Annotated in this window: 56 protein-coding genes and 5 tRNA genes (1 of these 61 running past the window's edge); 35 read left to right on the forward strand and 26 right to left on the reverse strand. The window is 53.0% G+C overall.

Annotated features, from left to right (window positions below):
- Positions 1–896 carry the 3' portion of a tripartite tricarboxylate transporter permease gene (locus OGX86_RS19105; RefSeq protein WP_003846009.1) on the forward strand. 619 nt of this gene lie to the left of the window's left edge, so 896 of the gene's 1,515 nt are visible here — the last part of the coding sequence; the start codon falls outside the window, past its left edge; the stop codon is at positions 894–896.
- A 91-nt stretch (positions 897–987) separates the two neighbouring features.
- On the opposite strand, the gene OGX86_RS19110 is transcribed toward OGX86_RS19105, so the two are convergent.
- Positions 988–1,884: a LysR substrate-binding domain-containing protein gene (locus OGX86_RS19110; RefSeq protein WP_032944682.1), complete on the reverse strand. Its 897-nt coding sequence runs from the start codon at positions 1,882–1,884 to the stop codon at positions 988–990.
- Between the two features lie 98 nt (positions 1,885–1,982).
- Here OGX86_RS19110 and OGX86_RS19115 point away from each other — a divergent pair, with 98 nt between their 5' ends.
- The 7 genes from OGX86_RS19115 to csiR all read left to right on the forward strand — a co-directional run bounded on the left by OGX86_RS19115 (position 1,983) and on the right by csiR (position 10,158).
- Complete coding sequence (locus OGX86_RS19115; protein WP_048215708.1) at positions 1,983–2,585, forward strand: short chain dehydrogenase; 603 nt, start codon at positions 1,983–1,985, stop codon at positions 2,583–2,585.
- 248 nt (positions 2,586–2,833) lie between these two features.
- Complete coding sequence (glaH, locus tag OGX86_RS19120; protein ID WP_048215707.1) at positions 2,834–3,811, forward strand: glutarate dioxygenase GlaH; 978 nt, start codon at positions 2,834–2,836, stop codon at positions 3,809–3,811.
- A gap of 17 nt (positions 3,812–3,828) precedes the next feature.
- Positions 3,829–5,097, forward strand: a complete 1,269-nt coding sequence (lhgD, locus tag OGX86_RS19125; protein ID WP_286640414.1) for an L-2-hydroxyglutarate dehydrogenase — start codon at positions 3,829–3,831, stop codon at positions 5,095–5,097.
- A gap of 23 nt (positions 5,098–5,120) precedes the next feature.
- Complete coding sequence (gene gabD, locus OGX86_RS19130; protein ID WP_128316611.1) at positions 5,121–6,569, forward strand: NADP-dependent succinate-semialdehyde dehydrogenase; 1,449 nt, start codon at positions 5,121–5,123, stop codon at positions 6,567–6,569.
- 25 nt (positions 6,570–6,594) lie between these two features.
- Positions 6,595–7,878, forward strand: coding sequence for a 4-aminobutyrate--2-oxoglutarate transaminase (gabT, locus tag OGX86_RS19135; protein ID WP_008785600.1), 1,284 nt, complete (start codon positions 6,595–6,597; stop codon positions 7,876–7,878).
- Between the two features lie 147 nt (positions 7,879–8,025).
- On the forward strand, positions 8,026–9,426 hold the full coding sequence (gabP, locus tag OGX86_RS19140; protein WP_136392270.1) for a GABA permease: 1,401 nt from the start codon (positions 8,026–8,028) through the stop codon (positions 9,424–9,426).
- Between the two features lie 45 nt (positions 9,427–9,471).
- On the forward strand, positions 9,472–10,158 hold the full coding sequence (csiR, locus tag OGX86_RS19145; protein WP_048225222.1) for a DNA-binding transcriptional regulator CsiR: 687 nt from the start codon (positions 9,472–9,474) through the stop codon (positions 10,156–10,158).
- 12 nt (positions 10,159–10,170) lie between these two features.
- Here csiR and lysM read toward each other — a convergent pair whose 3' ends face one another.
- Both lysM and OGX86_RS19155 read right to left on the reverse strand, forming a co-directional pair.
- Positions 10,171–10,620 carry a peptidoglycan-binding protein LysM gene (gene lysM / locus OGX86_RS19150; protein ID WP_048215704.1) on the reverse strand — a complete coding sequence of 150 codons (450 nt, stop codon included), beginning with the start codon at positions 10,618–10,620 and terminating at the stop codon, positions 10,171–10,173.
- 95 nt (positions 10,621–10,715) lie between these two features.
- Positions 10,716–10,874 carry a YqaE/Pmp3 family membrane protein gene (locus OGX86_RS19155; protein ID WP_003037242.1) on the reverse strand — a complete coding sequence of 53 codons (159 nt, stop codon included), beginning with the start codon at positions 10,872–10,874 and terminating at the stop codon, positions 10,716–10,718.
- A gap of 183 nt (positions 10,875–11,057) precedes the next feature.
- Here OGX86_RS19155 and OGX86_RS19160 point away from each other — a divergent pair, with 183 nt between their 5' ends.
- The 3 genes from OGX86_RS19160 (at position 11,058) to OGX86_RS19170 (ending at position 12,164) form a co-directional block, all read left to right on the forward strand.
- Positions 11,058–11,357 carry an ArsR/SmtB family transcription factor gene (locus tag OGX86_RS19160; protein WP_003037247.1) on the forward strand — a complete coding sequence of 100 codons (300 nt, stop codon included), beginning with the start codon at positions 11,058–11,060 and terminating at the stop codon, positions 11,355–11,357.
- 9 nt (positions 11,358–11,366) lie between these two features.
- Complete coding sequence (locus OGX86_RS19165; RefSeq protein ID WP_048225225.1) at positions 11,367–11,894, forward strand: rhodanese family protein; 528 nt, start codon at positions 11,367–11,369, stop codon at positions 11,892–11,894.
- A 90-nt stretch (positions 11,895–11,984) separates the two neighbouring features.
- On the forward strand, positions 11,985–12,164 hold the full coding sequence (locus OGX86_RS19170; protein WP_003825999.1) for a GDFGVC terminal motif YodC-like protein: 180 nt from the start codon (positions 11,985–11,987) through the stop codon (positions 12,162–12,164).
- Between the two features lie 35 nt (positions 12,165–12,199).
- Here OGX86_RS19170 and stpA read toward each other — a convergent pair whose 3' ends face one another.
- Positions 12,200–12,601: a DNA-binding protein StpA gene (stpA, locus tag OGX86_RS19175; RefSeq protein WP_008785604.1), complete on the reverse strand. Its 402-nt coding sequence runs from the start codon at positions 12,599–12,601 to the stop codon at positions 12,200–12,202.
- 557 nt (positions 12,602–13,158) lie between these two features.
- On the opposite strand from stpA, the gene alaE reads away from it, so the two are divergent.
- Positions 13,159–13,608: an L-alanine exporter AlaE gene (alaE, locus tag OGX86_RS19180; RefSeq protein WP_003037259.1), complete on the forward strand. Its 450-nt coding sequence runs from the start codon at positions 13,159–13,161 to the stop codon at positions 13,606–13,608.
- A gap of 36 nt (positions 13,609–13,644) precedes the next feature.
- Here the strand turns inward: alaE and OGX86_RS19185 are convergent, their stop codons facing one another.
- Complete coding sequence (locus OGX86_RS19185; protein WP_003037262.1) at positions 13,645–13,995, reverse strand: DUF2002 family protein; 351 nt, start codon at positions 13,993–13,995, stop codon at positions 13,645–13,647.
- Positions 13,996–14,118: 123 nt separating this feature from the next.
- Entirely contained in the window at positions 14,119–15,453 is a 1,335-nt protein-coding gene (gene pdxR, locus OGX86_RS19190; RefSeq protein ID WP_286640417.1) for a MocR-like pyridoxine biosynthesis transcription factor PdxR, read from the reverse strand.
- A 90-nt stretch (positions 15,454–15,543) separates the two neighbouring features.
- Here pdxR and OGX86_RS19195 point away from each other — a divergent pair, with 90 nt between their 5' ends.
- The 14 genes from OGX86_RS19195 to emrB all read left to right on the forward strand — a co-directional run bounded on the left by OGX86_RS19195 (position 15,544) and on the right by emrB (position 29,832).
- Positions 15,544–15,975, forward strand: coding sequence for a carboxymuconolactone decarboxylase family protein (locus OGX86_RS19195; RefSeq protein ID WP_003825991.1), 432 nt, complete (start codon positions 15,544–15,546; stop codon positions 15,973–15,975).
- A gap of 281 nt (positions 15,976–16,256) precedes the next feature.
- A complete protein-coding gene (gene nrdH, locus OGX86_RS19200; protein ID WP_032944700.1) occupies positions 16,257–16,502 on the forward strand; it encodes a glutaredoxin-like protein NrdH in 246 nt (81 codons plus the stop codon).
- Complete coding sequence (gene nrdI / locus OGX86_RS19205) at positions 16,499–16,909, forward strand: class Ib ribonucleoside-diphosphate reductase assembly flavoprotein NrdI (RefSeq protein WP_103014808.1); 411 nt, start codon at positions 16,499–16,501, stop codon at positions 16,907–16,909. The genes nrdH and nrdI overlap by 4 nt, the downstream gene beginning before the upstream one ends.
- Positions 16,882–19,026, forward strand: a complete 2,145-nt coding sequence (nrdE, locus tag OGX86_RS19210; RefSeq protein ID WP_286640421.1) for a class 1b ribonucleoside-diphosphate reductase subunit alpha — start codon at positions 16,882–16,884, stop codon at positions 19,024–19,026. The genes nrdI and nrdE overlap by 28 nt, the downstream gene beginning before the upstream one ends.
- A 10-nt stretch (positions 19,027–19,036) precedes the next feature.
- A complete protein-coding gene (gene nrdF / locus OGX86_RS19215; RefSeq protein WP_048215699.1) occupies positions 19,037–19,996 on the forward strand; it encodes a class 1b ribonucleoside-diphosphate reductase subunit beta in 960 nt (319 codons plus the stop codon).
- 354 nt (positions 19,997–20,350) lie between these two features.
- Positions 20,351–21,553, forward strand: coding sequence for a glycine betaine/L-proline ABC transporter ATP-binding protein ProV (gene proV / locus OGX86_RS19220; protein ID WP_003825980.1), 1,203 nt, complete (start codon positions 20,351–20,353; stop codon positions 21,551–21,553).
- A complete protein-coding gene (proW, locus tag OGX86_RS19225) occupies positions 21,546–22,610 on the forward strand; it encodes a glycine betaine/L-proline ABC transporter permease ProW (protein ID WP_286640423.1) in 1,065 nt (354 codons plus the stop codon). The genes proV and proW overlap by 8 nt, the downstream gene beginning before the upstream one ends.
- 189 nt (positions 22,611–22,799) lie before the next feature.
- Positions 22,800–23,795, forward strand: coding sequence for a glycine betaine/L-proline ABC transporter substrate-binding protein ProX (proX, locus tag OGX86_RS19230; RefSeq protein WP_003825976.1), 996 nt, complete (start codon positions 22,800–22,802; stop codon positions 23,793–23,795).
- A 189-nt stretch (positions 23,796–23,984) separates the two neighbouring features.
- Positions 23,985–25,169 (forward strand): MFS transporter, encoded by a 1,185-nt coding sequence (locus OGX86_RS19235; protein ID WP_057067663.1) that lies wholly within the window; start codon positions 23,985–23,987, stop codon positions 25,167–25,169.
- A gap of 122 nt (positions 25,170–25,291) precedes the next feature.
- Positions 25,292–26,029 carry an AzlC family ABC transporter permease gene (locus OGX86_RS19240; RefSeq protein WP_286640426.1) on the forward strand — a complete coding sequence of 246 codons (738 nt, stop codon included), beginning with the start codon at positions 25,292–25,294 and terminating at the stop codon, positions 26,027–26,029.
- Entirely contained in the window at positions 26,019–26,354 is a 336-nt protein-coding gene (gene ygaH, locus OGX86_RS19245) for an L-valine transporter subunit YgaH (RefSeq protein WP_003825969.1), read from the forward strand. The genes OGX86_RS19240 and ygaH overlap by 11 nt, the downstream gene beginning before the upstream one ends.
- Positions 26,355–26,444: 90 nt before the next feature.
- Complete coding sequence (emrR, locus tag OGX86_RS19250) at positions 26,445–26,975, forward strand: multidrug efflux transporter EmrAB transcriptional repressor EmrR (protein ID WP_003037300.1); 531 nt, start codon at positions 26,445–26,447, stop codon at positions 26,973–26,975.
- A gap of 129 nt (positions 26,976–27,104) precedes the next feature.
- Entirely contained in the window at positions 27,105–28,277 is a 1,173-nt protein-coding gene (gene emrA / locus OGX86_RS19255; RefSeq protein WP_003825968.1) for a multidrug efflux MFS transporter periplasmic adaptor subunit EmrA, read from the forward strand.
- Positions 28,278–28,293: 16 nt separating this feature from the next.
- Positions 28,294–29,832, forward strand: a complete 1,539-nt coding sequence (gene emrB / locus OGX86_RS19260; protein WP_003825966.1) for a multidrug efflux MFS transporter permease subunit EmrB — start codon at positions 28,294–28,296, stop codon at positions 29,830–29,832.
- A gap of 48 nt (positions 29,833–29,880) precedes the next feature.
- On the opposite strand, the gene OGX86_RS19265 is transcribed toward emrB, so the two are convergent.
- From OGX86_RS19265 to mltB, 16 genes are all read right to left on the reverse strand, one after another.
- Positions 29,881–31,251 (reverse strand): carbohydrate porin, encoded by a 1,371-nt coding sequence (locus OGX86_RS19265; protein ID WP_103286015.1) that lies wholly within the window; start codon positions 31,249–31,251, stop codon positions 29,881–29,883.
- A 345-nt stretch (positions 31,252–31,596) separates the two neighbouring features.
- The gene (gene luxS, locus OGX86_RS19270) at positions 31,597–32,112 is read right to left on the reverse strand and encodes an S-ribosylhomocysteine lyase (RefSeq protein ID WP_003037312.1); all 516 of its coding nucleotides are present in this window, start codon (positions 32,110–32,112) and stop codon (positions 31,597–31,599) included.
- A 149-nt stretch (positions 32,113–32,261) separates the two neighbouring features.
- Positions 32,262–33,818, reverse strand: coding sequence for a glutamate--cysteine ligase (gene gshA / locus OGX86_RS19275; protein ID WP_032944711.1), 1,557 nt, complete (start codon positions 33,816–33,818; stop codon positions 32,262–32,264).
- A 77-nt stretch (positions 33,819–33,895) separates the two neighbouring features.
- Complete coding sequence (locus OGX86_RS19280) at positions 33,896–34,324, reverse strand: YqaA family protein (RefSeq protein ID WP_003825961.1); 429 nt, start codon at positions 34,322–34,324, stop codon at positions 33,896–33,898.
- A complete protein-coding gene (gene yqaB, locus OGX86_RS19285) occupies positions 34,321–34,887 on the reverse strand; it encodes a fructose-1-phosphate/6-phosphogluconate phosphatase (RefSeq protein ID WP_003825960.1) in 567 nt (188 codons plus the stop codon). The genes OGX86_RS19280 and yqaB overlap by 4 nt, the downstream gene beginning before the upstream one ends.
- 307 nt (positions 34,888–35,194) lie before the next feature.
- Positions 35,195–35,271: transfer RNA gene (locus tag OGX86_RS19290), tRNA-Arg, on the reverse strand.
- 171 nt (positions 35,272–35,442) lie between these two features.
- A tRNA-Arg gene (locus tag OGX86_RS19295) sits at positions 35,443–35,519 on the reverse strand.
- Between the two features lie 191 nt (positions 35,520–35,710).
- A tRNA-Arg gene (locus OGX86_RS19300) sits at positions 35,711–35,787 on the reverse strand.
- Between the two features lie 60 nt (positions 35,788–35,847).
- A tRNA-Arg gene (locus OGX86_RS19305) sits at positions 35,848–35,924 on the reverse strand.
- 3 nt (positions 35,925–35,927) lie between these two features.
- A tRNA-Ser gene (locus OGX86_RS19310) sits at positions 35,928–36,020 on the reverse strand.
- Between the two features lie 336 nt (positions 36,021–36,356).
- Complete coding sequence (gene csrA / locus OGX86_RS19315; protein ID WP_000906486.1) at positions 36,357–36,542, reverse strand: carbon storage regulator CsrA; 186 nt, start codon at positions 36,540–36,542, stop codon at positions 36,357–36,359.
- 238 nt (positions 36,543–36,780) lie between these two features.
- The gene (gene alaS, locus OGX86_RS19320) at positions 36,781–39,408 is read right to left on the reverse strand and encodes an alanine--tRNA ligase (RefSeq protein ID WP_048215695.1); all 2,628 of its coding nucleotides are present in this window, start codon (positions 39,406–39,408) and stop codon (positions 36,781–36,783) included.
- Between the two features lie 128 nt (positions 39,409–39,536).
- Positions 39,537–40,037, reverse strand: coding sequence for a recombination regulator RecX (recX, locus tag OGX86_RS19325; RefSeq protein ID WP_103014813.1), 501 nt, complete (start codon positions 40,035–40,037; stop codon positions 39,537–39,539).
- 86 nt (positions 40,038–40,123) lie between these two features.
- Positions 40,124–41,188, reverse strand: a complete 1,065-nt coding sequence (gene recA / locus OGX86_RS19330; RefSeq protein ID WP_003037330.1) for a recombinase RecA — start codon at positions 41,186–41,188, stop codon at positions 40,124–40,126.
- 92 nt (positions 41,189–41,280) lie between these two features.
- Positions 41,281–41,778: a nicotinamide-nucleotide amidase gene (gene pncC, locus OGX86_RS19335; protein ID WP_048225249.1), complete on the reverse strand. Its 498-nt coding sequence runs from the start codon at positions 41,776–41,778 to the stop codon at positions 41,281–41,283.
- A 191-nt stretch (positions 41,779–41,969) separates the two neighbouring features.
- Positions 41,970–43,049, reverse strand: a complete 1,080-nt coding sequence (mltB, locus tag OGX86_RS19340; protein ID WP_286640429.1) for a lytic murein transglycosylase B — start codon at positions 43,047–43,049, stop codon at positions 41,970–41,972.
- A gap of 264 nt (positions 43,050–43,313) precedes the next feature.
- Here mltB and srlA point away from each other — a divergent pair, with 264 nt between their 5' ends.
- From srlA to gutQ, 7 genes are all read left to right on the forward strand, one after another.
- Positions 43,314–43,877, forward strand: coding sequence for a PTS glucitol/sorbitol transporter subunit IIC (gene srlA / locus OGX86_RS19345; protein WP_003037339.1), 564 nt, complete (start codon positions 43,314–43,316; stop codon positions 43,875–43,877).
- The gene (gene srlE / locus OGX86_RS19350) at positions 43,874–44,845 is read left to right on the forward strand and encodes a PTS glucitol/sorbitol transporter subunit IIB (RefSeq protein ID WP_048225255.1); all 972 of its coding nucleotides are present in this window, start codon (positions 43,874–43,876) and stop codon (positions 44,843–44,845) included. The genes srlA and srlE overlap by 4 nt, the downstream gene beginning before the upstream one ends.
- A gap of 13 nt (positions 44,846–44,858) precedes the next feature.
- Complete coding sequence (gene srlB / locus OGX86_RS19355) at positions 44,859–45,221, forward strand: PTS glucitol/sorbitol transporter subunit IIA (protein ID WP_168978958.1); 363 nt, start codon at positions 44,859–44,861, stop codon at positions 45,219–45,221.
- Between the two features lie 17 nt (positions 45,222–45,238).
- Positions 45,239–46,018 (forward strand): sorbitol-6-phosphate dehydrogenase, encoded by a 780-nt coding sequence (gene srlD / locus OGX86_RS19360; protein WP_048215692.1) that lies wholly within the window; start codon positions 45,239–45,241, stop codon positions 46,016–46,018.
- A 55-nt stretch (positions 46,019–46,073) separates the two neighbouring features.
- A complete protein-coding gene (gene gutM / locus OGX86_RS19365) occupies positions 46,074–46,433 on the forward strand; it encodes a transcriptional regulator GutM (protein ID WP_008785622.1) in 360 nt (119 codons plus the stop codon).
- 70 nt (positions 46,434–46,503) lie between these two features.
- The gene (gene srlR / locus OGX86_RS19370) at positions 46,504–47,277 is read left to right on the forward strand and encodes a glucitol operon DNA-binding transcriptional repressor SrlR (protein ID WP_003037350.1); all 774 of its coding nucleotides are present in this window, start codon (positions 46,504–46,506) and stop codon (positions 47,275–47,277) included.
- Positions 47,270–48,235: an arabinose-5-phosphate isomerase GutQ gene (gutQ, locus tag OGX86_RS19375; RefSeq protein ID WP_003825938.1), complete on the forward strand. Its 966-nt coding sequence runs from the start codon at positions 47,270–47,272 to the stop codon at positions 48,233–48,235. Before srlR ends, gutQ begins: the two co-directional genes overlap by 8 nt.
- On the opposite strand, the gene norR is transcribed toward gutQ, so the two are convergent.
- Positions 48,232–49,752: a nitric oxide reductase transcriptional regulator NorR gene (norR, locus tag OGX86_RS19380; RefSeq protein ID WP_048215691.1), complete on the reverse strand. Its 1,521-nt coding sequence runs from the start codon at positions 49,750–49,752 to the stop codon at positions 48,232–48,234. The genes gutQ and norR overlap by 4 nt on opposite strands.
- 191 nt (positions 49,753–49,943) lie before the next feature.
- Here norR and norV point away from each other — a divergent pair, with 191 nt between their 5' ends.
- Together norV and norW are read left to right on the forward strand one after the other, a co-directional pair.
- Entirely contained in the window at positions 49,944–51,392 is a 1,449-nt protein-coding gene (norV, locus tag OGX86_RS19385) for an anaerobic nitric oxide reductase flavorubredoxin (RefSeq protein WP_286640434.1), read from the forward strand.
- Positions 51,389–52,522: an NADH:flavorubredoxin reductase NorW gene (norW, locus tag OGX86_RS19390; protein ID WP_286640436.1), complete on the forward strand. Its 1,134-nt coding sequence runs from the start codon at positions 51,389–51,391 to the stop codon at positions 52,520–52,522. The genes norV and norW overlap by 4 nt, the downstream gene beginning before the upstream one ends.
- Before the next feature lie 162 nt (positions 52,523–52,684).
- Here the strand turns inward: norW and hypF are convergent, their stop codons facing one another.
- From hypF to OGX86_RS19405, 3 genes are all read right to left on the reverse strand, one after another.
- Complete coding sequence (hypF, locus tag OGX86_RS19395) at positions 52,685–54,925, reverse strand: carbamoyltransferase HypF (RefSeq protein ID WP_286640438.1); 2,241 nt, start codon at positions 54,923–54,925, stop codon at positions 52,685–52,687.
- Positions 54,926–55,068: 143 nt separating this feature from the next.
- The gene (hydN, locus tag OGX86_RS19400; RefSeq protein ID WP_048225262.1) at positions 55,069–55,614 is read right to left on the reverse strand and encodes an electron transport protein HydN; all 546 of its coding nucleotides are present in this window, start codon (positions 55,612–55,614) and stop codon (positions 55,069–55,071) included.
- Positions 55,615–55,759: 145 nt separating this feature from the next.
- On the reverse strand, positions 55,760–56,773 hold the full coding sequence (locus OGX86_RS19405; RefSeq protein ID WP_048215688.1) for a LacI family DNA-binding transcriptional regulator: 1,014 nt from the start codon (positions 56,771–56,773) through the stop codon (positions 55,760–55,762).
- Positions 56,774–56,970: the final 197 nt, after the last annotated feature.

The raw sequence follows: 56,970 nt of genomic DNA on the forward strand, positions 1-56,970 counted from the left end.
AGTTTATCGTGGTGGTAATTGGGCTGTTCTCTGTCTCTGAAATATTGTTAATGCTGGAACATACCAGCAGTGGCCAGACGCTGGTGCGTAAAACGGGCCGCATGTTGTTCAACGCCAAAGAAGGCGCACAGTGCGTAGGGGCCACCCTGCGTTCATCAGTGATCGGCTTTTTCGTCGGCGTTCTGCCTGGCGCTGGCGCCACCATTGCCAGTGCCATCACCTACATGACCGAGAAAAAGCTCAGCGGCAACAGCGACAGCTTTGGCAAGGGGGATATTCGTGGCGTAGCGGCGCCAGAAGCAGCCAATAACGCCTCGGCTTGTGGCTCTTTTATTCCGATGCTGACGCTCGGCGTGCCGGGCTCCGGTACTACGGCGGTGATGATGGGCGCGCTGACGCTGTACAACATCACCCCGGGTCCAGCCATGTTTACCGAGCAGCCGGATATCGTTTGGGGGCTGATTGCGGCGCTGCTGATTGCTAACGTAATGCTGCTGGTGATGAACATTCCGCTGATCGGTCTGTTTACCCGCATGCTGACTATCCCGCTGTGGTTTTTGGTACCGGCTATCGCGGCAGTCTCTGCGGTTGGCGTGTACGCCGTTCACAGCACCACCTTCGATTTGGTATTGATGGTCGCCCTCGGCGTGCTGGGCTACATCCTGCGTAAAATGCACTTCCCAATGTCGCCATTGATTCTGGGCTTCGTTCTCGGGGAAATGCTGGAGCAGAACCTGCGCCGGGCGCTGTCTATCAGTAACGGCAGTATGGATATTCTGTGGGCCAGCGGCGTGGCGAAAGTGCTGCTGGTGATGGCGGTACTGGTTATCGTGGTCCCGCCGGTGCTGCGCATGATCCGTAAACGCAACAGCAAACCGCAGGTGGATATCAGTTAATAATATGCCGGATGGCGGCGCTATTGCGCCCTATCCGGCCTACAATTTGGCTCGGTTGTAGGCCGGATAAGTGCAACGCCATCCGGCATTTTTATTTTCCGCGCAGCCCCTGCGTTCCTTCCAGCACATGTTCAACAAACCGTGTCAGCTTAGGCAACGGACGCAAATCCTGTCGCCACAGCAAATGAATTGGCCGCGGCTGCGGCGTAAACCCTTCCAGGATCCGAATCAATTTCCCCGTAGCCAGTTCTTGCGCCAGCAGCACCTCAGGTTGCAATAACAGCCCAGCCCCCGCTACCGCTGCCATACGCAGGCCATGACCATCGTTACAGCGCAGGATCGCATCGCGCTTCCATCTGACCTCCCCCGTCACGCCAGGCAGTATCCACTCGTTGCGAGCCGTCCACACGGTATGGGACAGGCACAGATGATCCACCAGATCCGCGGGCGTCCGGGGGGTGCCATGACGGGCAAGATAATCTGGAGAAGCACAAATTGCCATACGGTAGGGACACAGGTATTTCGCCACCACGTCAGTCTGATGGATATCGCCAATGCGGATCGCCAGATCGACACCTTCATTCACCAGATCAACCATCCGGTTGGTGAGATCCAGTTCAATGCGCACCTCTGGCCAGGTCTGTAAAAACGCAGCGGCCAGCGGCGAGATCACGCAAGCGCCAAAAGAAGTAGGCGCGCTAATGCGCAGCGTCCCCGCAGGTGCCAGCCGCAGACGCTCTACCGAACGTTCGGCTATCGATACCTGCTCCAGCACGCGACGGGCTTCTTCAAAATAGACGCGTCCGGCATCGGTCAGACTCTGGCGGCGCGTATTGCGCTCCAGCAAACGCGTGCCGAGCTGCGCTTCCAGTTGGGTGATATATTTTCCCACCATCACCGCAGACATTTCGAGCCTCGTCGCCGCAGAAGTAAAGCTCCCACTCTCCACCACGGCGACAAACGTTTCCATGCCGCGCAGTTTATCCATATTACAAACCCCTGGTTAGTAATCATCTAACTTTTAGCCAGTTTATCTGATTTAATTTTCATTAAAGAATAGCGGCTCACACTATTGCTGAGGTGGTTATGAAAATCGTCATTATTGGTGCCAGTGGTACAGTGGGTCGCGCAGTTACGCAAGCATTGAGCCGTAAACATGAGGTGGTCCGCGTGGGTCGCACTCAGGGTGATTACCAGGTCGATATCACCTCGCAGGAGAGTGTCAAGGCCTTGTTTGAAAAAGTCGGTCGGGTAGATGCGATCGTTTCCGCCACCGGTAATCTGTTCTTTGGGCCGCTGTCGACAATGACCGACCAGGATTTTAATCAGGGGCTTCAGGATAAACTATTAGGCCAGATACGCCTGGCATTAACCGGGCAGCATTTCCTGAATGATGGCGGATCGATAACGTTAATTAGCGGCATTATCGCCCACGAGCCCATCGCCCAGGGGACAAACGCCGCAACGATCAATGCCGGGCTGGAAGGGTTTGTTCGCGCCGCGGCCTGTGAACTAGGCCATGGTCAACGCATTAACCTGATAAGTCCGACCGTGCTGAGTGAGTCCGCCGAAGCTTACGACAGTTTCTTCCCGGGCTTTGAAAGCGTACCCGCCACCACCGTCGCCAACGCCTACCGCCGCAGTGTGGAAGGCATCCAAACCGGGCGTATTTATAAAGTCGGTTACTGACTTTGCCGCTGCCGTTGACACATCACCAACGGCAGCGTGATTAACCCACTGTTTTAAAATACTTTATCTTTTCTCTCGCATTAACCCACACCCTTCATAATGTTAAATATTTGTTGTTTTTGATCACAAATAATAAACAAACAAGCTCATTCTGTGCGCGTTTTTCAAAAATGTAGATATTTTTAATTTATGGCTACGAAACGAGCTGCGCCATATCTCCCTGACAATCTACTGAGAGGAACGATTTGATGAACGCACTGACTGCCGTAAAACCGAACGCTGAAGATCCAGCCCAGCACTACAGCGGTTTCACGCTGAAACCGTCAGCCCAATCCCCACGCCTGCTGGAGCTGACTTTTTCTGCTGAGACCACTGAGCAATTTCTGCAGGCCGTCGCGCAGTGGCCGGTTCAGGCGCTGGAATACAAATCCTTCTTGCGCTTCAAAGTGGGCAAGATCCTCGACGACCTGTGCGGCAATCAGTTACAGCCCCTGCTGCTGAAAACTCTGCTCGATCGTGCCGAAGGCGCACTGCTGATCAATGCCGTTGGCGTAGACGACGTGGCGCAGGCGGAAGAGATGGTCAAGCTGGCAACGGCGGTAGCGCACCTCATCGGACGCTCTAATTTTGATGCGATGAGCGGTCAATATTACGCACGTTTTGTGGTGAAAAACGTCGATAACTCAGACAGCTATCTGCGCCAGCCTCACCGAGTAATGGAATTGCACAACGACGGAACCTACCTCGAAGAAATCACCGATTACGTGCTGATGATGAAGATCGACGAGCAGAACATGACCGGCGGTAACTCGCTGCTGCTGCACCTCGACGACTGGGAGCATCTGGAGCAGTACTTTACCCATCCTCTGGCACGTCGCGCCATGCGCTTTGCCGCACCGCCAAGCAAAAACGTCAGTCAGGAAGTGTTCCATCCGGTATTTGACGTTGACCAGCAGGGCCGCCCGGTAATGCGCTACATCGACCAGTTCGTCCAGCCAAAAGACTATGAAGAAGGCGTCTGGCTGAGCGACCTGTCCGATGCGCTGGAAACCAGCAAGAACATTATTTCCGTTCCGGTTTCAGTAGGTAAATTCCTGCTGATCAACAACCTGTTCTGGCTGCACGGGCGCGATCGTTTCACTTCGCATCCGGACTTGCGCCGCGAACTGATGCGCCAGCGTGGTTATTTTGCGTACGCGACCAACCACTACCAGACCCATCAGTAAGCGCGAAGGAAAAGCGGATGTATGATTTTGTGATTATTGGCGGCGGCATTATCGGCATGTCGACCGCCATGCAACTGATTGATGTCTATCCGGACGCCAAAATCGCGCTACTGGAAAAAGAGTCCGGCCCGGCCTGCCACCAGACGGGCCACAACAGCGGCGTCATTCATGCCGGGGTCTATTACACCCCCGGCAGCCTGAAGGCACAATTTTGCCTGGCCGGAAATCGCGCCACAAAAGCCTTTTGCGACCAAAACGGCATCCGCTACGACGTCTGCGGAAAAATGCTGGTTGCCACCTCCGCTCTGGAAATGGAGCGCATGCGCGCGCTTTGGGATCGCACCGCCGCTAACGGTCTGGAGCGCGAATGGCTGAATGCGCAGGAACTTCGCGAGCGTGAACCTAATATCACCGGACTGGGCGGCATTTTTGTCCCGTCGAGCGGGATTGTCAGCTACCGCGAAGTCACCGCCGCGATGGCGAAGATTTTCCAGGCTAAAGGCGGTGAGATTATTTACAACGCCGAGGTCAGCGCGCTGAAAGAACATGCCGCGGGCGTAATTGTCCGTACCCGTCAGGGCCAGGAATATGAAGGCGCGACGCTGATTAGCTGTTCTGGCCTGATGGCGGACCGACTGGTAAAAATGCTCGACGTTGAACCTGGCTTTATCATCTGTCCGTTCCGGGGCGAATATTTCCGCCTGGCGCCAGAACATAATCAGATAGTTAACCATTTGATCTACCCCATCCCCGACCCGGCGATGCCGTTTCTCGGCGTTCATCTGACCCGGATGATTGACGGCAGCGTCACCGTCGGCCCCAACGCGGTACTGGCATTTAAACGTGAAGGCTATCGTAAACGTGACTTCTCGCTCAGCGATACGCTGGAGATCCTCGGCTCTTCTGGTATTCGCCGCGTGCTACAAAACAACCTGCGCTCAGGGCTTGGCGAAATGAAGAATTCGCTGTGCAAAAGCGGTTATCTGCGGCTGGTACAAAAGTACTGCCCGAGCCTGACGCTTAAGGATCTGCAACCGTGGCCTGCGGGCGTACGGGCACAGGCGGTGTCACCTGATGGCAAGCTTATCGACGATTTTCTGTTTGTCACCACGCCGCGCTCAATTCACACCTGTAACGCCCCTTCTCCGGCAGCAACGTCGGCAATCCCTATCGGCGCACATATTGTCAGCAAAGTTCATGCGCTGCTGGAGAACCAGAGTAACCCCGGACGCACGCTGCGTGCGGCACGTAGCGTGGAGACATTACACGCCGCATTTACCCGTTAAACCGATTAAGACAGGAAGCAATCATGCAACTTAACGATCCAACCTTATTTCGCCAGCAGGCACTGATCGACGGCAACTGGCGTGACGCCAACAGCGGCGAGACCATCGCGGTGACCAATCCCGCCAACGGTCAGCAATTGGGTAGCGTACCTAAAATGGGGGCAGATGAAACCCGCGAAGCGATTAACGCCGCTAACCGCGCCCTGCCGGCCTGGCGTGCGCTGACCGCCAAAGAGCGAGCCAATATCCTGCGCCGCTGGTTCAACCTGATGATTGAGCATCAGGACGATCTCGCCCGCTTGATGACCCTGGAACAGGGTAAACCGCTGGCGGAGGCCAAAGGCGAAATCACCTATGCAGCCTCATTTATTGAGTGGTTTGCCGAAGAGGGCAAACGCATCTATGGCGATACGATCCCTGGCCATCAGGCTGATAAACGCCTGATCGTCATTAAGCAGCCGATCGGCGTTACCGCCGCGATTACGCCGTGGAACTTCCCCTCAGCGATGATCACCCGTAAAGCCGGTCCGGCGCTGGCAGCAGGCTGTACGATGGTGCTTAAACCCGCCAGTCAAACCCCCTACTCCGCACTGGCGCTGGCAGAACTGGCTAATCGCGCCGGGATCCCGGCTGGCGTTTTCAGCGTGGTGACTGGTTCTGCGAGCGCGGTCGGCAACGAGCTAACAGGCAACCCGCTGGTACGCAAGCTGTCATTTACCGGCTCGACCGAAATCGGTCGTCAGTTAATGCAGCAGTGCGCCAAAGACATCAAAAAAGTATCGCTGGAGCTGGGCGGCAATGCGCCGTTTATCGTCTTTGACGATGCCGATCTTGATAAAGCCGTGGAAGGCGCGCTGGCATCGAAGTTCCGTAACGCTGGTCAAACCTGCGTCTGCGCCAACCGCCTGTACGTGCAGGACGGCGTGTATGAGCGCTTTGCTGAAAAACTCCAGCAGGCGGTGAGCAAGCTGCATCTCGGCGATGGTCTGCAACCTGACGTCACCACCGGACCGCTGATCGACGAGAAAGCGGTTGCCAAAGTGCAGGAACACATCGCCGACGCTCTGGATAAAGGCGCACGCATTATCGCGGGCGGTAAACCTCATGCGCTCGGCGGTAACTTCTTCCAGCCCACCATTCTGGTAGATGTGCCTGATAACGCGAAGGTCGCCAAAGAGGAAACCTTCGGCCCGCTGGCTCCGCTGTTTCGTTTTAAAGACGAAACTGACGTCATCGCTCAGGCCAACGACACCGAGTTTGGTCTGGCCGCCTATTTCTACGCCCGTGATTTAAGCCGCGTCTTCCGCGTTGGCGAAGCGCTGGAGTACGGCATCGTCGGGATTAACACCGGCATTATCTCCAACGAAGTCGCCCCGTTTGGGGGGATAAAAGCCTCCGGTCTTGGCCGTGAAGGATCGAAATACGGCATCGAAGACTACTTAGAAATCAAATATATGTGCATCGGCCTTTAATAAAACAAATACTGGAGAACACCTGATGAGCACCAACAAAGAACTTATGCAACGTCGCAGCAACGCCGTTCCCCGTGGCGTAGGACAGATCCACCCTATTTTTGCCGAGCGGGCAGAAAACTGTCGGGTCTGGGACGTTGAAGGCCGGGAATTCCTCGACTTTGCTGGCGGTATTGCGGTGCTGAACACCGGTCACCTGCATCCGCAGATCGTCTCTGCGGTAGAAGCGCAGTTGAAAAAGCTGTCCCATACCTGTTTCCAGGTGCTGGCCTATGAGCCGTACCTGGAGCTGTGTGAAATCATGAATAAGAAAGTGCCGGGTGATTTCGCCAAGAAAACCCTGCTGGTGACCACCGGTTCTGAAGCGGTAGAAAACGCGGTGAAAATCGCCCGCGCCGCCACCAAGCGTACGGGGACTATCGCCTTTAGCGGCGCTTACCACGGTCGTACCCACTACACCCTGTCACTGACCGGGAAAGTCAATCCGTACTCCGCCGGAATGGGGCTGATGCCGGGTCACGTGTATCGCGCGCTTTATCCTTGCCCTCTGCACGGCATCAGTGAAGATGATGCTATCGCCAGCATTCACCGCATTTTCAAAAACGATGCCGCGCCAGAAGACGTCGCCGCCATCGTGATTGAACCCGTTCAGGGCGAAGGTGGCTTTTACGCAGCCTCTCCTTCCTTTATGCAACGGCTGCGCGCCATTTGTGACGAACACGGGATCATGCTGATTGCCGATGAAGTACAGAGCGGTGCGGGCCGTACCGGTACGCTGTTTGCCATGGAGCAGATGGGCGTTGCGCCCGATCTCACCACCTTCGCCAAATCCATCGCCGGAGGCTTCCCGCTGGCGGGCGTGACCGGACGCGCCGAAGTCATGGACGCAATCCCACCGGGCGGTCTGGGCGGTACCTATGCCGGTAACCCAATTGCCTGCGCCGCCGCGCTGGCGGTACTGAACATTTTTGAACAGGAAAATCTGCTGCAAAAAGCCAACGAGCTGGGACAAACCCTGCGCGAAGGCCTGCTGGCTATCGCGGAAACCCATCGCGAGATTGGCGACGTACGCGGGCTGGGCGCGATGATTGCTATCGAACTGTTCGAAAACGGCGACCACACGAAACCAGACGCCAAACTGACTGCGGAAGTGGTGGCGCGTGCACGCGAGAAAGGACTGATCCTGCTCTCCTGCGGACCTTACTACAACGTGCTGCGCATTCTTGTCCCGCTGACTATTGAAGATGCGCAAATCCGCCAGGGGCTGGACATTATCGCCCAGTGTTTTGCCGAGGCAAAGCAGGGTTAAACCCCCGAATAAAAACGGGAAATTGTAGGCCGGATAAAGCGCAAGCGCTGCCATCCGGCAATGTTGTGATGCCCGGTGGCGCTACGCTTACCGGGCCTACGGGTAAGGTGCAGGAAGCGACGTCAATAACAATAACGAGGTTTAAAGATGGGGCAAGTGTCACAATCACATGATTTAGGGGGCGGGCTGAAATCACGCCACGTCACCATGCTGTCTATTGCCGGGGTAATCGGCGCAAGTCTGTTCGTCGGTTCAAGTGTGGCGATTGCAGAAGCCGGTCCCGCAGTATTATTAGCCTATCTGTTCGCCGGATTGCTGGTGGTGATGATTATGCGCATGCTGGCCGAAATGGCCGTTGCCACCCCGGATACCGGTTCTTTTTCCACTTACGCCGATAAGGCCATTGGCCCGTGGGCAGGTTATACCATCGGCTGGCTGTACTGGTGGTTCTGGGTGTTAGTTATCCCTCTGGAAGCGAATATCGCCGCCATCATTCTGCACTCCTGGGTACCAGGTATTCCTATCTGGCTGTTTTCTCTGGTTATCACGCTGGCGTTAACCGGCAGTAATTTGCTGAGCGTCAAAAATTACGGTGAGTTCGAGTTCTGGCTGGCGCTGTGCAAAGTGGTTGCCATTCTGGCGTTTATTACCCTCGGTGCGGCGGCGATTAGCGGTTTCTACCCTTATGCCGAGGTTAGCGGAGTTTCACGCCTGTGGGATCAGGGCGGCTTTATGCCCAACGGTTTTGGCGCCGTGATCAGCGCGATGTTAATCACCATGTTCTCCTTTATGGGCGCAGAGATAGTTACCATCGCCGCCGCCGAATCCGATACCCCGGATAAACATATCGTTCGCGCCACCAACTCGGTTATCTGGCGTATCTCTATCTTCTATCTGTGCTCTATTTTTGTGGTGGTGGCGCTGATCCCGTGGAACATGCAGGGCCTGAAAGAAGTCGGTTCTTATCGCTCGGTGCTGGAGCTACTGCATATCCCGCACGCGAAATTGATCATGGACTGCGTCATTTTACTGTCAGTGACCAGCTGTCTTAACTCCGCACTGTATACGTCATCGCGTATGCTCTACTCCCTGAGCCGCCGTGGCGATGCGCCCGCCTTTATGGGTAAAACGAACCGCAGCAAAACGCCTTATGTGGCGGTGTTACTGTCGACAGGTGCTGCGTTCCTCACCGTCATCGTCAACTATTACGCCCCGGCCAAGGTGTTTAAATTCCTGATCGACAGCTCCGGTGCCATCGCGCTGCTGGTGTATCTGGTCATTGCCGTTTCTCAACTGCGGATGCGCAAAATCCTGCTGGCGCGAGGCGGTGAAATTAAACTGAAAATGTGGCTCTATCCGTGGCTTACCTGGCTGGTCATCGCGTTTATTATCTTTGTGTTGGTGGTCATGCTGTTTCGCCCGGCCCAACAGCTGGAAGTTATCTCTACCGGGTTGTTAGCCATAGGAATTATTTGCACCGTGCCCATTATGTCACGCTGGAAAAAACTGCTATCGTGGCAAAAAGCACCATTGCAAAATACGCATTAAACCTGTTCCCGGCGCAGGCCGGGAAATCCTTTCAGGAGTATGACCATGACCGCCATTCCCCAACCGACGGCCATTGATGGATACCGCTGGCTGAAGAACGACATCATCCGCGGTGTGTATCAGCCTGATGAAAAACTGCGTATGAGTCTGCTAACCTCACGCTATGAGCTAGGCGTGGGACCGCTGCGCGAAGCGCTTTCGCAGTTAGTTGCCGAGCGGTTAGTGACGGTGGTTAATCAGAAAGGGTATCGTGTCGCCCCGATGTCAGAGCAGGAGTTGCTCGATATTTTCGATGCCCGCGCCAATATGGAAGCCATGCTGGTCGCGCTGGCCATTGAACGCGGCGACGACGCCTGGGAAGCTGAAATTCTGGCGCGCGCGCATATGCTCAGTAAGCTTGAAGCCATTGATGCCAGCGAACAGATGCTCGACGAGTGGGATCAGCGCCATCAGGCGTTTCACTCGGCGATTGTCGCCGGCTGTGGTTCACAATATCTGCTGCAAATGCGTGAACGGCTGTTTTCTCTGGCGGCGCGCTACCGGTTTATCTGGCTGCGTAAAACGGTACTGTCGGTTGAAATGCTGGAAGACAAACACGATCAGCACAAGACGCTGACCGAAGTGATTCTGGCACGTGATGCCGCGCGCGCCAGCGAATTAATGCGCCAGCACTTGCTGACGCCGATTCCGATTATTCAACAGGCTATGAGCGGTAAATTGCTGACGCAATAAGCCTGAATAATATTACTGTTCCGGAATACGTAAAACCTGTCCAGGATAGATTTTATCCGGGCTTTTCAGCATTGGTTTATTCGCTTCAAATATCTGGTTATACAGGTTGGCATTACCGTAAACCTGTTTGGCAATAGCGCTCAGGGTATCCCCTGATTTCACGGTATAAAACTGGCTTTCGCTCGCGGGTGCAGAAGTTTTAACCTGATCATCTACGCTGGCGATACCAGAGATATTACCAATCGCGATCAGAATTTTTTCTTTCGCTTCCTGACTTAATCCATCACCAGAAACAGTGGCTTTGCCTTCATTAATTTGCACGTCCACTTTATCCGCATCAGGGATGCCGGTTTTGTTCAGGTGTTCCTGCACTCTTTTTGCCAGATCGGCTGTGTCATGGTTTCCAGTGACCGCATCCCACAGTTTTTCACCTGCATCTTTTACGAAATTGAAGAGTCCCATATCCACCTCGGTAATTAACAATCAACACCCAAAAGTGTAGCAGAGGAGAAAGGGACACAAAGAAAACGGCGCCGAAGCGCCGTAGTAGAAAGGAATTAATTACGCGTCTGTATCCAGAAGGCATGGATCAAACCAGGAATGTAGCCCAGCAGCGTCAGAACGATATTGAGGATAAATGCCCAGCCGAATCCCTTCCCCAGCAGCACGCCAAGCGGGGGCAGAATAATAGTAAAAACGATTCTCCAGAAACCCATACACACTCCCTACAAGCAAAAATTAATCATTGTTTAAAAAGAGATTTTATCTCTAAGATTAATCAGTGTAGCTAACTCCTCCCGTCTCGCCCTGCTGTTTTACCCTCCTTTACGCTCTTTACGCTGGCGTACGTTGGCCGTTTATTTTAGAATATACTTAATTTAGACAACACTTAAATACATATGACTGAACTTGAACAACTCCAGGCCAGCGCTGAACAGGCTGCCGCCCTGCTAAAAGCGATGAGTAACCCGAAACGGTTGCTGATTTTGTGCATGCTCTGTGGTTCACCCGGTACCAGCGCGGGTGAGTTAGCCCGTGTTACCGGCCTTAGTCCTTCCGCCACTTCCCAGCATCTGGCGCGTATGCGTGAAGAAGGTCTGATAGAAAGCCAGCGCGATGCCCAGCGCATCCTCTACTCCATTAAAAATGCGGCCGTGAATTCGCTGATCGCCACATTAAAAACACTGTATTGCCCATAAGGAGCCATCATGACTATTGGGACGATTTCCCCACACGAGGCGCAGACACTGGTCGCGCAGGGTGCAAAACTGATTGATATCCGCGATGCTGACGAGTATCTGCACGAGCATATTCCTGAGGCACATCTGGCGCCATTACCCGCGCTTGAGCAGGGATCGCTGCCTGCGAATTTACGCGCCGAGCAGGTGATTTTTCACTGCCAGTCAGGCAAACGTACACAAAATGCAGCAACAAAACTAAGCGCCATCGCCGCACCCGCGCAGGTCTGGTTGCTGGAAGGTGGAATTGACGGCTGGAAAGCCGCAGGGTTGCCGGTGGCGAAAGACAGTTCACAACCGTTACCGCTGATGCGTCAGGTGCAGATAGCCGCAGGCAGCCTTGCCCTACTCGGCGTTATTCTGGGCTATAGCGTTAGCAGCGCCTTCTTCCTGCTGAGCGGTTTTGTGGGCGCCGGGCTGATACTCGCTGGCGTAACCGGCTTTTGCGGTATGGCGCGATTACTGGACATCATGCCCTGGAACCGACGTACTCATTAAGCGGTAATCATTGAAACAGCACTGTACCCGCCGGTTGACGTGATCTATGGTGAGTTCTGCGATAAATGATAAATAAAGGAGCGCAACAATATGTTTAAACCTGGCGATCTGGTTCAACCGCGTATGGGCGGTCCAAAACTGAAGGTTGTTGAAGTCAATGACGATCAAATTGTGGCGGTACAAGCCAGTAATGAAAGCGGTGATAAATTCACGCTGAAAGCAGCTGATGTCACGCGATATACCGAAGAGGGTGATTTCGGCGTTTGCTGAAAATAAGCGGTGAGATCTCCTCACCGCCTTCGCAATTAGATCAAAAAGTCATCAAGAGATTTACCGGCCGCCAGCGCCTGGGCAATTGGCTTCGGTGTGCGACCTTGTCCGGTCCATGTTTTCGTTTCACCATTGAGATCGATAAAACGATATTTCGCCGGGCGCGGTTGACGTTTTTTAACTGAACGTGCCGTCGCAGGTGTTATGCTCAGCAGCTCCTCCGGGCTGATCCCGTCTGCCTGCATCTGTGCCAGCAAGGCATTAATTTTTGCCTGCTGTTCTGCACGTTGGCGCTGTAGCTGTTCTTCTTCATCGCGCCGTTCTTTGGTCACTACCCTGAATTTTTCAAGCATATCTTCGAGTACATCAACGGAAAATTCACGCGCCATTGCACGCAGCGAGCGGATATTATTTAAGTTTTTTAACATTGAACTCATATTAACAAAACCTCTTTAACGTAAAACATAAAAATGGTATTACGCTAAATATTGTATGCAACTGATTATTATAATTCCAGTCTAATTTATTCGTTTATCATTAAACAAATAGCCAACTCTGATATTTATAGCATCCATTCTGCTATCGCCCAGACAATATATTCTATTACCCTGATTGCAGCTTTGAATATACCTGCAAGGTATCTCAGCGCGTCACTTAAGAAACAAGCCACAGCATCTCGTGGAACCAACGAGTATACCTATTGCACATCAGTCAACATTCAGAAAAGGAGCGCAAAAAATTCAGAAAAACAAGCAACAATAACTCTTTGATCTAAAAAGACTTTAATTAACACAGCAACGAAAACACCAAAACGAACAAAAAACAAACCATTGCAGAGCATTTTATCGACAAAAAGACAATAAATAAAAATTTTCAGCTAGTTGCTAGTTATTATCCAGGCAGATATCCTATTAAAACGCGAAAGCAACAAGACAAATCACTAGCAGTTAAGGTATTCAAAACCTTTTTTCCCCTTTTTACAAGGAGCATTAACATGTTCTCTCCGCAGTCACGCTTGCGTCATGCAGTAGCAGACACGTTCGCGATGGTTGTTTATTGTTCTGTCGTGAACATGTTGATCGAAATATTCCTTTCTGGAATGAGCTTCGAACAGTCGCTGTATTCCAGATTAGTCGCTATCCCTGTCAACATACTGATCGCGTGGCCATACGGCATGTATCGTGATTTGTTCATGCGCGCGGCCCGTAAAGCCACGCAGGCAGGATGGGCAAAAAATCTGGCGGATGTGCTGGCTTATGTCACCTTCCAGTCGCCGGTGTATGTGATTATTCTACTGACGGTTGGCGCAGACTGGCATCAGATTACGGCTGCAGTAAGTTCGAACATCGTGGTGTCAATGCTGATGGGCGCTGTCTATGGCTACTTTCTTGATTATTGCCGCCGCTTGTTTAAGGTCAGCAGCTATCATCAGGCTAAAGCCTGACACGCTTCTTCGCGACTGGCACTGCCAGTCGCGTTATTAGTTAGAATTAACGTCGCCAAACAGCCCGCTCAGATAACGTTCAAGCGCAATACGCGAGCTAAAGCCGTGCGGAATACCATAATGCTCATGAGTCTCTCCGGCTAAATACAGCGGGAATTGCTGGTAATGATCGCAAGTTTTAATATCCGTTGCCGGTTCCGCCAGCGAAGAGCTACGCTCTTTTAACGTGGGATGGATAATTAATGCGGTACGCCCCATGCGAGCTTCACGATTAACATACACATAATTTTCGCCACGCCGATAGCCGTACGTTTTCTGCGTCACTACATCAACGGTAAAGCCCACTTTTTCAAGTACGCGCGCCACCTCATCAGGTCGTAAATACATATTATTTTCCTCGTTATCTTTTACTGCGGGCTTACCTTACCTGATTCAGCATTAGCAACGCTTTCAGAAAAGTCCATAAACGAGTGAACACGATGAGACGAATATCTTAAGTAACGTACAGATTTATGTCAGCGCCAACCTCAGTTGGTAGGCCGCCTGTTGCGCCATTTCCGCCGAGCTGATATTAGTAAATGACAGCAATATTCCCCCCTTTCCTTCTGACGTTATTCGCCAGCGGCTTAGCGCCTGAACCGCTAACCCGGCCTGATTCGCTTTGCGCACCAGCGCAGTATCATCTCCGTCTACACTCATCACCAGTTGAATCCCACCTTCCTGAGGAATGACGCTAAACCCTTGTTCGGTCAGGGCGTTTTCCATCCATTGTCGTCGTGCGGCATAATGCTGTCGCATACGTTTTAAGTGTCGCCAGAAGTGGCCGTCTCGCATGAAATCCGCCAGCGTTTGCTGCCATAGAACCGGGACGCTACAGGCCGTTAGCGCCGCTTGTTGGCGAAAGCGTTCAACCTGGGTCAGAGGCACCACCAGCCATGCCGTACGCAAAGCCGGAAACATCGATTTGCTGAACGTTCCGGCATAAATCACCCGCTGAGGCGCATCCAGACTTTTTAGCGGCGGCAACGGCTTACCGTGGTAACGAAATTCACTGTCATAGTCATCTTCGATTACCCACGCCTGCGCACGAGTCGCCCACTCCAGCAACTGGTGGCGACGGTCCAAAGACAGTGCTACCCCCAGAGGGCTTTGATGAGCGGGAGTGAGCAGTACAAAACGCGCCTGCGGGTAGTCGCGGATCCCGGCGCTGACATCCAGACCATCGGCATCCACCACTACCGGCATCAACTCAATGCGTTCCTGATCCACCACGGGCCGGATCAGCGGAAAACCGGGATCTTCGACCCACATTCCCTCACCGGGATGCGCCAGAGCGCGCAGGATTAACGTCATTGATGCCGCATAGCCTGAAGTGATAAAAATCTGCTCTGGCTGGCATTCAATGCTGCGTGAAACGCGCAGATAATCAACAATTGCCTGGCGTAACACCCGTTCGCCACATACATCGCCCACCGCCAGATCAAAACGCGTTTGGGTGCGTAAACGCCGTCCCATCACCCGTGCCCAGACTTCACGCGGAAAAAGATCGAGTGCGGGTAATCCCATCTGAAAAGGTTGCGGTCTGGGATTTTCTCCGGCGAAGATGGCAGTCGATGCAGGCGCCCTTTCTGGTCGCAGTTGCTCACTGACAAACGTTCCTGCCTGTCCACGCCGCGCGAGCCAGCCCTGCGCCACCAGCTCTGCATAGGCATTTTCCACCGTCGAGCGTGATACTCCCAGCTCCTGGGCCCAGGTCCTGCTGGAGGGCAATCTGGTACCGGGCTTGAGTTCACCTTTCTCAATTGCGTTTTTTAACTGACGGGCGATTTGCTGATAACGTGGCATTTATGGTCTGCTTTTTTGGCAACAATATGGCTCTCTGTTGCAGTCCATTATAGTGCTACATTGCAGGTCATCCAAACGAGGAGAAATACCATGACAATGTTACGCCAGCCCTATTACGAACTCAGTCCTGAAATCTATAACGCTCTGGTTCAGGCAAGCCAAGCGCTGGAAAACTGCGCGCTGGAACCTACGTTGACGGAGCTGATTTACCTGCGGGTCTCGCAAATCAACGGCTGCGCCTTTTGTCTGGAAATGCACAGTAAAGCACTGCGCAAATCCGGTGTTGCGCAGGCCAAACTGGACGCACTGGCAGGCTGGCGGGTGAGTCACCACTTCAGCGAACAGGAACGTGCGGCGCTGGCGTGGGCCGAATCGGTCACCCAGATTGCCACTACTCACGCCGAAGATGACGTTTATCTGCCGCTGCTAGACCATTTCAGCGCGAAAGAAATTAGCGACCTGACATTTGCCATTAGTCTGATGAACTGCTTTAACCGTCTGGCGGTGGGGATGCGCATGTGATTTTGCGCTGCCGGATGGCGGCATAAATGCCTTATCCGGCCTACGTTGTGCTCTCCTGTTGCCCGTAGGCCCGATAAGCTTAGCGCCATCGGGCAATTTATAACCACCCGTTAACCTTCCCCCGCCACGCTCATCACCTTGCTCATTATCAATCTAAAATTCCCATATCTTGTATGGTTGAATCTTTTTAAAACTACATCTAGTATCTTTCCTATCAGGACACACACAACCCGACGCCCTCTATCGCGCCGATCCTTTATTTTTAAATGGAAATACGAATCATGAGTATTATTATTTACACTCGCAATAACTGTGTTCAGTGCCACGCCACCAAACGGGCAATGGAAAGCCGTGGTTTTGACTTTGAGATGGTAAACGTCGATTTACAACCCGATTTGGCTGATAGCCTGCGCGATCAAGGGTTTCGCCAGCTACCGGTCGTGGTCGCGGGTGAAACCAGTTGGTCAGGGTTTCGCCCGGACATGATCAACCGTCTGCATCCGGAACACCGTGTGGCCAGCGCATGAATCAGCTCGTCTACTTCTCCAGCAGCTCCGAAAATACGCACCGCTTTATGCAGCGTCTGGGGCTGCCAGCCATCCGCATTCCGCTTAACGAACGCGAGCGGATCCGGGTAGACGAACCTTACATATTAATCGTGCCATCCTACGGCGGTGGCGGCACTGCTGGCGCGGTCCCAAGACAGGTGATCCGCTTTTTAAACGATACGCACAACCGGGCGTTAATCCGTGGAGTGATCGCCTCCGGCAATCGTAATTTCGGTGACGCCTACGGTCGCGCGGGTGATGTCATCTCACAAAAATGCGGCGTGCCGTGGCTCTATCGCTTTGAGCTGATGGGCACCCAAAGCGATATCGACAACGTTCGAAAAGGAGTGAGCGAATTTTGGCAACGACAACCGCAGAACGTGTAATGCAGCCAACGCTGGATTATCACGCCCTGAACGCCATGCTGAATCTGTACGATAAAGCCGGGCGCATTCAGTTCGACAAAGACCATCAGGCGGTGGAGGCTTTCTTTGCCGCCCACGTCCGCCCAAACTCGGTGGCGTTTGCCAGCCAGCAGGAGCGCCTGGAAACGTTGGTGGATGAAGGCTATTACGATGCCAGCGTGTTAGCCCGCTACGATCGCGCGTTCGTGCTGAAGCTATTCGACCACGCCCACGCCAGCGGATTCCGTTTCCAGACGTTCCTCGGCGCATGGAAGTTCTACACCAGCTATACGCTGAAAACGTTCGACGGTAAGCGCTATCTCGAAGACTTTGAGGATCGGGTCACGATGGTGGCGCTCACGCTGGCGCAGGAAGATGAAACGCTCGCCATGCAGCTGACCGATGAAATGCTCTCCGGGCGCTTTCAGCCCGCCACACCAACCTTTTTAAACTGCGGCAAACAGCAACGCGGTGAGCTGGTCTCCTGCTTCCTGTTACGCATTGAAGACAACATGGAGTCTATTGGTCGGGCGGTCAACTCCGCACTTCAGCTCTCCAAACGCGGCGGCGGCGTGGCATTTTTGCTCTCTAACCTGCGCGAAGCAGGTGCGCCGATTAAACGCATTGAGAACCAGTCCTCCGGCGTAATCCCGGTCATGAAAATGCTGGAAGATGCGTTTTCTTATGCCAATCAACTCGGCGCGCGTCAGGGTGCGGGCGCAGTGTACCTGCACGCACACCATCCGGATATTTTACGTTTTCTGGATACCAAACGTGAAAACGCCGACGAGAAAATCCGCATCAAAACCCTGTCGCTTGGCGTGGTGATCCCGGATATCACCTTTAAGCTGGCCAAAGAGAATGCCGACATGGCGCTGTTCTCACCCTATGACGTGGAACGCATTTACGGCAAAGCGTTCGGCGATATCGCCGTCAGTGAACGCTATGACGAACTGGTTGCCGACGAACGTGTGCGTAAAAAATACATTAACGCCCGCGATTTCTTCCAGCGGCTGGCCGAGATCCAGTTTGAGTCTGGCTATCCTTACATCATGTTTGAAGATACGGTGAATCGCGCCAATCCAATTGCCGGTCGGATCAATATGAGCAACCTGTGCTCGGAGATTTTGCAGGTTAACAGTGCCTCCACCTACGATGAAAATCTCAATTACGCGCAGACCGGGCACGATATTTCCTGCAATCTCGGCTCGTTGAACATTGCCCATACCATGGATTCACCCGATTTTGGTCGTACCGTGGAAACAGCGGTTCGTGGCTTAACCGCCGTTTCGGACATGAGCCATATCCGCAGCGTGCCCTCGATTGAGGCCGGAAACAGCGCGTCGCACGCGATTGGTCTTGGGCAGATGAATCTGCACGGGTATCTGGCGCGGGAAGGGATCGCCTACGGTTCGCCGGAAGGGCTGGATTTCACCAATCTCTATTTCTATACCATCACCTGGCATGCGCTGAATACGTCAATGAAGATCGCCCGCGAGCGCGGTCAAACCTTTGCCGGATTCAAACAGTCGCGCTACGCCAGCGGCGAATATTTTAACCAGTATCTGCAGGGCGACTGGCAGCCAAAAACCGACAAGGTTCGCACGCTGTTTGCCGCCAGCGGCATTACGCTGCCGACGTGCGAGATGTGGTCACAGCTGCGTGAAGATGTGATGCGCTACGGCATTTATAACCAGAATTTACAGGCGATTCCCCCCACTGGTTCTATCTCTTACATCAATCATGCCACGTCAAGCATTCACCCGATCGTGTCGAAAGTGGAGATTCGCAAAGAGGGCAAAACCGGGCGCGTTTACTACCCTGCCCCGTTTATGACCAATGAGAATTTGGCCTTGTATCAGGATGCCTACGAGATTGGTCCACAAAAAATCATTGATACCTACGCAGAAGCAACGCGCCATGTCGATCAGGGGCTTTCACTGACGCTCTTTTTCCCCGATACCGCCACCACGCGCGATATCAATAAAGCGCAGATTTACGCCTGGCGTAAGGGCATCAAATCCCTGTACTACATCCGACTACGCCAGCTGGCGCTGGAAGGCACCGAAATCGAAGGCTGCGTGTCATGCGCGCTGTAAGGAGGAGAAAATGACATTATCCCGCGTGAGCGCCATCAACTGGAACAAGATTGAGGATGATAAAGATCTTGAGGTATGGAACCGTCTGACCAGTAACTTCTGGCTCCCGGAAAAGGTCCCGCTCTCCAATGACATTCCGGCCTGGCAAACGTTGAACGCCGCCGAACAGCAGTTAACAATCCGCGTTTTTACCGGGCTGACGCTGCTCGACACCATTCAGAATGTTGCCGGAGCACCAGCGTTAATGGCTGATTCGTTAACGCCGCATGAAGAGGCAGTGCTGTCGAATATCAGCTTTATGGAGGCGGTGCACGCCCGTTCATACAGCTCAATATTCTCCACCCTTTGCCAGACCAAAGACGTGGATGCAGCCTACGCCTGGAGTGAAGAAAATACCCCACTCCAGCGCAAAGCGCAGATCGTTTTGACACATTACGCCAGCGACGAACCGTTGAAGAAAAAAATAGCCAGCGTGTTTCTGGAATCCTTCCTCTTCTATTCTGGCTTCTGGTTGCCAATGTATTTTTCCAGCCGCGGCAAATTGACCAATACCGCCGATCTCATTCGTCTGATCATTCGTGATGAAGCGGTTCATGGGTATTACATTGGTTATAAATATCAAAAAGGTCTGGAGCATATTTCCGAATCCGCACGCGAGGAGTTAAAGAATTTTGCCTTTGACCTGCTGATGGAATTGTATGATAACGAAGCGCGTTATACGGAAGAGTTGTATGCAGAAACCGGCTGGGTGGATGACGTCAAAGCCTTCCTTTGTTACAACGCCAATAAGGCATTAATGAATTTGGGATATGAGGCGCTATTTCCGCCTGAAATGGCGGAAGTTAACCCGGCAATCCTTGCCGCACTGTCGCCCAACGCTGATGAAAACCACGATTTCTTCTCGGGCTCCGGCTCATCTTATGTGATGGGAAAAGCGGTCGAAACCGAAGATGACGACTGGAATTTCTAGCGCTCATTTTCGCGGGAAATACCGTACATTTTTCGCGGAAATATTTTAACAGGATCACACTTTTGTCGTGCAAATATAATTGTGTGATCTACACTCAATATCAGCCGCATTATTCGCCTGCATTCCAGCAATTCAGGCGGTTTTTCATTGCCATTTACAAAAAATATTACCCCGTTCACATTCACGCTCAGCCCTTATATCACGGGAAGTCCCGCCACTTGGCCTTTGGCAATATTCATGCCACAACCAAATTCAGGGTTGTCTCAGATTCTCAGTATGTTAGGGTAGAAAAAGGTCACTATTTCCATCAGGTAATATATCGATATAAACAAATAACAGGAATCATTCTATTGCATGGCAATTAAATTAGAAGTTAAAAATCTCTATAAGATATTTGGAGAGCATCCCCAGAGAGCCTTCAAATATATTGAAAAAGGACTTTCAAAAGAGCAGATTCTGGATAAAACGGGGCTATCGCTTGGCGTTAAGAACGCCAGTCTGGCCATTGAAGAAGGCGAGATATTTGTCATCATGGGATTATCCGGTTCGGGTAAATCCACAATGGTACGCCTTCTCAATCGCCTGATTGAACCCACCCGCGGACAGGTATTGATTGACGGCGTAGACATCGCCCGGATATCCGATGCTGAGCTTCGCGAGGTGCGCAGAAAAAAGATTGCGATGGTGTTCCAGTCCTTTGCCCTGATGCCGCACATGACGGTTCTCGACAATACGGCATTCGGCATGGAATTAGCCGGCGTAGGTGCGGATGAACGTCGTGAAAAAGCGTTAGATGCGCTGCGCCAGGTTGGTCTGGAGAATTATGCTCACGGCTACCCGGATGAACTTTCCGGGGGGATGCGCCAGCGTGTAGGCCTCGCCCGCGCATTAGCCATTAACCCTGACATCTTATTAATGGATGAGGCCTTCTCAGCCCTCGATCCATTAATTCGTACTGAGATGCAGGATGAACTGGTAAAACTACAGGCGAAGCATCAACGCACCGTGGTCTTTATATCGCATGACCTCGACGAAGCCATGCGTATTGGCGACAGAATTGCCATTATGCAAAACGGTGAAGTGGTCCAGGTCGGCACGCCAGATGAAATCCTGAATAATCCGGCCAATGATTATGTACGCACCTTCTTCCGTGGCGTCGATATTAGCCAGGTCTTTAGCGCGAAAGATATTTCACGCCGTAGTCCCGAAGGTTTGATTCGTAAAAACCCCGGGGTGGGTCCACGTTCTGCGCTGCAATTATTGCAGGACAAAGATCGCGAATATGGTTACGTGATCGAACGCGGCAATAAATTCGTTGGCGTTGTCTCTATCGACTCATTAAAAACAGCGTTAAGTCAGGCGCAAGGTATTGAAGCGGCATTGATCGATGAGCCGTTAGCCGTAGATGCACAAACCCCTCTCAGCGAGTTGCTTTCTCATGTCGGTCAGGCCCCGTGCGCGGTGCCGGTTGTAGATGAGGAACAGCAGTATGTGGGCGTCATTTCAAAACGCATGCTGTTACAGGCTTTAGATCGTGAGGGGGTAAACAATGGCTGATCAAACTAATCCGTGGGACACCACACCAGCGGCCGATAGTGCCGCACAAAATGCTGATGCCTGGAGTACGCCATCAGGCACACCCACTGACGGTGGTGGTGCGGACTGGCTGACCAGCGCACCCGCGCCGGCACCAGAGCATTTCAATATTATGGATCCGTTCCATAAAACGCTGATCCCGCTGGACAGTTGGGTCACAGAGGGGATCGACTGGGTCGTTACCCATTTCCGTCCGGTCTTCCAGGGCATTCGTGTCCCGGTGGATTACATTCTCAACGGCTTTCAACAGCTGCTGTTAGGTATGCCAGCCCCGGTAGCGATTATCCTGTTCGCGCTGATTGCCTGGCAGATTTCCGGCGTGGGGATGGGCGTTGCTACGCTGATTTCCTTAATTGCCATCGGTGCCATCGGCGCGTGGTCGCAGGCCATGATAACCCTGGCGTTGGTGTTGACCGCGCTGCTGTTCTGCGTGGTGATCGGTCTGCCGATGGGGATCTGGTTGGCGCGCAGTCCACGGGCAGCAAAAATTGTTCGCCCGCTGCTGGACGCCATGCAAACCACACCCGCGTTTGTCTATCTGGTGCCGATTGTCATGCTGTTCGGTATTGGTAACGTCCCGGGCGTAGTGGTGACGATTATCTTCGCCCTGCCGCCAATCGTGCGTCTGACTATTCTGGGGATTAACCAGGTGCCAGCCGATCTGATTGAAGCTTCGCGCTCGTTTGGTGCCAGCCCGCGTCAGATGCTGTTTAAAGTGCAGCTCCCGCTGGCAATGCCCACCATTATGGCCGGGGTTAACCAGACGCTGATGCTGGCGCTCTCAATGGTCGTCATCGCGTCGATGATTGCCGTCGGCGGATTGGGTCAGATGGTTCTGCGTGGAATCGGTCGTCTGGATATGGGGCTTGCCACCGTCGGCGGAGTTGGGATTGTGATCCTCGCCATCATTCTCGACCGCCTGACGCAGGCCGTTGGTCGCGACTCACGTAGTCGTGGCAACCGTCGCTGGTACACCACCGGTCCCGTTGGGCTTATCACTCGCCCATTCACGAAGTAATACACCCGTTGCCCGGTAGCGCTGTGCTTACCGGGCTTACAATTCATTAGCTTACACAAAATCATTCAAGTTGCATCGCGGCGGCAAACGAATGTATCTCCAGGAGCGTACAAGTAGTACGTGACTGGAGTGCATGAGTGCAGCCAACAAAGAGGCAGCTTGAAGGATGAAGTGTAATAAGGAACAACGATGCGACAGAAAGTTATTATTGCCACAGCGTTTGCCACCCTTGTCTCCACCAGCACTTTCGCTGCCGACCTGCCGGGCAAAGGCATCACCGTACAGCCAATCCAGAGTACGATCTCTGAAGAATCCTTCCAGACGCAGTTAGTCGCCCGTGCGCTGGAGAAACTGGGTTACACCGTTAACAAAACCAGCGAAGTTGACTACAACGTCGGCTATACCTCCATTGCCTCTGGCGATGCAACTTTTACCGCCGTGAACTGGCAGCCGCTGCATGATGATATGTACGCCGCGGCGGGCGGAGACAAAAAGTTTTATCGCGAGGGGGTATTCGTTACGGGTGCCGCACAGGGTTATCTGATCGACAAGAAAACCGCTGAGCAGTACAAAATCACCAATATCGCCCAGTTAAAAGATCCGAAGATCGCCAAAATCTTTGACACCAACGGTGACGGAAAAGCCGATATGATGGGCTGTTCACCGGGCTGGGGTTGTGAAGCAGTCATCAACCACCAGAACAAAGCTTTCGATCTGGAAAAAACCGTCGAGGTCAGCCACGGTAACTATGCGGCGATGATGGCCGACACCATTACCCGCTTCAAAGAAGGTAAACCCATTCTTTACTACACCTGGACACCGTACTGGGTGAGCGACGTAATGAAACCAGGTAAAGATGTGGTCTGGCTGCAGGTGCCGTTCTCTTCCCTGCCAGGCGAGCAGAAAGATATTGATACCAAACTGCCAAACGGTGCCAACTACGGCTTCCCGGTGAACACTATGCATATTGTCGCCAATAAAGCCTGGGCGGAGAAAAACCCGGCTGCGGCGAAACTGTTTGCCATCATGAAACTGCCGCTGGCGGATATCAACGCGCAGAACGCAATGATGCACGACGGGAAAGCGTCTGAAGCCGACGTACAGGGTCACGTTGACGGCTGGATCAAAGCCCACCAGCAGCAGTTTGACGGCTGGGTGAACGAAGCGCTGGCCGCGCAGAAATAATCCACTCACAGGCCTGATGAGTGTAGCGCCATCAGGCAAGTAACCGCATAAATGCCGGATGGTGGCCGATGCACCTAATCCGGCCTATCCTCCCTCCCCCAATCGCACAATCCATCACTCAACAAATCAGCAACATTTAATCACTTCCGTTATGATTGTTTTCTGCAACCCATTATTCAGTTGAAAACCATGACGAAAACCACTCAGGGACTTAGCCCTTCGCTGATCCTGTTAATGTCTATCGCCACCGGCCTCGCCGTCGCCAGTAACTATTATGCGCAGCCGCTGCTCGACACCATCGCGCGCAACTTTTCGCTATCTGCCAGTACTGCAGGGTTTATCGTCACTGCGGCCCAGCTCGGCTACGCTGCCGGCCTGCTGTTCTTAGTGCCGCTCGGCGATATGTTTGAACGTCGGATGCTGATTGTCTCCATGACGTTGCTCGCGGCTGGCGGCATGCTGATCACCGCCAGCAGCCAGTCGCTGGGTATGCTGATTCTCGGCACCGCTCTGACCGGGTTGTTCTCGGTAGTGGCACAGATTTTGGTTCCGCTGGCGGCAACGCTTGCCACACCGGACAAGCGGGGGAAGGTTGTCGGCACGATTATGAGCGGCCTGCTGCTGGGTATTCTGCTGGCGCGCACCGTGGCGGGATTACTGGCGAATCTTGGCGGCTGGCGCACCGTATTTTGGGTCGCATCAGTATTAATGGCGCTGATGTCGGTTGCGCTGTGGCGCGGCCTGCCGAAGATGAAATCCGATACTCATCTTAACTATCCTCAGCTGTTAGGCTCGGTATTCAGCCTGTTTATTCACGATAAATTGCTGCGTACCCGCGCGATGCTGGGCTGCCTGACTTTTGCCAATTTCAGTATTCTGTGGACCTCAATGGCGTTTTTGCTCGCCGCGCCGCCGTTTAACTATTCGGAAGGAATGATTGGTCTGTTCGGTCTGGCGGGTGCCGCAGGGGCGTTAGGCGCACGTCCTGCGGGCGGTTTTGCCGATAAAGGTAAATCCCACCTGACCACAACCATGGGGCTGCTCTTACTGCTGCTCTCCTGGCTTGCTATTTGGTTTGGGCACACTTCAGTCCCCATGCTGATTATCGGTATTCTGGTGTTGGACCTCACCGTTCAGGGAGTACACATCACCAACCAGACGGTTATCTATCGCATTCATCCGGATGCGCGTAATCGCCTGACCGCCGGATACATGACCAGCTATTTTATTGGCGGAGCGGCAGGTTCGCTAATTTCAGCCTCTGCCTGGCAGCATGCCGGGTGGGCTGGCGTTTGTCTGGCGGGTACGACCGTTGCCGTACTCAACCTGGTGGTCTGGTGGCGAGGTTTTCACCGTCAGGAAGCCGTAAATTAAGCGTATAGCGCATGTTTACCGCTGATTGGGCTCCACAGGGTGTTAAGGAGCCCATCAGTCTGCTAAGGTTATAACTCATTGAACCAAGTTATATTAATTTCGGTAATGAAACCTATAACCCTATGGAAAGCCCTGTACCCCAGTCTGAATCCTGTTCGGCAACGTTAACGGAAGGATTCAAAGACAGCCTGCCAATAGTCATCAGCTATATTCCGGTCGCTTTTGCATTTGGTCTCAATGCCACTCGCCTTGGCTTTACGCCGGTTGAAAGCGTCTTTTTCTCCTGCATTATCTATGCGGGAGCCAGCCAGTTTGTCATTACCACCATGTTCGCTGCGGGCAGTTCGCTGTGGGTCGCCGCCCTTACCGTCATGGCCATGGATGTCCGCCATGTTTTGTACGGCCCTTCCCTGCGCAGCCGAATAGCCCAGCGACTGAGTAAACCCAAAAGTGCACTCTGGGCTTTTGGCCTTACCGATGAAGTCTTTGCCGCTGCAACGGCAAAACTGGTCCGGGATAATCGGCGCTGGAGTGAAAACTGGATGATCGGCATCGCACTGTGCTCCTGGGCCTCCTGGGTGTTTGGTACGGTGATCGGCGCGTTTTCCGGCAGTGGTTTACTCAAGGATTACCCGGCGGTTGAAGCGGCACTGGGATTCATGCTCCCGGCGCTGTTTATGAGCTTCCTGCTCGCGTCATTCCAACGTAAACAAGCGCTCTGCGTGACTGCCTCCCTGGCCGGGGCGCTGGCTGGCGTCATGCTGTTTTCCATACCTGCCGCTATCCTTGCAGGTATTGTCTGTGGATGCCTGACGGCGCTCATCCAGTCATTTTGGCAGGGAGGTCCTGATGAGCTATGAGGTTCTGCTACTTGGCCTGTTGGTCGGCTGCGTTAATTACTGTTTTCGTTATTTGCCGCTCCGTCTTGGGGTAGGCAATGTTCGCCCGACGAAGCGCGGCGCGACGGGCATACTACTCGACACTATTGGCATTGCATCTATTTGCGCCCTGCTGGTGGTGTCTACCGCACCAGAAGTTATGCACGACGCTCGTCGGTTCGTGCCTACGCTGGTGGGGTTTGTCATACTGGGCGCAAGCTTCTATAAGACCCGCAGCATCATCATTCCAACGTTACTGAGTGCTCTGGGCTATGGATTAGCCTGGAAAATGCTTGTTGGCTTATAGATAAAAACAATCATTTTAAAGAAATAATACATTTACTTTATTTGTCACTGTCGTTACTATATCGGCTGAAATTAATGAGGTTATACCCAAATGGATAGTTCGTTTACGCCCATTGAACAAATGCTAAAATTTCGCGCCAGCCGCTACGAAGAGTTCCCTTATCAGGAAGTGCTTCTGACTCGCCTCTGTATGCACATGCAGGGTAAGTTGCTGGAAAACCGCAATAAGATGCTGAAAGCTCAAGGGATTAACGAGACATTGTTTATGGCGTTGATTACGCTGGAGTCTCAGGAAAACCACAGTATTCAGCCTTCTGAACTGAGTTGCGCGCTTGGCTCGTCACGCACTAACGCTACCCGCATTGCGGATGAGTTAGAAAAACGTGGCTGGATCGAACGTCGTGAAAGCGATAACGATCGCCGCTGTCTGCATCTGCAATTGACCGAGAAAGGCCATGCTTTTTTGCAAGAGGTGTTACCGCCTCAGCATAACTGCCTGCATCAGCTCTGGTCGTCTCTTAGCACCACCGAAAAAGATCAGCTTGAGCAAATTACCCGTAAACTTCTGACCCGTCTTGATCAGATGGAGCAGGATGGCGCGGTGTTAGAAGCGCTGCGCTAACGCGCTGACTCGCTCAGAAATCCAGATTTATAAATGAAAAAACCGACAGGCCAGCACGCATACTGCTGGCCTGTCTGATAAACAGGTCGGCTCAGCCGATGTGAAAAAAATAAGATCGTGGAGAACAACATGAGCGCAAATGCGGAGACTCAAACCCCGCAGCAACCGGTCAAGAAGAATGGCAAACGTAAAAGTATGCTACTCCTTCTGACCTTGCTCTTTATTATCATTGCCGTGGCATATGGGATTTATTGGTTTTTAGTACTTCGTCATGTCGAAGAGACAGACGATGCGTACGTGGCAGGGAACCAGGTTCAAATCATGGCTCAGGTATCAGGCAGCGTGACGAAAGTCTGGGCTGATAACACTGACTTTGTAAAACAAGGCGATGTGCTGGTCACCCTCGACCAGACAGACGCAAAGCAGGCATTTGAAAAAGCCAAAACTGCGCTGGCTTCCAGCGTGCGTCAGACGCACCAGTTGATGATCAACAGCAAGCAGTTACAGGCAAGTATTGAAGTGCAGAAAACCGCACTGGCGCAGGCACAAAGCGACTTTAATCGCCGAGTTCCGCTGGGCAATGCCAACCTGATTGGCCGCGAAGAGCTGCAACACGCTCGTGATGCCGTCGCCAGCGCTCAGGCCCAGCTTGATGTCGCGATCCAACAATATAATGCTAACCAGGCGATGATTCTGGGCAGCAAGCTGGAAGATCAGCCCGCTGTGCAACAGGCTGCCACCGAAGTGCGCAATGCCTGGCTGGCGCTGGAACGTACCAGAATTGTCAGCCCAATGACCGGTTATGTATCCCGTCGCGCCGTACAGCCTGGTGCGCAAATTAGCCCAACCACGCCGCTGATGGCGGTTGTTCCGGCCACTAACCTGTGGGTAGATGCCAACTTCAAAGAAACACAGCTCGCGCACATGCGTATCGGCCAACCGGCGACCGTTATCAGCGATATTTACGGCGATGACGTAAAATATACCGGTAAAGTTGTCGGTCTCGATATGGGTACGGGCAGCGCCTTCTCCCTGCTGCCGGCGCAAAACGCAACCGGCAACTGGATCAAAGTCGTCCAGCGTCTGCCGGTACGTATCGAACTGGATGCGCAGCAACTGGCACAGCATCCATTACGTATTGGTTTGTCTACGCTGGTTACGGTAGATACCTCAAATCGTGACGGACAAATTCTGGCAAGCCAGGTTCGTACCACGCCGGTATCAGAAAGTAATGCACGTGAAATCAACCTTGCTCCGGTCAATAAGATGATCGAAGAGATCGTGCGGGCCAACGCGGGTTAATTCAAAGGTGCGTGTGATGCAACAGCAAAAACCGCTGGAAGGCGCGCAGCTCGTCATTATGACGATCGCGCTGTCCCTGGCGACATTCATGCAGGTGCTGGACTCCACCATTGCTAACGTGGCGATCCCCACTATCGCCGGGAACCTCGGCTCTTCACTGAGCCAGGGGACCTGGGTGATCACCTCATTCGGGGTGGCGAACGCTATCTCTATTCCGATCACCGGCTGGCTGGCAAAACGCTTTGGCGAAGTAAGACTCTTTATGTGGTCAACTATCGCCTTCGTCATTGCGTCATGGGCATGCGGGATGTCCACCAGCCTGAACATGCTGATTTTCTTCCGCGTAATCCAGGGTATTGTCGCCGGTCCATTAATTCCGCTGTCACAGAGCCTGTTGCTGAATAACTATCCACCCGCCAAGCGTTCCATCGCCCTCGCGCTATGGTCGATGACGGTGATTGTTGCCCCGATATGTGGTCCTATTCTTGGGGGCTATATCAGCGACAACTATCACTGGGGCTGGATATTTTTTATCAACGTGCCTATCGGGGCTGTGGTGGTATTGATGACACTGCAAACCCTGCGCGGTCGGGAAACCAAAACCGAGCAGCGGCGCATTGACGCCATTGGTCTGGCACTGCTGGTCATCGGTATCGGCAGTTTGCAGATTATGCTCGACCGCGGCAAAGAGCTGGACTGGTTCGCCTCGCAGGAGATTATCATCCTGACTGTGGTCGCCGTGGTTGCTATCAGCTTCCTGATCGTCTGGGAGCTTACCGACGAGCACCCCATTGTCGATCTCTCGCTGTTTAAGTCGCGCAACTTTACCATCGGCTGCCTGTGTATCAGCCTGGCCTATATGCTTTACTTCGGCGCAATCGTCCTGCTGCCGCAGCTGTTGCAGGAGGTATACGGCTATACAGCAACCTGGGCTGGTCTGGCGTCAGCGCCGGTTGGGGTGATTCCGGTGATCCTGTCTCCGATTATCGGCCGCTTCGCGCACAAGCTGGATATGCGTCGGCTGGTAACGTTCAGTTTTATTATGTACGCCGTCTGTTTCTACTGGCGTGCGTGGACGTTCGAGCCAGGTATGGACTTTGGCGCATCGGCCTGGCCGCAGTTTATTCAGGGGTTCGCGGTAGCCTGCTTCTTTATGCCACTAACCACCATTACGCTGTCCGGCTTACCACCAGAGCGTCTGGCGGCGGCATCCAGCTTGTCGAACTTTACGCGAACGCTGGCAGGTTCCATTGGCACATCGATTACGACGACAATGTGGACAAATCGAGAGTCGCTGCACCATGCTCAGCTAACGGAATCTGTTAACCCCTACAACCCAAATGCACAGGCTATGTACGATAAGCTGCAGGATTTAGGGATGACGCACCAGCAGGCTTCAGGTTGGATAGCTCAGCAGATCACTAATCAGGGGCTGATTATTTCCGCTAACGAAATCTTCTGGATGTCGGCGGGGATCTTCCTGGTCCTGCTTGGCCTGGTGTGGTTCGCCAAACCGCCCTTCGGTGCGGGCGGCGGTGGTGGTGGCGCACACTAACTATCTGATAAAAGGGATCTGCGGATCCCTTTTTTATTAGACCTACAATCAGAAGTAATATTTGAATCTCAGACGCCCGCCGTAACGCGCATCTTCGCTGTTATCACCATTATTCGGATTGGCCTCTACCCATGAAGCATAGGCACCGAGGTAGATGTTAAAGTTTTTCATATCCATCACATTGGGGAATAAATATGAGGCATGAATAGTGTGAATGTCATAATTGCCGGGATCGGTGATCCAGCAATCGTCCTCACAAACGGCATCGATATTGGTAGCATTGAAAGCTTCGATTTTGTTATGCGCATAGATATAACCCAGTTCAAATCGATGCCACAACGCATTCACCCCAGCGGTAAAATCTGTCTCATCGGTCGCATCCATATAGGCGGTATTCAGGTTAATCACTGCGCCATCTTCCGGGTCCGTTTTTTGACCATTCCAGGTCATGGTAAAACCATAGCCCGTACGATCTGACTGATCGATCCACGTCCCATTTTGGTAATAGCCGTAGGCGTTGTTAACGACGTTACTTTCCATCGCTATCGCCGTTGAAAAACGCCCGTTTTGCCAGGCGATAACCGGACGGACGTAAGCCACGTTTTTATCGTTGGTTAAATCCATTCCGTGGTACTGCTTCTCGGTATATAACGTACTGCCATTTTCCAGCAATGTGTTAACTTCGAAATACCAGTTGTCGATGGTTTTGCTCAGCAGGAAGTTCCCCCCGCTGTCGCTACGTCCCCGTCCTTCTTTCATCATATAGATATAGCCGTAACCGTCACTGTAGAGATCGTTCGCTGTATTCCCCGAATATTCAACAAACGTATCCTGATTCAGCGGGAACATATCGTAGGCTTCAAAACGACCAACCTTAATTTTCCAGTCATTCTCACGACCAAAGAAGAAAACGGCATCATCGAGGTTCATTTTTCCGGTCAGGTCCGCCAGAGGCTGTACCGAGAACCCTGCAAAATTACCGTTGTCCCGCCGCTGGTAGCCATCAAAGCCCAGCAACAGGCGTCCGTTAATATCCCAGCGTTCATTGGTTCCTGGTGCCCAATCTTTATTCGCTGATGTTCTCATCGATGTCAGGCTACCGGAACGGCTTGCCGCATCCATATTAAATTCGACATCGCCATAGAACTTAATATCGCTGAAGCCGGATAATGTCAGCTTAGGCGGAGTTTCACCTGCTGCAATCGGCTCGGCAGACTGGACATTCACCGTCGGCGTAGCGGCGACCTGCTGCTGCTTCAGCGAGCGAATTTGCGCCTCAGCATCGGATGCCCGTTTTTCGGCATTAACAACACGTTGCTCCAGTTCAGCCAGACGCTGCTCAATAGTGATATTATTTGCTGCCCAAAGGTTATGAGAAAAGCAAGCACCGATCATCAGCGCCAAATATTTAGCCTTCATTTTCATCCCTAAAGTTTAATGTATACCAGATAAGATTTGATAAAAACCCTATCTACCGGCTATTAAAAGAGTCTTGTTATTACCCGGATATCTGGCGTATTCCATTATGTTTTTCTATTAATTATTTATGTTTTTTAGTTTATGTGATCAATACACTCTGGCATCGTTAATTACCCCCCTCTTTCTGCTTGCCAGATCACATTTTATTATTTAACAGGTCAGGCATCATTTAAATTAAAATATATTCTCGCCGCAAATATAATAAACGCACATTATATTAAGCAATAAAAAACCCCGGACATAAACCGGGGTTAATTTAAATACTGGAACAGCTAATCAATAAGACTAAATATGCAGCTCCTGCAGTTTCTCTTTCGGTAGCGCCAGCTCTTCATTGCTGTTCACGCGTACATCACGCTCCAGAATATGACGCGCGATATCCTGTGCTTCGCTAAGAGAGTGCATCTGATACGTACCGCACTGGTAAACGTTCAGCTCCGGGATCTGGTTCTGATCCTGTACTTTCAGCACGTCCGCCATTGCCGCTTTCCACGCGTCGGCTACACGCTGTTCGTCCGGCGTACCAATCAGGCTCATGTAGAAGCCGGTACGGCATCCCATCGGAGAGATATCAATAATCTCAACGCCGTTACCGTTAAGGTGGTTACGCATAAAACCTGCAAACAGGTGTTCCAGCGTATGGATACCTTTCTCAGGCATCACTTCTTTGTTCGGAATGCAGAAACGCAGATCAAACACGGTGATTGCGTCGCCATGCGGGGTGTTCATCGTTTTTGCAACCCGGACCGCGGGAGCTTCCATCCGGGTGTGATCGACAGTAAAACTATCTAACAACGGCATTTAGCCACCTCCGATAAATTTTTTAAAAATAATCTGAACTCTTTGTTCCGGGGCGAGTCTGAGTATATGAAAGACGCGCATTTGTTATCATCATCCCTGTTTTCAGAGATGAAATTTTGGCCACTTCCGAGTGGCCTTTTTCTTTTGTATCAAGCGTGCTTTTCCAGCCACACGCTAAACGGCTCAGTATCAGCCGCTTCGATCTCCTGCTGACGACGCTTTGAAGCCTCGGTTTCAGCAATAAATTCAGCTTCCTGCACTATTTCTAACGGCTCTTCACGCAGCAGATTTCGGTAAGCCTCACCCAGCGCTTTGCCCGTGCCGCCAATACCTTCATCAATCATAGACCGTAGGATCCGGGCAGAGAAAGTCAGTTCAGGATTGTCAAAACAGGCAACCAGTTCATCACAGACCTTCTGATACTCCTCTCCCCCATCGATGCTGTCCAGCGTTTGTGCCACGCGTTTCAGATCGCGGAACAAATCTTTCCCAACCTTCGGCAGCGGGAACTGGGCTGTTTCACAGCCAATACCTAACGTCAGCCCAGGCTTACGCCCTTCGAGAATCACGCGATTCCAGTTTTTACGCGTACACAGCAATTCATCGCTGCTCATTTCCGGGGCATCAGCCAGCGCACACCAGACCATAAACAGATCGAGGAAACGCACCTGCTGCTCGTCCACGCCGATAGGCGAGAACGGGTTGATATCCAGCGAGCGTACTTCGATGTACTCGATACCGCCACGCAGAAGCGCATCTGATGGCGTTTCTCCACGACGAGTGACGCGTTTCGGGCGAATAGGCGCATACAGCTCATTTTCAATCTGCAGAACGTTGCTGTTGATTTGCAGACGCTTACCGTCTTTCTCCAGACCGATCGCCGCGTACTCCTCGGAAGGCGTCTTAATCGCGCGCTTTAATCCTGCCACATACTCATGCAAATCGTTAAACGTAATTCCGAGATTGCTTTGCGACTTATTGGTATAGCCCAAATCACTCAGACGCAGCGACGTTGCGTACGGCAGGTAATACATCCCACAGTCGGTTTTTTCAAACGGCAGAGTTGTCGGTTTTCCTTGCAGGAATGAGGAACAAATGGCCGGAGAGGCACCAAACAAATACGGGATCACCCAACCAAAACGGTAGTAGTTGCGGATCAGACGGAAGTAGCCCGCGGAGATCTTCTCTTTTGCATCCTCACCTTCGGTTACACCGCATTTCGCCTGCCAGAAAGCCATAGGCAGCGAGAAATTGTAGTGTACGCCCGAGATTGTCTGCATCAACGCGCCGTAACGGTTTTTGAGGCCTTCACGGTACAGCGTCTTCAGGCGACCGGTATTCGACGTACCATACTGTGCCAGTTCGATATCCTGACCTTCGGCAATATAGCAAGGCATGCTCAACGGCCACATACGCTCGTCGCCAAGGTTTCTGGCGGTATAACGATGTAAGTCGCGCATGAACGTGAGCATTTTCTCAATGTCGTCACCGGGAGGAGTAATGAACTCCAGCAATGCTTCGGCAAAGTCAGTGGTTATCCACTTATGCGTTAGCGCTGAGCCTAACACCTCAGGATGGCCTGTTGTTGCTAATGACCCATCTGCATTAACACGCAGCGTTTCGCGCTCCAGACCACGTTGAATCCCCTTTAACGCCTGAGGATGGTTTTCCAGCCAGGCCAGCGCCTGTGATACGTCCGGGATCAAATTGACCTCCCGCCTGTCAAAATCGTTTTAATTAGCATAATGGTATTGGTTACCCTGAAGGCTATCCCACAACACAATTAGTGCCACCACATAATGCCTTGTGTCGTAACCGCTGCGACAACAACATAGCGCAGCGCCTTGCCAAGGCATAAGAAAAAGAGAACTGGGCCCCACGAGATGCGCATCCACCCGGCTAACAGGCACAGCAAATCCCCCACAACCGGCATCCAGCTTAATAATAGTGTGACAGCGCCATAGCGCCGCAGCCAGCCAGTGGCTTTTTCTTGCCAGCGCGATGTTTTACGCAATGGAAAGAAACGCCCAAGGATAACGTTAGTTAACCCTCCAAGGCTATTACCCATTGTTGCTGTTAAGACTAAGACCCAGGGATGACTGACCCCGGAAACCAACAAAGCAACCAGAACAACTTCAGAATTGCCGGGTAATAGCGTGGCACTGAGAAAACTGCTGGCAAACAGTGACAGGAGCGACAGTCCATCACTCACAATAACCGGACATCCACGGCATCCATTCCCGCGGCATGCGCCGCCTGTATTCCAAAATCGGCATCTTCAAACACGACGCAACGAGCCGGAACAACCCCCATACGTTCGGCACAAAGCAAAAACGTATCAGGAGCCGGTTTATGGTGTTGTACGTGATCGGCTGCGACTACAGCATCAAAATAGCGACGCAGACCAAGGTGAGCGAGCAGCGCTTCTGCAATTGCGCTTTCACTACCCGTACCTACCGACATAGGACGACGACCATGCCAGGCTTTCACGACATCAACCAACGGCAAAGGCTGGACGCTATCCAGCAGCATGCTTCTCACCTTGTCGGTTTTTTCACGTGCCAGTGCATGAGGATCAAGATCGGCATGGTTCAATTCAATTACCGACTGCGCAATACGCCACGTTGGGGAGCCATTGAGGGCGACCATGGCATGTTCATCAAACCGTAGTCCATAATGCCCCAATACCTCATGCCACGCCTTACGATGCGTAGGCTCGGTATCCAGGATGGTACCATCCATATCAAAAATCAAACCCGCATAACGTTCGTACATCGTCTTCTCACAAGCCGAGTGACCAGACGTTATTTTATCGTAATTGATTGATTTTGTCGCTGACAGCGAATTGAGGGGTGTTCAGAGAGTATGTGGAAATGATTTGAGGGGGAGATGGTGCTGCCGATTATCTCGCAGACCATGAAAAAACAGTTTCGCTGTTATCTCGGAGAAGATGGTCCATCCGGGAGGATGACTCACTAGTGTTCGCCCTGCGGGCCGTTGCTGAAGCAACGTTATCCTCCCTGGTGCTGGCGATTATCTCGCAGACCGTGAAACAACAGTTTCGCTATTATTCAGGAGAAGATGGTGCATCCGGGAGGATTCGAACCTCCGACCGCTCGGTTCGTAGCCGAGTACTCTATCCAGCTGAGCTACGGATGCATTGGGAATTGCTGATTACTACTGATACTGCGAAGAAGATGGTGCATCCGGGAGGATTACTCGGCTGCGCCTCGCCCTGCAGGCCGTTGCTGAAGCAACGTTATCCTCCCTGGTGCTCGCGATTATCTCGCAGACCATGAAACAACAGTTTTACTGTTGTCTCGGAGAAGATGGTGCATCCGGGAGGATTCGAACCTCCGACCGCTCGGTTCGTAGCCGAGTACTCTATCCAGCTGAGCTACGGATGCATCGGAAAACTTGCTATACTGCCGATATTGATATCGTGATAAGCGATATCAAGTAAGAGATGGTGCATCCGGGAGGATTACTCGGCTGCGCCTCGCCCTGCGGGCCGTTGCTAAAGCAACGTTATCCTCCCTGGTGCTCACGATTATCTCGCAGACCATGAAACAACAGTTTGCTGTTGCCTCGGAGAAGATGGTGCATCCGGGAGGATTCGAACCTCCGACCGCTCGGTTCGTAGCCGAGTACTCTATCCAGCTGAGCTACGGATGCATCAGGGAAACTTACTTTACTGCAGATTTGATGTCGCTGCTAAAGCGACATCAAGTAATATGGTGCATCCGGGAGGATTCGAACCTCCGACCGCTCGGTTCGTAGCCGAGTACTCTATCCAGCTGAGCTACGGATGCAAATGGCGGTGAGGCGGGGATTCGAACCCCGGATGCAGCTTTTGACCGCATACTCCCTTAGCAGGGGAGCGCCTTCAGCCTCTCGGCCACCTCACCAACACGCCTCTTGCGAGTGCTTCGAAGAACTTGTTTCTGCTCATCGTCGCTGCGTGGCGCACATATTACTTTCTGGGACTTATAAGTCAAACAATTTTTCCAGAGCTTTTATCGTTTGCACATTTCACGCGCAATTAGTCTGCAAAAACGGCAAAAAGAGTGTTTTATCAACAGATAAATTGGCAATTTCCTGAAGGAGTGAACAAACGGAAACTTCGCAGGAAAAGGCATTACGCGCAGTGGAATCGAAAAAATGGGGAAGACGAAGAAGAAAAGAGAAGAAAAAGAGTAACTCAATCAGGTTGCGCCTCACCAGAAAGGTGAGACGCGAAAACCTTAGTAACTGGACTGCTGGGATTTTTCAGCCTGGATACGCTGGTAGATCTCTTCACGATGGACAGAAACTTCTTTCGGGGCGTTTACGCCAATGCGCACCTGGTTGCCCTTCACCCCTAAAACTGTCACGGTGACCTCATCGCCTATCATGAGGGTCTCACCAACTCGACGAGTCAGAATCAGCATTCTTTGCTCCTTGAAAGATTAAAAGAGTCGGGTCTCTCTGTATCCCGGCATTATCCATCATATAACGCCAAAAAGTAAGCGATGACAAACACCTAAGTGTAAGCAGTCACGGCATCACATTCTGTTAAACCTAAGTTTAGCCGATATACACAACTTCAACCTGACTTTATCGTTGTCGATAGCGTTGATTCAAACGCTGCGGATTGAAGTCCGCAGCGTCGACTTACGCTTATAATTATTACAGTTTTGCGCTGACCCAGCCTTTCACACTGGCTAACGCTGCAGGCAGAGCCGCTGCATCCGTACCACCGGCTTGCGCCATGTCCGGACGACCGCCACCCTTACCGCCGACCTGCTGAGCGACCATTCCAACCAGTTCCCCTGCTTTCACGCGATCTGTCACGTCCTTAGACACACCCGCAATCAGAGAAACCTTACCTTCCACTACCGTTGCCAGAACGATAACGGTAGACCCCAGTTGATTTTTCAGATCATCAACCATGGTACGCAACATTTTCGGCTCAACGTCCGCGAGTTCGCTGACCAGCAGCTTCACGCCGTTGATATCAACCGCTTTGCTGGAAAGATTTGCACTCTCCTGCGCCGCAGCCTGTTCCTTCAATTGCTGCAATTCTTTTTCCAGTTGACGTGTACGCTCCAGCACGGAACGAACTTTGTCACCGATATTCTGGCTATCGCCTTTCAGCAGCTGCGCAATATCGCTTAAGCGATCGCTCTCAGCATGCACGGTTTGGATAGCACCTTCACCGGTTACGGCTTCAATACGACGAACGCCTGCCGCAGTACCTGACTCGGACACAATGCGGAACAGACCGATATCACCCGTACGGCTGGCGTGAGTACCGCCACACAACTCGGTAGAGAAATCACCCATGCTCAGAACGCGCACATGGTCGTCATATTTCTCGCCAAACAGTGCCATTGCGCCTTTGGCTTTTGCCGCTTCGAGATCCATGATGTTCGTTTCAATCGGCAAGTTGCGACGGATTTGCGCGTTCACCAGATCTTCAACGGCACGGATTTCAGCAGGCTTCATTGCTTCGGTATGAGAGAAGTCGAAGCGCAGCAGTTTATCGTTAACCAACGAACCTTTCTGTGCCACATGCGTGCCCAGAACCTGGCGCAGCGCCGCGTGCATCAGATGCGTTGCGGAGTGGTTCAAACGAATACGCGCACGACGGGCTTCATCCACATCAGCCTGTACCGCATCACCAATTTTCAGAGAACCCGCAGACAGCTTGCCGATGTGACCAATGGCCTGGCCATATTTCTGCGTGTCGCTAACGGCAAACGCGAAGCCTGCGCCTTTCAGTTCACCCTTGTCGCCAACCTGACCACCAGATTCCGCATAGAACGGCGTCTGATCCAGTACGACAACGGCTTCCTGACCTGCGTTAATTGCGTCTACCGCTTTACCATCAACAAACAGCGCAGTCACTTTGCCGTTCAGTTCCAGGTGCTCGTAGCCTTTAAATTCTGAGGCGCCATCAACGCGAATCATTGCATTGTAGTCTGCGCCAAAACCGCTGGCTTCACGCGCACGACGGCGCTGTTCTTCCATTGCAGCTTCAAAGCCTGCTTCGTCAACCTTAATGTTACGCTCGCGGCAAACGTCTGCCGTCAGGTCAACCGGGAAACCGTAGGTGTCATACAGACGGAATGCGGTTTCACCATCCAGCGTATCGCCGGACAGTTTTGCCAGTTCTTCATCCAGCAGCGCCAGGCCACGCTCCAGAGTACGCGCAAACTGCTCTTCTTCGGTTTTCAGAACCTGTTCAACCATAGCCTGCTGACGCTTCAGTTCTTCACCTGCAGAGCCCATGACGTCCACCAACGGACCAACCAGCTTGTAGAAGAAGGTATCCTTCGCGCCCAGCATGTTGCCATGACGTACCGCACGACGAATGATACGGCGCAGCACATAGCCACGGTTTTCATTCGACGGGACAACGCCATCGGCAATCAGGAATGCACAGGAACGGATATGGTCAGCGATAACGCGCAGAGACTTGTTGCTCAGATCGGTTGCGCCAGTGACTTTCGCCACGGATTCAATCAGTGAGCGGAACAGGTCGATTTCATAGTTGGAGTTAACGTGTTGCAGCACGGCCGCAATACGCTCCAGACCCATACCGGTATCCACGGACGGTTTCGGCAGCGGTTCCATGGTGCCGTCAGCCTGACGGTTGAACTGCATGAAGACGATGTTCCAGATCTCAATGTAGCGATCGCCATCTTCTTCTGCGCTTCCCGGAGGTCCACCCCAGATATGGTCGCCGTGGTCGTAGAAAATTTCGGTGCATGGACCGCAAGGACCGGTATCACCCATCTGCCAGAAGTTGTCTGAAGCATAAGCCGCACCTTTGTTATCACCGATACGGATGATACGTTCGCGCGGAATACCGACTTCTTTTTCCCAGATTTCATAGGCTTCATCGTCAGTTTCATAGACGGTTACCCACAGGCGCTCTTTTGGCAGAGCAAACCAGTTTTCACCGGTCAGCAGTTCCCATGCGTATTGAATAGCGTCGTGTTTGAAGTAATCGCCGAAGCTGAAGTTGCCCAGCATTTCGAAGAAAGTGTGGTGACGTGCAGTGTAACCGACGTTTTCCAGGTCATTGTGCTTACCGCCCGCACGTACACAACGCTGCGAGGTGGTTGCGCGGGAATAATTACGCTTGTCGAGGCCAAGGAAAACATCCTTGAACTGGTTCATCCCGGCGTTGGTAAACAACAAAGTAGGGTCATTGTTCGGTACCAGGGAGCTGCTGGCAACTACCTGGTGTCCTTTACTATGGAAAAAATCGAGAAACGCCTGACGGATCTCAGCGGTGCTCTTGCTCATAATTATCCTGAAGAAATCAAGCTAACGAAATGTCATTACCAGCATCGGCACGCAAACTGCGCCTCTGGCAATCGAAAAGTGGGAATAAGATAAGTTTTCTTTACTGGGAAGTAAAATCCCGTATGCGGTCAATCGTCAAAATTTCGCCATATTGCCTGAATATCTTCCATCAGATAGCCGCGATAGAGCAAAAAACGCTGGACCTTTACTTTATCTGAAAAATCGACAGGTAAAGGTTCACCGTACTTCCGAATGGCCTGCTCGCGTGCAAGCACTGCCCAGTCAATTTCGCACTCACGCATGGCCCGCTCGATAGCTTCACGCGCGATCCCTTTTTGGTTTAATTCCTGGCGCACTCGGGCTGGTCCATAACCTTTGCGGCTACGGCTGGCGATAAACTGCCGCACGAAACGATCATCATCCAGATAACGACTTTCAATACACCAGGCGATGACCTTGTCGTAATCCTCCGGCGTGGCATCAATTTCTTCTGGTCCATTTTTCCCCATCACCGGAGCGGCCAGCTTGCGCCGCAGTTCCTGCTCGCTGTGGTCGCGCATCGCCAGAATACGTACGGCGCGGTCAAGCAGTCGGGAATAAGCGGAACGGCGGGAAGTTGCTTCTGTCATAGTAAGCCTTCAGAAATGAAAAAGGGCTGCATGATATGCAGCCCTTTACTATATGTGATTCACAACATGCGATTCAAAACAGATTATCAGAAATCTTCGTTCGTTTCTTTTACGTCTTCGCCGCTGTCATCAACGGAGAAATCAGGCGTTGAATCCTGGTTATTGAGCAGTAACTCACGCAATTTCTTCTCAATTTCTTTCGCAGTTGCCGGGTTTTCTTTCAGCCAGTTGGTCGCATTCGCTTTACCCTGACCGATTTTCTCACCGTTGTAGCTGTACCATGCACCGGCTTTTTCAATCAGCTTCTCTTTCACGCCCAGGTCAACCAGTTCGCCGTAGAAGTTGATGCCTTCACCGTAAAGGATCTGGAATTCAGCCTGTTTGAACGGCGCTGCAATTTTGTTTTTCACAACCTTAACGCGGGTTTCGCTGCCGACCACGTTGTCGCCTTCTTTCACCGCGCCAATACGACGGATGTCCAGACGAACAGACGCATAGAATTTCAGGGCGTTACCACCGGTGGTGGTTTCCGGGTTACCAAACATAACGCCAATCTTCATACGGATCTGGTTGATGAAAATCAGCAGCGTGTTGGACTGCTTCAGGTTACCGGCCAGCTTACGCATTGCCTGGCTCATCATACGCGCCGCAAGGCCCATGTGAGAGTCGCCAATCTCGCCTTCGATTTCTGCCTTCGGCGTCAATGCGGCAACGGAGTCGACAACGATAACGTCAACCGCACCGGAGCGCGCCAGCGCATCACAGATTTCCAGCGCTTGTTCACCGGTATCCGGCTGAGAACACAGCAGGTTGTCGATATCAACACCAAGCTTACGGGCATAGACCGGATCCAGCGCGTGTTCCGCATCGATAAATGCACAGGTTTTACCTTCACGCTGCGCAGCGGCAATAACCTGCAGGGTCAGCGTTGTTTTACCGGAGGATTCAGGCCCGTAGATTTCGACGATACGGCCCATTGGCAAACCGCCCGCGCCCAATGCGATATCCAGAGAAAGCGAACCGGTGGAGATAGTTTCCACATCCATGGAACGGTCTTCACCCAGGCGCATGATGGAGCCTTTACCGAATTGCTTTTCGATCTGACCCAGCGCTGCAGCCAACGCTTTCTGTTTGTTTTCGTCGATAGCCATTAATTACTCCTGTCATGCCGCTTTCGGGTTAAACCGCGAAACGTGATAGATAATGTTCTGTTGAGGCAATTATACTGTATGCTCATACAGTATCAAGTATTTTGTAGAAATTGTTGCCACAGGGTTTGTAACGCGTAGACGGTCGCCTGTCGACGTACCGCGTCGCGATCGCCGCTGAAGCATTCCCTACGCGTAATACCCTCGCCGCTCGCGCTGGCAAAGGCGAACCATACGGTACCCACGGGCTTTTCTTCACTGCCGCCATCCGGCCCGGCAATACCGCTGATCGAGACTGCGAAATGCGCGCGGGCAGCTTTTAGCGCGCCAATCGCCATCTCCACCACCACAGGCTCGCTCACCGCCCCATGCTGGGCCAGCGTCTCTTCGCGCACGCCAATCATTTGTGCTTTGGCTTCGTTGCTGTAGGTCACAAACCCGCGTTCAAACCAGGCGGAGCTTCCGGCAATATCCGTAATCGCTTTGGCCACCCAGCCGCCGGTGCAGGACTCCGCCGTCGTAACGGTCGCCCCACGCGCTTTCAGCGCCAGGCCAACCTGCTCACTTAACTGCATCAGTTCACTGTCGGTCATTTCAGCCTCTGTCAGTTAAAAAATATGCCGGACAAGATAGCACTTTCATAACCAATGTGGGGATGGAGAGAACGTTTTACGAGGGGGATTCCAAAAATTGCTCCGTTGCATAAATAAGACCTGCCGGATGACGATGTCAGGGCATCTTATCCGGCCTACGAGAGATTTCTTCCTGTAGGCCGGTGGAGCGATTACTGCACGCGCGCCAGCGCGACCGCCTGACCCAACTGCCACACGGCCATCGCGTAGTGGGTACTGTGGTTGTAGCGGGTGATGGTGTAGAAGTTCGGCAGTCCATACCAGTACTGATAGCCGGTACCAATATCCAGGCGCAGCAGGCTGGCCTGCTGATGATTACCCAACGACTGCTGTGGCGTCAGACCCGCGGCAGCAAGCTGAGAAATGCTGTACTGGGTTTTAAAGCCGTTCGCCAGCCCAGGTGCCTGACCATTTGCCGGCACCGCGACCGTATCGCCTTTCACCCAGCCGTGGCCCTTGAAGTAATTCGCCACGCTACCGATGGCATCAACCGGATCCCACAGGTTAATGTGGCCATCACCATTAAAATCAACGGCATATTGCTTATAGGAAGACGGCATAAACTGGCCGTAGCCCATCGCGCCGGCAAAAGAACCTTTCAAATCGAGCGGATCGTCGCTTTCATCTCGCGCCATCAGCAGGAAGGTTTCCAGTTCACCAGAGAAGTATTCCGCACGACGAGGATAGTTAAACGACAGCGTCGCCAGCGCATCCAGAATCCGCGTTTTACCCATCACGCGGCCCCAACGCGTTTCAACGCCGATAATGCCAACGATAATTTCCGGCGGAACACCATAGACCTGCCACGCGCGGTTCAGCGCATCTTCATATTGATTCCAGAAGGCCACACCATTTTGCACGTTGTCAGGCGTGATGAACTGTTTGCGGTAGCGCAGCCATGCGCCGTTAGGACCGGCTGGCGGTTGAGTCGTCGGTGCCTGGCGGTCCATCAAACGCAATACCGAGTCCAGACGCTTGGCCTGCGACAGGATCTCCTGCAACTGCTGGCGGTCAAAGCCGTGCTTGTTGACCATTTTTTCGATGAACTGCTGCGCGTTCGGATTATTGGAAAAATCACCGCCCGTTTGCATGACGTTGTGCTGTGGCTCAAGCAGGAAGCCGCCGGATGGCGCACCCGTAGTCGTTTGAGTCTCTGAAGGTTTAGGTTTGCTGCTACAGGCAGCGAGCAGTACGAAAAGGGGGAGTAACGCTACATAACGACGCTTGAACATGAGACATCCATTAAACAAATTCAGCCTGGGAGAAGTATGGTAAAGCATCCTCCGCCATACAAGGAAGCGGTAGTCGCTCTCCTTCACAGAATTTACATCCCCTTTCATCTCTGACCTTCACATTTGCGAGCTTTCACGCAATAACTTTCAAATTAAAATATTTATCTTTCATTTTGAGATCAAAATAACACTTTCATATCTTTCGATCTGATTAAAATTAGCCACCGTTTGGCAAGATAACTAAAATCCCTACAGGAGAGAATAATGATCGACACCATCACACTCGGTGCTGAGTGGTTTATCGGGCTGTTCCAGAAAGGCGGAGAAGTGTTTACCGGTATGGTGACCGGTATTCTTCCCCTGCTGATTAGCCTGCTGGTCATCATGAATGCGCTGATTAACTTTATCGGCCAGCAACGTATTGAACGTTTTGCTCAGCGCTGCGCCGGAAATCCACTGTCCCGCTATTTGCTACTGCCGTGCATCGGCACATTTGTATTTTGTAACCCGATGACGCTGAGTCTGGGTCGCTTTATGCCAGAAAAATACAAGCCCAGCTACTACGCCGCCGCCTCTTACAGTTGCCATTCCATGAACGGCTTATTCCCGCACATCAACCCCGGCGAACTGTTTGTCTATCTGGGGATCGCCAGCGGCCTGACCACGCTGGGGCTTCCGCTTGGCCCACTGGCGGTGAGCTACCTGCTGGTCGGTTTGGTGACTAACTTCTTCCGCGGCTGGGTGACCGATTTCACCACCACTATCTTCGAGAAAAAAATGGGCATTCAACTTGAGCAGAAGGTGCATCTGGCGGGAGCAACATCATGACACGTATTCGTATTGAAAAAGGCACCGGTGGCTGGGGTGGCCCCCTTGAACTGGATGCTGTACCGGGCAAGAAAATTGTCTATATCACCGCCGGAACTCGCCCCGCAATAGTCGACAGGATAGCAAGCCTGACCGGTTGGCAGGCAGTTGATGGCTTCAAAGAAGGCGAGCCGCCGGAGAACGAAATTGGTGTGGCGATCATCGACTGCGGCGGCACGCTGCGCTGTGGGATCTATCCCAAACGCCGTATACCGACGGTGAATATTCACGCTACAGGTAAATCCGGCCCGCTGGCTCAGTACATTGTCGAAGATATCTATGTCTCTGGCGTGAAAGAAGAAAACATCACGATTGTCGGCGAGGCATCCGCTGCGCCGCAACCTGCAAGCAGCACTATCGGTCGCGATTACGACACCAGTAAAAAGATTACCGAACAAAGCGACGGCCTGTTGGCAAAAGTGGGAATGGGCATGGGTTCAGCCGTTGCGGTTCTGTTCCAGTCCGGACGTGACACCATCGATACCGTCCTGAAAACTATTCTGCCATTTATGGCGTTCGTCTCGGCACTTATCGGCATCATTATGGCTTCGGGTCTGGGAGACTGGATTGCCCATGGACTCGCGCCGCTGGCCAGCCATCCGTTGGGACTGGTTACTCTGGCGCTGATCTGCTCTTTCCCGCTGCTGTCGCCTTTCCTCGGCCCCGGTGCGGTTATCGCCCAGGTTATCGGCGTGCTGATCGGTGTACAGATTGGTCTGGGGAACATTCCTCCGCATCTGGCGCTACCTGCCCTGTTCGCCATTAACGCCCAGGCTGCATGTGACTTTATTCCAGTCGGATTGTCGCTGGCCGAAGCACGTCAGGACACGGTCCGCGTCGGCGTGCCATCCGTACTGGTGAGCCGTTTTCTGACCGGCGCACCTACCGTTCTCATCGCCTGGTTTGTTTCTGGCTTTATTTACCAATAAGGGGCACTCAAAAATGACCGTAATTTATCAAACCACCATTACCCGTATCGGCCAGAGCGCCCCGGATGCACTGTGCAACCAGATGCTGATTACCTTTCGTGAAGGCGCGCCAGCGGATATCGAAGAGTTTTGTTTCATCCATTGCCACGGGGACCTGAACGGCTCTTTACAAGCCGGGATCCAGTTTGAACTGGGCCAGCACCACTACCCGGTCACCGCCGTTGGCAGCGTGGCGGAACAAAACTTACGTGAACTCGGGCATATCACCCTGCGCTTTGACGGGCAGAGCGAAGCGGAATTCCCCGGCACTGTACACGTTGCGGGCCCCGTCCCGGACGGTATCACCCCGGGCTGTATTTTGAAGTTTGTTGCTTAAGATTGAAGGAGATAAAAATGAATCAGGTTGCCGTTGTCATTGGTGGAGGCCAGACCCTGGGGGCATTCCTTTGCCGTGGGCTTGCGACAGAAGGATACCGCGTCGCGGTGGTGGATATTCAAAGCGATAAAGCTGCCAACGTCGCGCAAGAAATTAACGCCGAGTTTGGCGAAGGTACCGCGTACGGTTTTGGCGCAGATGCCACCAGCGAACAGAGCGTGCTGGCGCTGTCGCGCGGAGTGGATGAAATATTCGGTCGTGCCGATCTGCTGGTTTACAGCGCGGGTATCGCTAAAGCCGCGTTTATCAGCGACTTTCAGCTTGGGGATTTCGACCGCTCGCTGCAGGTCAATCTGGTCGGCTACTTCCTCTGTGCTCGTGAATTTTCACGCCTGATGATCCGCGATGGCGTGCAGGGACGCATTATCCAGATCAACTCAAAATCAGGGAAAGTGGGCAGCAAACACAATTCAGGCTACAGCGCGGCAAAATTTGGCGGCGTGGGCTTAACCCAGTCGCTGGCGCTGGATCTGGCGGAGTATGGGATCACCGTACATTCGCTGATGCTCGGCAACCTGCTGAAATCACCAATGTTTCAGTCGTTATTACCGCAATATGCGACCAAGCTGGGCCTTAAGCCAGATGAGGTGGAGCAGTACTACATTGATAAGGTTCCGCTTAAACGCGGCTGCGATTATCAGGACGTACTGAACATGCTGCTGTTTTACGCCAGTCCAAAAGCCTCTTACTGCACCGGACAGTCCATCAACGTGACCGGCGGTCAGGTGATGTTTTAATGTTGAATTGCCGGATGGCGGCTGCGCTTATCCGGCAAAATCAAAGGAGTACATAATGGTTTCCGCACTGATTACCGTCGCCGCTATCGCCTGGTGCCTGCAACTGGCGCTTGGTGGCTGGCAAATATCCCGCTTTAACCGGGCGTTTGATCAACTCTGCCAGCAAGGTCGGGTTGGTGTTGGTCGCTCCGGTGGGCGTTTTAAACCGCGCGTGGTGGTAGCCATTGCGCTGGATGAGCAGCAACGGGTGACCGACACGTTATTTATGAAAGGTCTTACGGTATTCGCCCGACCAGGCAAAATTGCCACGATAATGGGCAAACATCTTGATGATTTACAGCCTGATGTGATCTTTCCCCATGATCCGTTATCACAGAATGCACTATCATTGGCGCTTAAACTGAAACATGGGTAATTTCGTTGTGAATGCTAATAGCTTGCGAAATTATCATTTTGCAACTTATTAAGTCAGGGTAATCACGCCTATGAAACCTCGTCAGCGTCAGGCTGCCATACTGGAGCATCTGCAAAAGCAGGGCAAATGCTCGGTTGAAGAACTGGCCCACTACTTTGACACGACCGGCACGACCATTCGCAAAGACCTGGTCATTCTGGAAAATGCCGGAACCGTCATTCGTACCTATGGCGGTGTGGTATTAAATAAAGACGAATCCGACCCGCCAATCGATCACAAAACGCTAATCAATACGCATAAAAAAGAGCAGATTGCCGAAGCCGCCGTCCGTTTTATACACGATGGCGACTCTATTATTCTGGATGCAGGTAGCACCGTACTGCAGATGGTGCCGATGCTCACGCGCTTTAGCAACATCACCGTCATGACCAACAGTCTGCACATTGTTAACGCCCTTTCGGAGCTGGACAACGAGCAAACTATCCTGATGCCCGGCGGGACCTTTCGCAAAAAATCTGCGTCATTTCACGGTCAGCTGGCAGAAAACGCCTTTGAGCAGTTCAGCTTTGATAAACTCTTCATGGGCACCGACGGCATTGACCTCAATGCCGGCGTGACCACCTTTAATGAGGTGTTTAGCGTCAGTAAAGCGATGTGCAATGCCGCTCGCGAAGTGATTCTGATGGCTGACTCGTCAAAATTTGGGCGCAAAAGCCCTAATGTTGTATGCAGTCTGGAAAGCGTCGACAAGCTGATTACCGATGCGGGCATCGACCCTGCGTTTCGTCAGGCGCTGGAAGCAAAAGGGATTGAAGTGATCATAACCGGAGAAACCAATGAGTGATGCACTACTGAACGCGGGCCGTCAGACGTTAATGCTGGAACTACAGGAAGCCAGCCGACTGCCAGAACGCCTGGGCGATGATTTTGTCCGCGCCGCTAATACGATTATCCACTGTGAAGGCAAAGTCATTGTCTCCGGTATTGGTAAATCAGGTCATATTGGCAAAAAAATTGCGGCGACCCTCGCCAGCACCGGCACGCCCGCCTTTTTTGTGCATCCGGCGGAAGCGCTGCACGGCGACTTAGGGATGATCGAAAGCCGTGATGTCATGCTGTTTATCTCCTACTCCGGTGGTGCGAAAGAGCTGGATCTCATCATCCCACGCCTGGAAGACAAATCCGTCGCACTGCTGGCAATGACCGGAAAACCGACCTCACCGTTGGGTCTGGCAGCCAAAGCCGTGCTGGATATTTCCGTTGAGCGCGAAGCCTGTCCGATGCGCCTGGCACCGACGTCCAGCACCGTAAATACGTTGATGATGGGCGACGCGCTGGCGATCGCCGTAATGCAGGCGCGCGGCTTTAACGAAGAAGATTTTGCCCGCTCACATCCGGCAGGTGCGCTGGGCGCTCGTCTGTTAAATAAAGTGCATCATCTGATGCGCCGTGACGATGCCATACCTCAGGTGAAGCTCACCACCAGCGTTATGGACGCGATGCTGGAACTCAGCCGCACGGGTCTTGGCCTGGTCGCGGTCTGCGACGACCAGTCACTGGTGAAAGGGGTCTTTACCGACGGTGACCTGCGCCGCTGGCTGGTTGGCGGCGGAGCGCTCACCACCCAGGTTAGCGAAGCTATGACTCAGAATGGCATTACGCTACAGGCGCAGAGCCGCGCGATTGACGCCAAAGAGATCCTGATGAAGCGTAAAATCACTGCCGCACCGGTGGTCGATGAAAACGGTAAACTCACCGGTGCTATCAACCTGCAGGATTTCTATCAGGCCGGTATTATCTAATCCTTCAGACCCAGACGTTTCGCCAGCCGGTGCAGGTTGGCGACGTCTGTTTCCAGCGCGCGCGCGCTTGCCGCCCAACTGTGATTATTTTGCGCCAGTGCCCGGCGGATCATCTCCCGCTGGAACGACTCTGTTGCTTCACGCAGATTGTGATGTTGTGGGATCTCCGCAACAACTTCCGCCACCTGCGGAGCCGGACCTTCATCCTGCAAGGCAAAATGCTGCGCCTCCAGCACCACTTCATCCCCTGCCCTGGTAGCCCTGGCCAGAACAACCGCCCGGTGAATGGCATGTTCCAGCTCGCGCACGTTTCCGGGCCAGCCGTAATTCAGCAGATGACTACGCGCTCCGGGGCTTAGCACCACGCGGGAAAGACCCAGCCGTAGTCGGCATTGCTCGCAAAAATAGCCGGCCAGCAGCACCACATCTTCGCCGCGCTCACGAAGAGGCGGTACAGAAAGGGGGAAAACGCTCAGACGGTGGAACAAATCCGCGCGGAAATTCCCGGCCAGCACCTCTTCGCGTAAATCACGGTTCGTCGCCGCCAGCACCCGCACATCCACGCGCAGGCTGCGATCGTCACCCACGCGCTGAATATCGCCGTACTGCAATACGCGCAGCAGCTTAGCCTGTAGCGCCAGCGAGAGTTCGCCTATCTCGTCGAGAAACAGCGTCCCATTGTCGGCCATTTCAAACTTACCGCTACGATTGCTGATAGCCCCGGTAAATGCACCTTTTACGTGACCAAACAGCTCACTTTCGGCTACGGTTTCCGGCAACGCCGCGCAGTTCAGATACACCAGTGGATTCACCGCGCGCGGCGAACCTTCATGGATAGCTTTAGCCACCAGCTCCTTCCCGGTTCCTGTTTCGCCGCTAATCAGCACGTTGAGATCGGACCCCGCCACAATCTCAATTTCTTTTTTCAACTGCATCATATTGGGCGACAGGCCAATCATCTGGGTTTCCGTCACCTGCTCAAAGTTGGTTGACGAACCTGGCAGCATATTCTGGCTTTCCAGTTGTTCAATCAGCAGCGCATTGCTCAGCGCACCCGCCGCCAGCGCGGCAATCAGCCTAAGCTCCTCATCGCTGAAAACATCGAACTGATCGGGCTCCATGCCATCCAGGGTTAACGCACCAATCAAATTTTGACCGGCGAACAACGGCAGCCCAATACAGGCATGCACCTTCAGACTCTCCTGCCCCGGAATCAGACCATCATATGGGTCTGGCAAATCGCTGTCGGCAGGGAAACGAACCACGTCTCCGGCGCGGGCAATCGCCTCCAGACGCGGATGCCCTTCCAGAGTAAAGCGTCTGCCGAGAACATCCTGCGCCAGCCCATCGATCGCCAGCGGAATAAACTGTCGCGACTCATAGCGCAGCAGTGCCGACGCGTCGCACTCCAGCACCTGACGCAAAGTGGTTATCAGACGTTGAAAACGGTCCTGATGTCCAATACCGCTTTGTAATTCAATGGCGATGCCCGCCAGCACGTCTACGGAAAAGCTCATGACTACCTCATTGTCATTTTGACAATTCATATTGTCATATTGACAATAAAATGAATAGTCATTTTGACTACCACTTAATAAGCAGGAAACAATAAAACCATTAAAATCAAAAAGATAAAAAGTTGGCACGCAACCTGCAATAAGCAAAACATCTTTTTTAGAAAAACGCTGAATTAATTACTGAGGTTGCTATGTCTATTCTGGTTAAAAATAACATTCATTGGGTTGGCCAACGTGACTGGGAAGTTCGTGATTTCCACGGGACTGAATACAAAACGCTGCGCGGCAGCAGCTACAACAGCTATCTCATCCGTGAAGAAAAAAATGTCCTGATCGATACAGTAGACCACAAGTTTAGCCGTGAATTCGTGCAGAACCTGCGCAGTGAAATTGACCTCGCGGATATCGACTACATCATCATTAACCACGCGGAAGAAGACCATGCAGGGGCGCTGACTGAACTGATGTCCTGCATCCCGGACACGCCGATTTACTGCACAGCCAACGCCATTGACTCCATCAACGGGCATCACCATCACCCGGAGTGGAACTTTAACGTGGTGAAAACCGGTGATTCACTGGACATTGGTAACGGCAAACAGCTGATCTTCGTTGAAACGCCAATGCTGCACTGGCCTGACAGCATGATGACCTACATGACCGGCGACGCGGTGCTGTTCAGTAACGACGCCTTCGGTCAGCACTACTGCGACGAACGTCTGTTTAACGACGAAGTTGACCAGACCGAACTGTTCGAACAGTGCCAGCGTTACTACGCCAACATTCTGACGCCGTTCAGCCGTCTGGTTACACCGAAAATTACTGAGATCCTCGGCTTCAACCTGCCTGTCGATATGATTGCTACTTCCCACGGCGTGGTATGGCGCGACAACCCGACGCAAATCGTGGAAATGTATCTGAAATGGGCGGCGGATTATCAGGAAGACCGCATCACCATTTTCTACGACACCATGTCCAACAACACCCGCATGATGGCGGACGCTATAGCCCAGGGCATCAACGAAGTTGACCCGAACGTGGCGGTGAAAATCTTTAACGTCGCCCGTAGCGATAAGAACGAAGTTCTGACTAACGTCTTCCGCTCTAAAGGCGTGCTGGTCGGTACTTCGACGATGAACAACGTAATGATGCCAAAAATCGCCGGTTTGGTGGAAGAGATGACCGGCCTGCGTTTTCGTAACAAACGCGCCAGCGCCTTTGGCTCACACGGCTGGAGCGGCGGCGCAGTAGACCGTTTGTCTACGCGTTTGCAGGATGCTGGTTTCGAAATGTCGCTGAGCCTGAAGGCGAAATGGCGTCCGGACCTGGATGCGCTGGAACTATGCCGCCAGCACGGCCGTGAAATCGCGCGTCAGTGGGCGCTTGCTCCACTGCCGGAAACAACCGTGAAACCCGCATCCAAAGAAGAAGAATGCGCTTGCGCCGCTGCGGCTGCCGCCGATCTTGGCCCTAGCATGCAGTGCAGCGTGTGCCAGTGGATTTACGACCCGGCAAAAGGTGAACCGCTGCAGGATGTCGCGCCGGGAACACCGTGGAGCAACGTGCCGGATAACTTCCTGTGCCCGGAATGTTCATTAGGTAAAGACGTCTTCGACGTCCTGGCAACGGAGGCAAAATGAGCCGCGGAATTGTCATTATTGGTTCGGGCTTCGCCGCCCGCCAGTTAGTCAAAAATATCCGTAAGCAGGATGCAAATGTCCCGCTGACCCTGATTGCTGCGGACAGCATGGATGAGTACAACAAGCCCGATCTCAGCCATGTTATCAGTCAGTCACAGCGTGCAGACGACCTCACCCGCCAGTCGGCGGGGGAGTTTGCCGAACAGTTTAATTTGCGCCTGTTCCCGCACACCTGGGTAACCGACATCGATGCTGATGCCCACGTAGTGAAAAGCCAGGATCAGCAGTGGCAGTACGACAAACTGGTGCTGGCGACGGGCGCTTCAGCCTTTGTACCGCCGGTTACCGGACGTGAGTTAATGCTCACGTTGAACAGCCAACAAGAGTATCGCGCTTGTGAAACGCAGCTGCGTGACGCCCAGCGGGTACTGATAGTCGGCGGCGGCTTGATTGGCAGTGAACTGGCGATGGATTTTTGTCGTGCCGGTAAAGCGGTAACGCTTATCGACAACGCCGCCAGCATTCTGGCTTCGCTGATGCCGCCGGAAGTCAGCAGTCGCTTACAGCATCGTCTGACCGATATGGGCGTACACCTGCTGCTGAAATCACAGCTTCAGGGGCTGGAGAAAACGGCGACAGGTATTCGTGCCACGCTCGATCGTAGCCGCAGCGTAGAAGTCGATGCGGTGATCGCCGCCACCGGCTTACGCCCGGAGACCGCACTGGCGCGTCGTGCCGGATTGAACATCAATCGTGGCGTCTGCGTCGATAGCTACCTGCAAACCAGCCACCCGGACATTTATGCTCTCGGCGACTGTGCGGAGATTAACGGTCAGGTGCTCCCGTTCCTGCAGCCGATTCAGCTGAGCGCCATGTATCTGGCGAAAAACCTGCTCGGCGGCAATGCGCCATTGAAACTGCCAGCCATGCTGGTAAAAGTCAAAACGCCAGAACTGCCTCTGCATTTGGCCGGGGAAACCCAGCGCCGCGATCTGAACTGGCACATCGCCGCCGAAGCGCAGGGAATGGTTGCCAGAGGGATGAACGACGAAGGCCAGCTGTGTGCGTTTGTCGTCAGTGAAGACCGCATGAAAGAGGCCTTTGCGCTGCTGAAAACGTTGCCTGTGTAAGTCTGGGATACCGGATGGCGCCGCTTCGCGTCTTATCCGGCCTACGACTTTGCCCGGCAATGCTGCTACTGATTTATTAACCTCACGCACATGGATGTGCGTTGCCACTTGTCGGTATGCCCCGACATGTTTTTCTTGCCCCGCCAGTCCCGGGGCTTTTTTTTATTTTTGCGCCAACGCTCGCGCCGCGGCAATCACGCCCTGCCCCAATGACAACCCGCCGTCGCCCGCCGGTAAACACTGCGGGAACAGTAAGGTAAAATCACGCAGATAAAACGCCAGACGGGCCGACAATAAGCGGTTATGCATCACGCCACCGCTAAATACTAACGTCTTAATCCCGCGCGCTTCGGCCTGCATTCGCATCAGAGTGGCAAACCCACGCGCCAGCGCGTCGTGAAACGCCCATGCCCTTTCTGCTGGTTTGGCCTGCCAGTTCAGCCATTGCTGCCAAAAAACCGCTAAGTCCAGCTGATTGTCATCAAGCGGCACCGTGACTGGGTGATCAACGCCATCACATTGCGATGCCATCGCCTCAAGCGCACAGGCCGCTTCACCTTCATAACTCAATGATTCCGGTGCACATTGCAACGCGGCGGCAACGGCATCAAACAGTCGTCCGCACGATGACGCCAGCGGAGCGTTAATTCCCCGTTCAATAGCGCGCGCCAGCACGTTCCAGTTTTGATGTTGCAGCACCGATGTTTCCGGATAACGCTGCCAGTCAGGAACAAAACGCAGGCACTGCGCGAGCAGATTACGCCACGGCTGTTTTGCCGCCAGATCACCGCCCGCCAGCGCTACCGCCGGTAAGCCGCCAAGGTGTTCGCATTCACGATAGTTAACTCGCAAACACTCCCCACCCCACAGCGCGCCGTTTTCCCCCATACCGATACCGTCTAGCGTCAGAGCAATCACATCACCGCCATTGAGCGGCCATCTGTGTTCCGCAAGACACGCAGCGGCATGCGCATGGTGATGTAGCACCGTTTCAGTTGGCAGCTCCATTTCACTGGCCCACTGGCTGGAAACATAGCCAGGGTGTGCATCATGCACGATACGCTGCGGCGTAAAGTCATAAATGTTCTGGATCAGGCGTAGCGCATCACGCCACTGTTGCTGAATGCCGTCATCGCTAAGATCGCCCAAATGCTGGCTGATAACCGCCTGCTCGCCGCGCACCAGACAGAAAGTATTTTTCAGATCCGCCCCTAAGCACAGCATCGGCGGCACGTCGAGAAATCCTGGTGGTAGTGCGACCGCATCCGGCACATAACCCCGGGAACGACGCAGCATTTCCCCACTGTCACGCACCACGGAGTCATCCATCCGCTGCACAATTTCGCGATTATGCAGCAGGAAACCGTCGGCAATGTCGTGTAAATCTTCCAGCGCCTGGGCGTTGGTAATGGCCGGAGGCCTGCCGCTGAGGTTGCCAGAAGTCATCACCAGCGGACAATTCATCTCTTGTAAGAGCAAATGCTGTAACGGATTCGCTGGCAGCATGACGCCAACCTCCGTTAACCCCGGCGCAATGCCCTCGCTCAATGCAGCGACATAGCGTTTCTGCACCAGCACGATCGGCGCAGCAGGGGTAGTCAGCAAACGACGAGCGGGTTCAGACAATCCTTCATCAGAGGGCAGCATCACTGCCAGAGGTTTCGCCGGACGGTGTTTGCGCAGCCTGAGTAGCGCTACGGCGTTATCATTTCGCGCATCGCACACCAGATGAAACCCACCAATGCCTTTAACCGCCACAATACCGCCTGCTTTCAGCCGCGTTACCGCCGCCTGCAGCGCCTCTTCTTTCTCCGCTCGCTCACCTGCACAGAACCACTCCAGATGAGGGCCGCATGCCGGACAAGCCACTGGCTGGGCGTGGAAGCGACGGTCGTACGGATCGCGATACTCTTTGTCACATTGCGCGCAGAGTGGGAATGACGCCATTACGGTAAACGGACGATCGTAGGGCATCGCGCGGATAATCGTAAAACGCGGACCACAGTGGGTGCAGTTGATAAAGGGGTATCGGTAACGACGTTCGCCGGGGGTGTTCATTTCTACAAGGCATTCGGGACAGGTCGCGGCGTCCGGAACGATTTGCGTATTCATCGTACCGCCAGCACTTTGACGAATCGAGAAATCGGCAGGCTGCTGCGTCCAGGCGAATGGTTCACTCTCAACGCTGTCAATGCGCGCCAGCGGTGGGCAGTGTTGATGCAACTGCGCAATAAACACCGCCGGATCTTCCTGTAAGCGCACAACCACACCGTCACCGTCGTTACACACATCGCCATGCAGTTGTAAGCGCTGCGCCAGTTGCCAGACGTAGGGGCGAAATCCGACGCCCTGTACTTTGCCGCGAATACGCAGCTGTACGCCGGAGTGGTTGTTTATTGTCATTAAGTCGTTCCCGCAGTCATCTATCCCGGTTTGCCTGATGGCGCTACGCTTATCAGGCCTACGTGGATGCGAACAGTAGGCCGGATAAGGCAAAGCCGCCATCCGGCATAAGTACTACCGTATTTTACGCGGATTTTCAGATATCAGAACAGCAAAGATGCGGTGGAATCCAGCGCGGCGCGACGACGTTTTTCCGCACTCAGTTGCTCAAGCTTATTGCGATCCACATATATCAGTGCGTGAGTCGGGCACACTTCCATACAGGCAGGACCAGTCTCACGATGGTGGCACAGGTCGCACTTATTGGCTTCAGCTTTTTCTGCACGGACGTTCAGACCTGCGCCGCTGTTACGCACGACCGGACGCACGACCACTTCCATTGCGCCGTAAGGACAAGCCACAACGCAGGTTTTACAGCCAATGCAGCGTTCCTGCATTACGTGGACAAAACCTTTATCACGGCTGATCGCACCGTTCGGACAGACGTTAGCGCACGGCGCGTCTTCGCACTGGCGGCACAGCGTCGCCGTGGAGACATTAACACCTTTGATGACGTGAATGCGGGGTAAAAAGGTTTCAGGGGTCAGCGATGCGCAGTCCTGGTTATCCTGATGGGATACCACGCAGGCCACTTCACAGGTACGGCAACCAATGCATTTATTGGCGTCTGCAATGATGAAACGGTTCATCAATTTCTCCAGCAATGACAGAATATCTGCCGAAGCATACACAAATCGTGCCAGAATTTAATTTGCTGTTTTTAAAGGAATTTTATTCTGAAGAACGCAAGAAGGGCGTGTCATCGTCACTAGTGACGATGACAAATGACAGCTGTCAGCGCGAAACGGGCGGCGCAACTGAGTCGCGCGCAATGAGTTCACCGGTGAAGGTCTTTGACGGCGTAAACGCCCCGTCACCTAACATAAAGATCAGGCGCCCAATCGTTTCCTGAATCATTTCTGTTACCGGAATTTTAACGCTGGAAAGCGCCGGAATAGTGTATGGCGCGAGGGCGATATCATCAAAGCCAATCACCGACACCTGTGCGGGAACGCTCACACCATGCTCGTGTAACTGCTTCATCGCGCCGATCGCCATATCGTCATTGCTGGCCACCAATGCGGTAAAATTGACCTTGCGCGAAAGCAAAGTATCCACACCCGCTGCGCCGCAGGCTGGCGTCCATTTCCCTTTAACAATCAGATCATTATTTAGCGCGATCCCATGATGTGCCAGCGCGTCTTTATAGCCTGAAAGTCGCTCCACGCCGGTTGGCGAATCCATCGAGCCGGTAATAAAACCAATCTCTTTATGCCCGGTGGCAATGAGCTGAGTAACGGCGTTAAAGCTGGTCTGCTTTTGATCGCACCATACGCTGTGGCTACTGTTTTTCCGCAGGCGTCGATTAAGCACCATAATCGGCTGGCTGTGGGCATCGATGATGTCATCTATCTCATCCACGCTGAGAAAACGCGGATATATCATAATCGCGTCACAGCGCAGGTCGAGCAGATACTGGATCGCCTGGCGCTCTTCCTCAGCGCTATGCTTACCGTCAGCCAGTAACAGCTGGCGCCCTTTATCTTCCGCCATCCGCGCGGTATGAAACAGCAGTTCGCTGAAATAGACGCCGTGATAAAGGGTGTTTGTTACCACCAGACCCAGTGTCTGCGTGGTTTTCGCCGCGAGACTGCGCGCCAGCAAATTTGGGCGGTAACCACTCTCTTCAATAGCCTGAAACACGCGGTCTTTGGTTTCCTGGCTGACATAGCCGTTTCCGGAAAGCACCCGGGAAACCGTCGCTTTCGACACTCCGGCACGCTTCGCCACCTCCAGCATCGTGGTCATATTACTCATCCCTTTTCTCTCAATGTGACGCAGTGTACTGCACCGTTTTGCCGCTGTCCTTGCTGCTAAATCGCAGACGCTGACATCTGGTGATCGGGGTCACAATTACAAAAACTGATCAAAATTAAATCTTGATCAGTTAATTCAATTTAAACATGCTTTTGTGGAACCGGTTTCCTATCTGCGTTTCATCAACC

The organism is Citrobacter sp. Cpo040, assembly GCF_030332915.1.
In the GTDB taxonomy this organism is placed as follows: domain Bacteria; phylum Pseudomonadota; class Gammaproteobacteria; order Enterobacterales; family Enterobacteriaceae; genus Citrobacter; species Citrobacter portucalensis.

Excerpts from the sequence above, each read along its gene's own strand:
- OGX86_RS19240 (WP_286640426.1), top strand. The coding sequence starts at position 25,292 with ATGGAAAGCCCTGTACCCCAGTCTGAATCCTGTTCGGCAACGTTAACG.
- yqaB (WP_003825960.1), bottom strand. The coding sequence starts at position 34,887 with ATGTACGAACGTTATGCGGGTTTGATTTTTGATATGGATGGTACCATC.
- stpA (WP_008785604.1), bottom strand. The coding sequence starts at position 12,601 with ATGAGTTCAATGTTAAAAAACTTAAATAATATCCGCTCGCTGCGTGCA.
- srlD (WP_048215692.1), top strand. The coding sequence starts at position 45,239 with ATGAATCAGGTTGCCGTTGTCATTGGTGGAGGCCAGACCCTGGGGGCA.
- recA (WP_003037330.1), bottom strand. The coding sequence starts at position 41,188 with ATGGCTATCGACGAAAACAAACAGAAAGCGTTGGCTGCAGCGCTGGGT.
- OGX86_RS19160 (WP_003037247.1), top strand. The coding sequence starts at position 11,058 with ATGACTGAACTTGAACAACTCCAGGCCAGCGCTGAACAGGCTGCCGCC.
- gabD (WP_128316611.1), top strand. The coding sequence starts at position 5,121 with ATGCAACTTAACGATCCAACCTTATTTCGCCAGCAGGCACTGATCGAC.
- OGX86_RS19185 (WP_003037262.1), bottom strand. The coding sequence starts at position 13,995 with ATGTATTTACGACCTGATGAGGTGGCGCGCGTACTTGAAAAAGTGGGC.
- mltB (WP_286640429.1), bottom strand. The coding sequence starts at position 43,049 with ATGTTCAAGCGTCGTTATGTAGCGTTACTCCCCCTTTTCGTACTGCTC.
- srlB (WP_168978958.1), top strand. The coding sequence starts at position 44,859 with ATGACCGTAATTTATCAAACCACCATTACCCGTATCGGCCAGAGCGCC.
- OGX86_RS19165 (WP_048225225.1), top strand. The coding sequence starts at position 11,367 with ATGACTATTGGGACGATTTCCCCACACGAGGCGCAGACACTGGTCGCG.
- proW (WP_286640423.1), top strand. The coding sequence starts at position 21,546 with ATGGCTGATCAAACTAATCCGTGGGACACCACACCAGCGGCCGATAGT.
- csiR (WP_048225222.1), top strand. The coding sequence starts at position 9,472 with ATGACCGCCATTCCCCAACCGACGGCCATTGATGGATACCGCTGGCTG.
- gutM (WP_008785622.1), top strand. The coding sequence starts at position 46,074 with ATGGTTTCCGCACTGATTACCGTCGCCGCTATCGCCTGGTGCCTGCAA.
- nrdF (WP_048215699.1), top strand. The coding sequence starts at position 19,037 with ATGACATTATCCCGCGTGAGCGCCATCAACTGGAACAAGATTGAGGAT.
- srlA (WP_003037339.1), top strand. The coding sequence starts at position 43,314 with ATGATCGACACCATCACACTCGGTGCTGAGTGGTTTATCGGGCTGTTC.
- nrdI (WP_103014808.1), top strand. The coding sequence starts at position 16,499 with ATGAATCAGCTCGTCTACTTCTCCAGCAGCTCCGAAAATACGCACCGC.
- luxS (WP_003037312.1), bottom strand. The coding sequence starts at position 32,112 with ATGCCGTTGTTAGATAGTTTTACTGTCGATCACACCCGGATGGAAGCT.
- srlE (WP_048225255.1), top strand. The coding sequence starts at position 43,874 with ATGACACGTATTCGTATTGAAAAAGGCACCGGTGGCTGGGGTGGCCCC.
- OGX86_RS19155 (WP_003037242.1), bottom strand. The coding sequence starts at position 10,874 with ATGGGTTTCTGGAGAATCGTTTTTACTATTATTCTGCCCCCGCTTGGC.
- pncC (WP_048225249.1), bottom strand. The coding sequence starts at position 41,778 with ATGACCGACAGTGAACTGATGCAGTTAAGTGAGCAGGTTGGCCTGGCG.
- hypF (WP_286640438.1), bottom strand. The coding sequence starts at position 54,925 with ATGACAATAAACAACCACTCCGGCGTACAGCTGCGTATTCGCGGCAAA.
- emrR (WP_003037300.1), top strand. The coding sequence starts at position 26,445 with ATGGATAGTTCGTTTACGCCCATTGAACAAATGCTAAAATTTCGCGCC.
- norR (WP_048215691.1), bottom strand. The coding sequence starts at position 49,752 with ATGAGCTTTTCCGTAGACGTGCTGGCGGGCATCGCCATTGAATTACAA.
- csrA (WP_000906486.1), bottom strand. The coding sequence starts at position 36,542 with ATGCTGATTCTGACTCGTCGAGTTGGTGAGACCCTCATGATAGGCGAT.
- lysM (WP_048215704.1), bottom strand. The coding sequence starts at position 10,620 with ATGGGACTCTTCAATTTCGTAAAAGATGCAGGTGAAAAACTGTGGGAT.
- recX (WP_103014813.1), bottom strand. The coding sequence starts at position 40,037 with ATGACAGAAGCAACTTCCCGCCGTTCCGCTTATTCCCGACTGCTTGAC.
- OGX86_RS19115 (WP_048215708.1), top strand. The coding sequence starts at position 1,983 with ATGAAAATCGTCATTATTGGTGCCAGTGGTACAGTGGGTCGCGCAGTT.
- OGX86_RS19110 (WP_032944682.1), bottom strand. The coding sequence starts at position 1,884 with ATGGATAAACTGCGCGGCATGGAAACGTTTGTCGCCGTGGTGGAGAGT.
- OGX86_RS19195 (WP_003825991.1), top strand. The coding sequence starts at position 15,544 with ATGACAATGTTACGCCAGCCCTATTACGAACTCAGTCCTGAAATCTAT.
- emrA (WP_003825968.1), top strand. The coding sequence starts at position 27,105 with ATGAGCGCAAATGCGGAGACTCAAACCCCGCAGCAACCGGTCAAGAAG.
- OGX86_RS19405 (WP_048215688.1), bottom strand. The coding sequence starts at position 56,773 with ATGACCACGATGCTGGAGGTGGCGAAGCGTGCCGGAGTGTCGAAAGCG.
- glaH (WP_048215707.1), top strand. The coding sequence starts at position 2,834 with ATGAACGCACTGACTGCCGTAAAACCGAACGCTGAAGATCCAGCCCAG.
- gabT (WP_008785600.1), top strand. The coding sequence starts at position 6,595 with ATGAGCACCAACAAAGAACTTATGCAACGTCGCAGCAACGCCGTTCCC.
- OGX86_RS19235 (WP_057067663.1), top strand. The coding sequence starts at position 23,985 with ATGACGAAAACCACTCAGGGACTTAGCCCTTCGCTGATCCTGTTAATG.
- OGX86_RS19170 (WP_003825999.1), top strand. The coding sequence starts at position 11,985 with ATGTTTAAACCTGGCGATCTGGTTCAACCGCGTATGGGCGGTCCAAAA.
- ygaH (WP_003825969.1), top strand. The coding sequence starts at position 26,019 with ATGAGCTATGAGGTTCTGCTACTTGGCCTGTTGGTCGGCTGCGTTAAT.
- OGX86_RS19265 (WP_103286015.1), bottom strand. The coding sequence starts at position 31,251 with ATGAAGGCTAAATATTTGGCGCTGATGATCGGTGCTTGCTTTTCTCAT.
- alaS (WP_048215695.1), bottom strand. The coding sequence starts at position 39,408 with ATGAGCAAGAGCACCGCTGAGATCCGTCAGGCGTTTCTCGATTTTTTC.
- alaE (WP_003037259.1), top strand. The coding sequence starts at position 13,159 with ATGTTCTCTCCGCAGTCACGCTTGCGTCATGCAGTAGCAGACACGTTC.
- nrdH (WP_032944700.1), top strand. The coding sequence starts at position 16,257 with ATGAGTATTATTATTTACACTCGCAATAACTGTGTTCAGTGCCACGCC.
- emrB (WP_003825966.1), top strand. The coding sequence starts at position 28,294 with ATGCAACAGCAAAAACCGCTGGAAGGCGCGCAGCTCGTCATTATGACG.
- norW (WP_286640436.1), top strand. The coding sequence starts at position 51,389 with ATGAGCCGCGGAATTGTCATTATTGGTTCGGGCTTCGCCGCCCGCCAG.
- norV (WP_286640434.1), top strand. The coding sequence starts at position 49,944 with ATGTCTATTCTGGTTAAAAATAACATTCATTGGGTTGGCCAACGTGAC.
- lhgD (WP_286640414.1), top strand. The coding sequence starts at position 3,829 with ATGTATGATTTTGTGATTATTGGCGGCGGCATTATCGGCATGTCGACC.
- hydN (WP_048225262.1), bottom strand. The coding sequence starts at position 55,614 with ATGAACCGTTTCATCATTGCAGACGCCAATAAATGCATTGGTTGCCGT.
- gutQ (WP_003825938.1), top strand. The coding sequence starts at position 47,270 with ATGAGTGATGCACTACTGAACGCGGGCCGTCAGACGTTAATGCTGGAA.
- proX (WP_003825976.1), top strand. The coding sequence starts at position 22,800 with ATGCGACAGAAAGTTATTATTGCCACAGCGTTTGCCACCCTTGTCTCC.
- srlR (WP_003037350.1), top strand. The coding sequence starts at position 46,504 with ATGAAACCTCGTCAGCGTCAGGCTGCCATACTGGAGCATCTGCAAAAG.
- proV (WP_003825980.1), top strand. The coding sequence starts at position 20,351 with ATGGCAATTAAATTAGAAGTTAAAAATCTCTATAAGATATTTGGAGAG.
- gabP (WP_136392270.1), top strand. The coding sequence starts at position 8,026 with ATGGGGCAAGTGTCACAATCACATGATTTAGGGGGCGGGCTGAAATCA.
- pdxR (WP_286640417.1), bottom strand. The coding sequence starts at position 15,453 with ATGCCACGTTATCAGCAAATCGCCCGTCAGTTAAAAAACGCAATTGAG.